This is a genomic window from Pseudomonas fluorescens (assembly GCF_902497855.1).
GTDB classification, from domain to species: Bacteria; Pseudomonadota; Gammaproteobacteria; order Pseudomonadales; family Pseudomonadaceae; genus Aquipseudomonas; species Aquipseudomonas fluorescens_BI.
The window spans coordinates 1-57671 of the sequence record NZ_CABVHU010000014.1; the positions used below are offsets into that span (position 1 = coordinate 1).

General features: G+C 60.3%; 44 protein-coding genes, 3 rRNA genes and 1 pseudogene (1 of these 48 running past the window's edge). 26 read left to right on the top strand and 22 right to left on the bottom strand.

The features are described 5' to 3' along the window. Positions 1-9: 9 nt before the first annotated feature. The 3 genes from rrf (F8N96_RS24750) (at position 10) to rrf (F8N96_RS24760) (ending at position 571) form a co-directional block, all read left to right on the top strand. Positions 10-125, top strand: a 5S ribosomal RNA gene (gene rrf / locus F8N96_RS24750). Between the two features lie 107 nt (positions 126-232). After that, a 5S ribosomal RNA gene (gene rrf, locus F8N96_RS24755) occupies positions 233-348 on the top strand. Between the two features lie 107 nt (positions 349-455). Next, positions 456-571 (top strand): 5S ribosomal RNA (gene rrf, locus F8N96_RS24760). Positions 572-660: 89 nt separating this feature from the next. Here the strand turns inward: rrf (F8N96_RS24760) and F8N96_RS24765 are convergent. From F8N96_RS24765 to F8N96_RS24805, 9 genes are all read right to left on the bottom strand, one after another. Continuing rightward, positions 661-1836: a PepSY-associated TM helix domain-containing protein gene (locus tag F8N96_RS24765; RefSeq protein ID WP_150800037.1), complete on the bottom strand. Its 1176-nt coding sequence runs from the start codon at positions 1834-1836 to the stop codon at positions 661-663. 71 nt (positions 1837-1907) lie between these two features. After that, positions 1908-4409 carry a TonB-dependent siderophore receptor gene (locus F8N96_RS24770; protein ID WP_150800038.1) on the bottom strand — a complete coding sequence of 834 codons (2502 nt, stop codon included), beginning with the start codon at positions 4407-4409 and terminating at the stop codon, positions 1908-1910. An 87-nt stretch (positions 4410-4496) separates the two neighbouring features. Beyond that, complete coding sequence (locus tag F8N96_RS24775) at positions 4497-5510, bottom strand: FecR domain-containing protein (RefSeq protein ID WP_150800199.1); 1014 nt, start codon at positions 5508-5510, stop codon at positions 4497-4499. Beyond that, on the bottom strand, positions 5510-6010 hold the full coding sequence (locus tag F8N96_RS24780) for a sigma-70 family RNA polymerase sigma factor (protein WP_150800039.1): 501 nt from the start codon (positions 6008-6010) through the stop codon (positions 5510-5512). The genes F8N96_RS24775 and F8N96_RS24780 overlap by 1 nt, the downstream gene beginning before the upstream one ends. Before the next feature lie 264 nt (positions 6011-6274). Further along, positions 6275-6742: an SRPBCC family protein gene (locus F8N96_RS24785; RefSeq protein ID WP_150800040.1), complete on the bottom strand. Its 468-nt coding sequence runs from the start codon at positions 6740-6742 to the stop codon at positions 6275-6277. Positions 6743-6771: 29 nt separating this feature from the next. After that, complete coding sequence (locus F8N96_RS24790) at positions 6772-10188, bottom strand: amino acid adenylation domain-containing protein (RefSeq protein ID WP_150800041.1); 3417 nt, start codon at positions 10186-10188, stop codon at positions 6772-6774. Positions 10189-10201: 13 nt separating this feature from the next. Beyond that, positions 10202-11131 carry a diiron oxygenase gene (locus F8N96_RS24795; RefSeq protein ID WP_150800042.1) on the bottom strand — a complete coding sequence of 310 codons (930 nt, stop codon included), beginning with the start codon at positions 11129-11131 and terminating at the stop codon, positions 10202-10204. Next, positions 11128-11904: a DUF3050 domain-containing protein gene (locus tag F8N96_RS24800; RefSeq protein WP_150800043.1), complete on the bottom strand. Its 777-nt coding sequence runs from the start codon at positions 11902-11904 to the stop codon at positions 11128-11130. Before F8N96_RS24800 ends, F8N96_RS24795 begins: the two co-directional genes overlap by 4 nt. A gap of 655 nt (positions 11905-12559) precedes the next feature. After that, the gene (locus F8N96_RS24805; RefSeq protein ID WP_150800044.1) at positions 12560-13270 is read right to left on the bottom strand and encodes a GntR family transcriptional regulator; all 711 of its coding nucleotides are present in this window, start codon (positions 13268-13270) and stop codon (positions 12560-12562) included. A 194-nt stretch (positions 13271-13464) separates the two neighbouring features. On the opposite strand from F8N96_RS24805, the gene lapG reads away from it, so the two are divergent. Together lapG and lapD are read left to right on the top strand one after the other, a co-directional pair. After that, positions 13465-14157 carry a cysteine protease LapG gene (lapG, locus tag F8N96_RS24810; RefSeq protein WP_150800045.1) on the top strand — a complete coding sequence of 231 codons (693 nt, stop codon included), beginning with the start codon at positions 13465-13467 and terminating at the stop codon, positions 14155-14157. Between the two features lie 14 nt (positions 14158-14171). Further along, complete coding sequence (gene lapD, locus F8N96_RS24815; RefSeq protein ID WP_150800046.1) at positions 14172-16115, top strand: cyclic di-GMP receptor LapD; 1944 nt, start codon at positions 14172-14174, stop codon at positions 16113-16115. Positions 16116-16161: 46 nt separating this feature from the next. On the opposite strand, the gene F8N96_RS24820 is transcribed toward lapD, so the two are convergent. The 10 genes from F8N96_RS24820 to bcsQ all read right to left on the bottom strand — a co-directional run bounded on the left by F8N96_RS24820 (position 16162) and on the right by bcsQ (position 31640). Next, positions 16162-16497: a tryptophan synthase subunit beta gene (locus F8N96_RS24820; protein ID WP_150800047.1), complete on the bottom strand. Its 336-nt coding sequence runs from the start codon at positions 16495-16497 to the stop codon at positions 16162-16164. Positions 16498-16572: 75 nt separating this feature from the next. After that, positions 16573-17724, bottom strand: a complete 1152-nt coding sequence (locus tag F8N96_RS24825) for an alginate O-acetyltransferase AlgX-related protein (protein ID WP_150800048.1) — start codon at positions 17722-17724, stop codon at positions 16573-16575. Continuing rightward, positions 17724-19139 (bottom strand): MBOAT family O-acyltransferase, encoded by a 1416-nt coding sequence (locus F8N96_RS24830; RefSeq protein ID WP_150800049.1) that lies wholly within the window; start codon positions 19137-19139, stop codon positions 17724-17726. Before F8N96_RS24830 ends, F8N96_RS24825 begins: the two co-directional genes overlap by 1 nt. Before the next feature lie 18 nt (positions 19140-19157). Continuing rightward, positions 19158-19823: an alginate O-acetyltransferase AlgF gene (locus F8N96_RS24835; protein WP_224789576.1), complete on the bottom strand. Its 666-nt coding sequence runs from the start codon at positions 19821-19823 to the stop codon at positions 19158-19160. Further along, positions 19820-20482, bottom strand: coding sequence for an SGNH/GDSL hydrolase family protein (locus F8N96_RS24840; RefSeq protein ID WP_150800050.1), 663 nt, complete (start codon positions 20480-20482; stop codon positions 19820-19822). Before F8N96_RS24840 ends, F8N96_RS24835 begins: the two co-directional genes overlap by 4 nt. A 15-nt stretch (positions 20483-20497) precedes the next feature. Continuing rightward, the gene (locus F8N96_RS24845; protein WP_150800051.1) at positions 20498-24694 is read right to left on the bottom strand and encodes a cellulose biosynthesis protein BcsC; all 4197 of its coding nucleotides are present in this window, start codon (positions 24692-24694) and stop codon (positions 20498-20500) included. Next, positions 24670-25899, bottom strand: a complete 1230-nt coding sequence (bcsZ, locus tag F8N96_RS24850) for a cellulose synthase complex periplasmic endoglucanase BcsZ (RefSeq protein WP_412071824.1) — start codon at positions 25897-25899, stop codon at positions 24670-24672. Before bcsZ ends, F8N96_RS24845 begins: the two co-directional genes overlap by 25 nt. 16 nt (positions 25900-25915) lie before the next feature. After that, entirely contained in the window at positions 25916-28216 is a 2301-nt protein-coding gene (bcsB, locus tag F8N96_RS24855) for a cellulose biosynthesis cyclic di-GMP-binding regulatory protein BcsB (protein WP_150800052.1), read from the bottom strand. Beyond that, a complete protein-coding gene (gene bcsA, locus F8N96_RS24860; protein WP_150800053.1) occupies positions 28216-30411 on the bottom strand; it encodes a UDP-forming cellulose synthase catalytic subunit in 2196 nt (731 codons plus the stop codon). Before bcsA ends, bcsB begins: the two co-directional genes overlap by 1 nt. Further along, positions 30408-31640, bottom strand: coding sequence for a cellulose biosynthesis protein BcsQ (gene bcsQ / locus F8N96_RS24865; protein WP_150800054.1), 1233 nt, complete (start codon positions 31638-31640; stop codon positions 30408-30410). Before bcsQ ends, bcsA begins: the two co-directional genes overlap by 4 nt. Positions 31641-32216: 576 nt before the next feature. Between bcsQ and F8N96_RS24870 the strand changes: the two genes are divergently transcribed. Genes F8N96_RS24870 through F8N96_RS24885 form a run of 4 tightly spaced genes read left to right on the top strand, consistent with a single transcriptional unit; the run spans position 32217 to position 35909 of the window. Further along, positions 32217-33113, top strand: a complete 897-nt coding sequence (locus tag F8N96_RS24870; RefSeq protein ID WP_150800055.1) for a TauD/TfdA dioxygenase family protein — start codon at positions 32217-32219, stop codon at positions 33111-33113. A gap of 17 nt (positions 33114-33130) precedes the next feature. Then, positions 33131-34156, top strand: a complete 1026-nt coding sequence (locus F8N96_RS24875; protein WP_150800056.1) for an ABC transporter substrate-binding protein — start codon at positions 33131-33133, stop codon at positions 34154-34156. 5 nt (positions 34157-34161) lie between these two features. After that, complete coding sequence (locus tag F8N96_RS24880; protein ID WP_150800057.1) at positions 34162-35022, top strand: ABC transporter ATP-binding protein; 861 nt, start codon at positions 34162-34164, stop codon at positions 35020-35022. A gap of 20 nt (positions 35023-35042) precedes the next feature. After that, positions 35043-35909: an ABC transporter permease gene (locus tag F8N96_RS24885; protein ID WP_150800058.1), complete on the top strand. Its 867-nt coding sequence runs from the start codon at positions 35043-35045 to the stop codon at positions 35907-35909. A 70-nt stretch (positions 35910-35979) separates the two neighbouring features. Here the strand turns inward: F8N96_RS24885 and F8N96_RS24890 are convergent, their stop codons facing one another. Next, positions 35980-36873: an RHS repeat-associated core domain-containing protein gene (locus tag F8N96_RS24890; protein WP_150800059.1), complete on the bottom strand. Its 894-nt coding sequence runs from the start codon at positions 36871-36873 to the stop codon at positions 35980-35982. A gap of 267 nt (positions 36874-37140) precedes the next feature. Between F8N96_RS24890 and F8N96_RS24895 the strand changes: the two genes are divergently transcribed. From F8N96_RS24895 to F8N96_RS24910, 4 genes are all read left to right on the top strand, one after another. Next, on the top strand, positions 37141-38067 hold the full coding sequence (locus tag F8N96_RS24895) for a LysR family transcriptional regulator (protein ID WP_150800202.1): 927 nt from the start codon (positions 37141-37143) through the stop codon (positions 38065-38067). Positions 38068-38281: 214 nt separating this feature from the next. Then, a complete protein-coding gene (locus F8N96_RS24900) occupies positions 38282-39820 on the top strand; it encodes an MFS transporter (RefSeq protein ID WP_150800060.1) in 1539 nt (512 codons plus the stop codon). A 26-nt stretch (positions 39821-39846) separates the two neighbouring features. Continuing rightward, positions 39847-40911 carry an HlyD family secretion protein gene (locus F8N96_RS24905; protein ID WP_150800061.1) on the top strand — a complete coding sequence of 355 codons (1065 nt, stop codon included), beginning with the start codon at positions 39847-39849 and terminating at the stop codon, positions 40909-40911. Beyond that, positions 40908-42503, top strand: coding sequence for an efflux transporter outer membrane subunit (locus tag F8N96_RS24910; protein WP_150800062.1), 1596 nt, complete (start codon positions 40908-40910; stop codon positions 42501-42503). The genes F8N96_RS24905 and F8N96_RS24910 overlap by 4 nt, the downstream gene beginning before the upstream one ends. On the opposite strand, the gene F8N96_RS24915 is transcribed toward F8N96_RS24910, so the two are convergent. Both F8N96_RS24915 and F8N96_RS24920 read right to left on the bottom strand, forming a co-directional pair. Continuing rightward, positions 42481-43239, bottom strand: a complete 759-nt coding sequence (locus F8N96_RS24915) for a slipin family protein (protein ID WP_150800063.1) — start codon at positions 43237-43239, stop codon at positions 42481-42483. The genes F8N96_RS24910 and F8N96_RS24915 overlap by 23 nt on opposite strands. Before the next feature lie 2 nt (positions 43240-43241). After that, a complete protein-coding gene (locus F8N96_RS24920; protein ID WP_150800064.1) occupies positions 43242-43772 on the bottom strand; it encodes an NfeD family protein in 531 nt (176 codons plus the stop codon). Positions 43773-44039: 267 nt separating this feature from the next. On the opposite strand from F8N96_RS24920, the gene F8N96_RS24925 reads away from it, so the two are divergent. From F8N96_RS24925 to pgaC, 13 genes and pseudogenes are all read left to right on the top strand, one after another. Beyond that, positions 44040-44501 (top strand): aminoacyl-tRNA deacylase, encoded by a 462-nt coding sequence (locus F8N96_RS24925; protein ID WP_150800065.1) that lies wholly within the window; start codon positions 44040-44042, stop codon positions 44499-44501. Positions 44502-44617: 116 nt separating this feature from the next. Further along, the gene (locus tag F8N96_RS24930) at positions 44618-44863 is read left to right on the top strand and encodes a DUF2789 domain-containing protein (RefSeq protein ID WP_008068578.1); all 246 of its coding nucleotides are present in this window, start codon (positions 44618-44620) and stop codon (positions 44861-44863) included. Then, positions 44863-45066, top strand: a pseudogene (locus F8N96_RS24935) (type II toxin-antitoxin system RelE family toxin); the annotation flags it as partial. The gene F8N96_RS24930 and the pseudogene F8N96_RS24935, both read left to right, overlap by 1 nt. 139 nt (positions 45067-45205) lie before the next feature. Then, on the top strand, positions 45206-45634 hold the full coding sequence (locus F8N96_RS24940) for a MarR family winged helix-turn-helix transcriptional regulator (protein WP_150800067.1): 429 nt from the start codon (positions 45206-45208) through the stop codon (positions 45632-45634). Then, positions 45631-47703, top strand: coding sequence for an FUSC family protein (locus F8N96_RS24945; protein ID WP_150800068.1), 2073 nt, complete (start codon positions 45631-45633; stop codon positions 47701-47703). Before F8N96_RS24940 ends, F8N96_RS24945 begins: the two co-directional genes overlap by 4 nt. Next, positions 47700-47909: a DUF1656 domain-containing protein gene (locus F8N96_RS24950; protein ID WP_138963642.1), complete on the top strand. Its 210-nt coding sequence runs from the start codon at positions 47700-47702 to the stop codon at positions 47907-47909. The genes F8N96_RS24945 and F8N96_RS24950 overlap by 4 nt, the downstream gene beginning before the upstream one ends. Beyond that, positions 47906-48793: an HlyD family secretion protein gene (locus F8N96_RS24955; RefSeq protein ID WP_150800069.1), complete on the top strand. Its 888-nt coding sequence runs from the start codon at positions 47906-47908 to the stop codon at positions 48791-48793. Before F8N96_RS24950 ends, F8N96_RS24955 begins: the two co-directional genes overlap by 4 nt. Next, on the top strand, positions 48790-50238 hold the full coding sequence (locus F8N96_RS24960) for an efflux transporter outer membrane subunit (protein ID WP_150800070.1): 1449 nt from the start codon (positions 48790-48792) through the stop codon (positions 50236-50238). Before F8N96_RS24955 ends, F8N96_RS24960 begins: the two co-directional genes overlap by 4 nt. Before the next feature lie 82 nt (positions 50239-50320). Continuing rightward, positions 50321-50956 (top strand): NADH:ubiquinone oxidoreductase subunit N, encoded by a 636-nt coding sequence (locus F8N96_RS24965; RefSeq protein WP_150763228.1) that lies wholly within the window; start codon positions 50321-50323, stop codon positions 50954-50956. 330 nt (positions 50957-51286) lie between these two features. Further along, positions 51287-52792, top strand: a complete 1506-nt coding sequence (locus tag F8N96_RS24970; protein WP_150800071.1) for a YdgA family protein — start codon at positions 51287-51289, stop codon at positions 52790-52792. A 260-nt stretch (positions 52793-53052) separates the two neighbouring features. Next, positions 53053-55533: a poly-beta-1,6 N-acetyl-D-glucosamine export porin PgaA gene (gene pgaA / locus F8N96_RS24975; RefSeq protein ID WP_150800072.1), complete on the top strand. Its 2481-nt coding sequence runs from the start codon at positions 53053-53055 to the stop codon at positions 55531-55533. A gap of 12 nt (positions 55534-55545) precedes the next feature. Beyond that, the gene (pgaB, locus tag F8N96_RS24980) at positions 55546-57543 is read left to right on the top strand and encodes a poly-beta-1,6-N-acetyl-D-glucosamine N-deacetylase PgaB (protein ID WP_150800073.1); all 1998 of its coding nucleotides are present in this window, start codon (positions 55546-55548) and stop codon (positions 57541-57543) included. Between the two features lies 1 nt (position 57544). Next, positions 57545-57671, top strand: partial view of a poly-beta-1,6-N-acetyl-D-glucosamine synthase gene (gene pgaC / locus F8N96_RS24985; protein ID WP_150800074.1) — the 5' end (the start) only. Its footprint extends 1229 nt past the window's final position; the window shows 127 of its 1356 coding nt (coding positions 1-127); its start codon is at positions 57545-57547; the stop codon falls past the right edge of the window.

A 57671-nucleotide genomic window follows, 5' to 3' on the forward strand; every position in this document is an offset into this window, starting at 1 on the left:
CCCGAATTTCTTGACGACCATAGAGCATTGGAACCACCTGATCCCATCCCGAACTCAGCAGTGAAACGATGCATCGCCGATGGTAGTGTGGGGTTTCCCCATGTGAGAGTAGGTCATCGTCAAGATTGAATTCCGAAACCCCTATCTGCGTATGCAGGTAGGGGTTTTGTTTTAGTAGAAGTCACCATTTTTTGCTGGCACGTTACCGTGTAACGGGCTGGTCACAGAATTTCTTGACGACCATAGAGCATTGGAACCACCTGATCCCATCCCGAACTCAGCAGTGAAACGATGCATCGCCGATGGTAGTGTGGGGTTTCCCCATGTGAGAGTAGGTCATCGTCAAGATTGAATTCCGAAACCCCTATCTGCGTATGCAGGTAGGGGTTTTGTTTTAGTAGAAGTCACCATTTTTTGCTGGCACGTTACCGTGTAACGGGCTGGTCACAGAATTTCTTGACGACCATAGAGCATTGGAACCACCTGATCCCATCCCGAACTCAGCAGTGAAACGATGCATCGCCGATGGTAGTGTGGGGTTTCCCCATGTGAGAGTAGGTCATCGTCAAGATTGAATTCCAGAACCCCTGTCTGCTAACGCAGACAGGGGTTTTGTCTTTCTGGAACCTGTAAAAGCTTTAACCTGAACCTGGGTGATGACTATCCTTTGCGCACCTTGGCGCTTCTGCGAGCGACCCGCTTGCGCCACCAGATATAGATTCCGGTCACCGACAATCCCGCAATCAGCACACCCAGCACTGCGATCAGGACTTGCCCGGTAAACCCAATGATCCGCCCACCGTGTATCGGCAATTGCAGCCGATAAAAACGTTCTCCCAGGGTGCCTTGCCCGGCGATTTCCTGTCCCAGTAATCGCCCGTCCGTACCATGGAAGAACAGCCAGGACTTTCCATGGGCCTCTGTATCATGCTGCCCAAAACCCGCCCCATAAAAATTGTACTCGAAGCTGTAATACAGCTCGCCGATTGCAGCCGTCAGTCCCAATCTTTGTCCTTCCTGCAACGCCCGTTCATAAGCCTGTTGATAACTCAGTCGCGTAACCCCCAGCTCCTCGGCAGGCATTCGCCCCCGGGCTTCATACACGCTCGGCTCAATCGGCGAAAACAGGGACACCGCTGGCTTGAAGACCTGGCTCGGCAGGTTCATGGCCACACTGCTGACAGCGATCGGCAACAACAATAGCCAAAGCCACAACCCTCCTGCGCGGTGCAGATCGAAATTCAGCCGGTGCGCATGCCCACCCTTGATCTTCCACGCGGTCGACCACTTCTTCCAGAACGGTGTCCCCCGAGGAAGCGTCAGCCATAGCGCAATGAAGCAATCGACAACCCAGGCGATCGCGACCAGTCCCATCAACCACAAACCCCAGTTGTTCGGCAGGACCAGGTTGTGGTGAAACTCGAGGATGAACGGGATGAAGTTCTCCCGCTGAAAGCAGCATGCTCCCCAGAACCGCTGCCCCCGCTGTTCGCCATTCGCAGGGTCCAGATAGAACACCTGATTGGGCTCGGCAAAAGGCTTGCCGGTCGTGGGGTCATTGCGCGGTACCGCCGCCAGTAATGCTGTATGACCCGGTTCCGACGGGTACTCCATGTACCAGACTTGCAACCGAGGATGCGCCCCTTGCAGCTGGTCGACCAAGGTGCCAGGCGGCAAAGGCTGACCCTCGGCAGAGGCCAAATAGAAGCCCGGATTGAGCCACTCGTCCAGCTCATGATTGAACGCCAGAATGCTGCCCGTCAGCCCCGCCATCAGCAGGAACAACGCGGTCGCCAAACCAATGTAGCGATGAAGTAAAACCAGAAATGCACGCATGGAATTTTCCTGCAGAAACAACAAAGCCAGCCTCTGGAATCAGGTGCTGGCCTTGTGAGAATCACGAGTGGTTAAAACTGGTAGCTCACCGTGGCGGCGACGTTGCGTTCTTCACCCAGGTAGCAGAAGTTCAGGCTGGCACAAGACGCCACGTAAGATTCGTTGGTCAGGTTGTTCGCATTCAGGCGTACGTCCACACCTTTCAAGCCCACCTTGCCCAGGTCATAGCCGACAGACGCATCGAACAGCGTGTAGGACGGCACCTTCAGGGTATTTTCCGCGTCGGCCCAGCTGTAGCCGACATAACGCACGCCGCCGCCCAGGCGCAGGCCATCCAGCGCTGCGCTGTCGAACCTGTAGTCCGCCCATACCGAGGCCATATGGCGTGGCGCCTGGGTCGGCGAGTTGCCCTTGTTCTCGATCACGTCGCTCTCGGTGCTCAACGTACTGATCATCGACTTCGAATACTCGATGTCAGTGAAGGTGTAGCTGCCGAGCACTTTCAGCTGATCGGTCAGCTGCATGTGCGCTTCCAGTTCCAGGCCTTGGGAGCGGACCGCACCTACAGCGCGATAGAAGTTTTCCTGGGGCAACTTGGTCGCCAGGTTTTCCTGGTCGATACGGAACAGCGACGCCGTGAACAAGTTGTCGGTGCCCGGCGGCTGGTACTTCAGCCCCACTTCCCACTGGGTGCCGTCAGTGGGGGCCAGAGGATTGCCGGCGCTGTCGGCGTAAGAGTTCGGGTTGAACGACTCGGAGTAGCTGATGTACGGCGCAATGCCATTATCGAACAGGTACAGCGCTCCGGCTCGCCCCGTCAGCTTGGTGCGGTCGTCACTGATTTTCGTGCCCACGGGGCGACCGGCTTCAGCCAGGCGATTTTCATCGGAGGTTTCGACCCAGTCCTGACGCAGGCCCAGGGAAAAGCGCCACTTGTCCATCTCGATCAGGTCTTGCAGGTAGACGCCAGTCTGTTCCAGGCGACGCACATAGCTGGTCGGGCTGTAGAAGTCGATGGCCGAGTTGCCGTACACCGGATTGAACGCGTCGATCGGTGCAAGACCGCCACTGGTCCAGTCGACCACCGTCTTGCGTCGCTGGTAGTCCGCGCCCATCAGCACCGTGTGTTTGGTTGCGCCGGTAAAGAACTCGGCTTGCAGCATGTTATCGACGATGAAGGCGTGGAGCTTTTCGTCGCCGCCGGTGTAATAGCGGTTCAACTCGTTACTGGTGGGCGTAGTCCAGCCATAGGCGTACACCTGATCGATCTTCACCTTGGAATCCAGATAACGAAAGTTCTGCCGCGCGGTGAAGACGTCGTTGAAGCGATGTTCGAACTGATAACCGAAGGACTGTTGATCACGCTGGAAACCGTCGATGCCCGGCTCGCCCTCGAAGAAATGTGGGGAGATTCGATCGCCATTGCGCTGATGGATTGTCCCGTCTGCCGGCACGCCGCCGTGATAGCCGCCGTCAGGGTCATGTTGCAGATAGGCTTGCAGTGTCAGCGAGGTATCTTCGGTGAAATCGATGCTCACTGTCGGTGCCAGGGCGAAGCGCTTTTCCTTGTTGTGGTCAAACTGGGTGTCGGACTGATCTGTCAACCCCGTCAGGCGATAGGCAATACGCTTGTCATCATCTACCGGCCCGCTGAAGTCGAAGCCCATGCCGCGCTGGCCTTGCGTGCCCACCGTGGCCTGGACCTGATGATAAGCCTCATACAGCGGCTTCTTGCTGGTCAGCGCCACCAGGCCGCCCGGCGAACTGCGACCGTAGAGTACCGAGGACGGCCCCTTGAGGATATCGACCCGCTCGAGAAAATAGGGGTCCACCTGCATGGTGCTGTAGGTACCGCTGTCCCCCATCGACTTGAGGCCATCAAGATAGATGTTATCCACCGAACCGTCGTTGAAGCCCCGCAGCGCCACGTAGTCGTAGCGGTGAGTCGCGCCGTACGGATTGGTCAGCACACCCGGCGTGTAGCGCATGGCCTGGGAGACGGTTTGCGAGCCCTGGTCGTCCATTTGCTCACGGGTGACCACGGACACGCTTTGTGAGGTTTCCAGCAGCGCGGTACTGGTCTTGGTGGCGATCTGGCTGTGGGTCGCGTTGTAGCCCTCCATGCTGCCCAGCGCATTACCCAAAGCGAAGCCTTTGATGTCTGTGGTGGGCAGGGCCAGGGCTTCGGGTTCAGTGCCGGGCCGCAGCACATAGCTGCTGCCATCCTGACTGACGGCCACAAGCCCCGTGCCATCGAGCAAATGACTCAACGCCTGATCCGCAGAATAGTCGCCCTGCAGTCCCGGCGACTGAAGGCCCTGGGTGTGAGCCGGTGTCGTCGACAGTGTGATGCCCGCCTGGCGCGCAAATTGGTTGAGCGCGTCGCTCAAGGGGCCGGCGGCGATGTTGTAGCGGTGGCTGCTGGCCTCGCTGCCCTGTGCTGCAATGGCGAGTGTTGGCAGCAGACCAACACCCAATGCAGTCGAGAACAGCGCTGCGCGGATGGCGTGGCGCAGAACGCATGATTGCGCTGTGTAATTGAGAGGGGGCTCGTTGAAGGCGCGCGCAGTCATTGTAGGTTTCCGTAGGAAGTCGCTGAAGTCAGGATTGAAGTGCTTACTGACTAAGCCGGGCGTGCACGGAAAACCCGCCAGAATAATTCAAGCCTGCCGCTCCAGTGTCACCCACCAGCGGGTGCGATAGCGCAGTTGCACCGGCAGGGTGTGTGGCAGGACCGCCAGCAGCTTATCGGTGTCTTCGAGACGGAAAACCCCGGAAAGGCGCAAGTCGGCAATGTCCGCCGAGCACGTCAGATACCCGTACCGGTAGCGTGCGACTTCATTGAGGAAATCCCCCAGGCGCATGTTGCGGGTCACGATCAGGCCGTCGACCCAGGCGCCGGCATCCATGTTCAGGGGCGGTACCGGTTTCGCCTGATGATGATCGATCAAATAGCTCTGCCCGGCGTCCACCCGAATCGGCACACCGTCAGCGGCCAGCGGCGAATGAATCGCGACGATGCCACTGGTGACGCTGAGTCGAGTGCAGTCGGCCTCCTGGCGCAGGATGAAACGGGCGCCCACCCCTTCATACACGCCGTGGCGACTGTGCACCCGTAACGGTCGATCGAATGAAGCGCCTTCGTCGATTCCGCCACAGGTCACGATGATTTCGCCGCGGGTCAGTTTGATCAGGCGCTGCTGCGCGGTGTAATCCAGATCCACCGCACTGGCAGTGTTGAGCTCCAGGCGTGTGCCATCGGGTAGCTGGAAGCCACGTCGCTCACCCGTGGCGGTAGCGAAGTCGGCGGTCCATTGTTGCCAGCCCACTGCATCCTTGCCCAGCCAGGCGGCAGAGCCCATCAGCAACACGCCCGACAGCAGCTTCAGCGCCTGGCGTCGGCCCAGTCCCTGGGCACTGTTTTCCAGCGTGTTGAAGGCGACTTGCGCACCGGGTACCGCCCGCAAATTGCTGGTCAGTTCGGCATGCAGGGATTGCACGCGTTGCCAGGCCAGTTCGTGTTCCTGGTGTTCGGCCCGCCAGCTATCGCATTGCTGGCGCAGCCTTGGATTGGTCGCGTTATTACGCAGCCGCAGCAACCAATTGATGGCTTGCCTGACCACCTGCTGATGCAGCTCGCCATGGCGATTCGATACTGAACTATCCATCGGCATCATGCTTCGTACCGCAACACGTAGCAGTGATACAGCGCGTCGGCCACATAGCGCTCTACCGAGCGCAGGGACAAGCCCATCTGCTCAGCGATCTGCTTGTGGGTCAGTCCTTCGCACTGAGCCAACAGGAACGCCTGACGCACTTTCGGCTTCAGGCCTTCAAGCAGGCGGGCGATGCTTTCCAGCAGTTCGAGCACCAGTGCCCGCGCCTCGGCGCTCGGGGTTTCGGCCTCCGGCAAATGGGCGATGGTTTCCAGGTAGGCGCGTTCGATTTCTTCTCGGCGCCAATGGTCGATCACCAGGCCGCGGGCGATGGTGCGCAGAAAGGCGCGTGGTGCCTTGAGCTCCAGGCGTTCGGTGCGTTGCAGCAGGCGAACGAAAGTGTCCTGGGCCAGATCCGCCGCATCGGCGGCATTGCCCAGTCGAGCGCGCAGCCATGTGTTGAGCCAACCGTGATGGCTACTGTAAAGCGCCTGTACTGCAAACTCAGGTGAGGACATGTACGCGACAGCCCGAACGTCACAAATGATAATTAGTCGCATTGTTATCAAGGGCTGGGGAATTTGCAACTGCTGCTGAGCGGAAGGTCAGTTGGACCGCGTTATCGTTCAATCGTCGGAACGCCGCCCGGAGCAAGCTCGCTCCCACAGTTGATCTTCAATGGACACAGTATTTGTGTACGACGCAGATCCAATGTGGGAGCGAGCTTGCTCCGGGCGGCGTTCCGACGATAGCGATGTACCTGTCACCGCTGAAACGAAGCTTTACACAAACAGTTTCAACACATTGTTCATCGCATCATCGGCAAACCCCTGCACGAACGCCTTGAACCCCGGCAAGGCTTCGGCATCACCCTGCGCCGGTTCGGCAATGATGGTCCAGGTCGCCCGCGACCTGTTCGCCCCGAGCGCTTCTACACTCATCGCCGCCCACAACCGGGCCACGCCCAAGGTGTTGTAGATCGTGGTCCAGGTCATGCTCCGTGCCTGCTCATCCCGGGAATTGAGTTGTTCGACCACCAGATTGCCGTCCCTGAAGAATTTCTTGCGCAGGGACGACACGCCTTCGCCGGTCATCTCGATGTGCGACAGCGCCGGTATGAAGCGATCGAAGCCGGCAAAGTTGCCGACTACCGCCCAGACTTGCGCGGCATCGGCCGGCACTTCCACGGACGCTACGACAGCGCCGCCTTGAGGGTTTTCAATCAGGGTATCGGGTTTCAGAGTGCTCATGGTATTGCTCCGTTGCGGGTTGGGATGCATCAGATGAAATTGATTTCTTTGAGGTAGTCGCAGCCGCGACGCAGCAGCGCCGGGGATTTTTCCGGGTAGTGCGTGCCCATCCGGCGCACGCCAGCGTCGGCGTTGTCATGGCCGATCATCGAGATATCGCCGATGTCTTCTTCGAAGCCGTTGAGGTAGAAACCGAGTACGCCGAACAGCGCGTTGTCGCTGTCGACCCGGCCCAGTTGCTGTTGCCAGTCGGCGACGCTGACCATCGAAAATTCCCGCCCGGCCTCGCGAAATGACGCGACGTAGGCGTCCCAGCTCAAGGGCTCGGGGTTGTGCAGGTTGAACACCGCTTTGTCGGGCTGATAACGGTTGGCGTGGAAGGCAATGAAACGGGCCAGGAAATCCACCGGCATCAGGTCGAAGTTCAACGCGAACTCCGGTACCTGACCGAGCTGGATCGAGCCCTTGAGCATCAGCATCAAACGATTTTTATGGGGTTGGCAGACCCCTGTGAGGCTGTTGAAACTGATGTTGCCGGGGCGATACAGATTGACCCGCACCCCACGCTCGCGAGCCCGCTCGAGGATGCGTTCAGCGACCCATTTCGACAGGTTGTAGCCGTTCTTGATGTAGATCGGCGGGGTCTGTGCGGCAGGCAACTCAAGAACCCGGCCATCGGCGGAAAGGGTGCTGGACGCCGAAAGCGTCGAGACGAAGTTGAAGATCTTTTTGCTGCGCCCTTCACACAATCGCAGGCATTCGAAAATCGGTTCGACGTTGTCCCGTGCCAATGACGCGTAGTCGAGGACGTGATTGACGTTGGCGGCGTTGTGCACCAGTGCGCCGAACTCCAGATCCAGTCGCTCATGGACATCCGCGGCGAGCCCCAGCCGGGGGCGGGTAATATCCGCCGCATAAACCTGCACCCGGCTCAGGTCCAGATGCTCGAGACGGTTCTCGCGCAAGGCCTGGGCAAAACGTTCGGCCGCCGATTGCCCGCCACCCTCACGTACCAGGCACGCGACTTCGCTGGCGCCCCAGGACAGCAGTGCCTCGACGATGTGCACACCGACAAAACTGTTGGCGCCGGTGACGATCACCTTGTGTACGTCGCCCATGGCGTTCACCGGCAAGGGCTGCACATCCAGCTCGCGGAAGGCGTCGGCCATGGCCTGTTCGCTCAACACTTCTTCAGTGCCGGAGCCACGCACCAGCGTCGCCAGTTTGCTGATGGTCGGCTGTTCGATGAAGCGGTTGATCGAGATGCTGCGACCGAATTCTTCACGCAATCGCAGGAGCATGCGCGACAACAGGATCGAGTGGCCGCCCAGGTTGAAGAAGCTTTCGTCGGTGCAAATATCGCTGGCCGGCAACTCCAGCAACTCGGCCCAGATCGCCAATAACAAGGCTTCATCGGCACTGGCGGGCAAGCGCCGTGGGTGGTTCTCGGTGATGCTGACGGGCAGCTCCAGCAGCGCCTGGCGGTCGACCTTGCCGTTGCTGGCGAACGGCATGCTCGCCAGTTCGGTCCATGCCGTGGGCTGCATGTAATCCGGCAGGCACTCAATGGCGTGTGCCTTGAGCGCTTCACGAGCGGTGCCGGGCTGATCTTCCTGAGACTGCGCAAGAAAGGCCAGGATGCGCCGCTGGCTGTCGATGACCACCGCCACCTGGCGGTATAGCCGACTGTCGCGCAGGCAGCGTTCGATCTCTTCCGGCTCGACCCTGAACCCCCGGATTTTCACCTGATTGTCCCGGCGTCCGCACAGCTCGATGCCTGCGCCGGTCCACTTGGCCATGTCGCCGGTGCGGTAGGCGCGCAGGCGCTCACCATTGGCCAGGTGCAGATTCAAATAACGTTCGGCGGTCTGCTGCGGGTTGTTCAAATACCCCATGCACACCCCCGGGCCGACGATGTACAACTCACCTGTGGTCTGTTCAGCCACCGGTTGCAAATTTTCATCGAGAATCAGCACCTGGCTGTTCGCAATCGGCGCGCCGAGGGTGCGATTGCTGTCGCCGCTGCGCAGTTGTCGCGCGGTGATCAGTACCGTGGCTTCGGTCGGGCCATAGAGGTTGTAGAGCTTGCCCTGGCGGGTCAGTTGCTCGATGACCCAGGGCTCGCAGACATCGCCACCGGTCATGACATGATCCAGGCTCTGCAATTGATCCAGCGGCAGGATGCTCAACAGCGCTGGCGGCAAAAAGGCGTGGCTCAGTCGTTGGTGGCGGATCAGTTCCACCAGTTGCAGCGGGTCGCGACGTTGATCGTCGCTGGGCACAATCAGCTCGGCACCCTGCAGCAGGGTCGGGAAAATATCGATCAGCGACGAGTCGAAACTCAATGACGAAAACTGCAACACCCGGCTCTGTTCGGTCAGTTGCACATAGTCGGCGTACCACGCGCTGAAGTGGGCGAGGTTGGCCTGGCTGAGCAACACGCCTTTGGGATGGCCGGTGGTGCCCGAGGTGTAGAGCGCCATGCAGGGCGCGTCGAGATCGGGTCGCTGGCGCATCAAGGGTTGATCGAAAGCTGCATCATCGATGTCGATGCGGCTGAGATCCAGACCGGGCATTTCGGTCGCGAGCGGGTGTTGCCCGTCATGCAGCAGCAACACCGCACCGGCATTCGACAGGATGTACTGCTGGCGTTGCGGCGGATGGCTCGGCTCCAGTGGCAGATACACCGCACCGCTGCCGAGAATCGCCAGAATTCCCGCATACAGTGCGCTGCATTTCGCCAGGCAGATCCCGACCACCACGGGTGCCGGGTGCTGATCGAGCAAGGGCTGCAAACGCTGCGCAATGGCGCGGCTCAGGGCATGCAGTTCGCGATAACTCAGCGACGTGCCGGCGACGGTCAGCGCCGGTCGCCCGGCGGACTCGATGAAGCGTTGCTCAAGGCGCTCGATCATCGGCGTCTGCGCCCGTTGCAGCAGCCAGGGTTGTGCTGTGGCGTTGAGTCGATGGACGAAGGCCAGGCGCTCCAGAAACAGCAGATTCTCCACCTGCTCGAAAGAGGCGCAGGCAGCGGGCGGGGCGAGCAGAAAAAACTCGGCATCCCGGGAGTAGCGGCTGATCAACAGCGCCACGTGGTCCACCAGTTCTGCCACGGCTCGCACACGCAACGCCTGACCGTTACCTGAAGGCTCATCGGCAATCGGCACGCGAGTCAGCAGTGTCGAGCCGTACAGGCACAGCAGGTCCAGCGGCGGCAGGCCTGAGACTCCCGGCGTACCGACGCCCAGTTGCAGCGTCAGCCGCGGTACGTCGCCAAAGGAATCAACGGGCAGGCTGGCGTCGTCGATCAACACATCGACGTGCCCCGTGGGCCGCTCGTCGAAGGACGCCAACCGCCTCGGCGCATGACCCTGTTGTTCGAGTTCCAGCGCCAGGTCGGTCAAGGCCTGGCTGCGTCCAATGAGCAGAATGTCGAGACGTCTCATGATGTGCTCCTCGTTAAGCCAGGTAGTCGCCCAGGGCGTCTTGCACGCACGGCGAGTCGAGCAGCGAACTGCTGCGAAAAAACCGCACGATGTTGGCGACCAGCGGGTGATGGCGATTGATCGGGAAGGCCAGCCCCGAGACTTCGCCCCTGAGTGCGCGGCGTGCGCCATCGCTGATCGGCAAGGACTCGATCAGCCGCAAGTCAAAGGACTTCTGGATGTCGTTGGTCAGGTACTGGCCGATGAACACCGGCAGGATGTGCGCAATGCATCGACGGTCGTCTTCGCTTGCGGTGTGCCAGTAGATGCGTACCAGCCGCGTCCAGAAGCCGGAGTGGCGGCCCTCGTCGAGCAGATGGTCGGCCATCAAGCCCTTGATCGACTGCTTGACCGTGTCGTCCTTGGCGAACGCGGCGACATCTCCAGTGACGGTGTTCTCGGCGATGGCCACACAGATCAGTTCCACGGCGCTGCGCAGGTGTTGCGGTGCGAGTGCGACGGCCGCCGGAATCGCCCGGCTCAATTCGATTTCATCCGGTAACCCGATCGGCGTGATGCCGGTCATGGCAATGGTCTGCTGCATGAAATCCATGGCCACCAGCGCGTGGTAGTCCTCGTCCACCACCACCGTCATGGCGTCGTAACGGCAGGCGAACGGGAAGGCCAGCGGGAAACGGTTTTTCGCGATGCTGCGAGCGGTCTTGTCGACGATCTCGGTTTCGAAGATCACCACGTCGTTGATGAACTTGTAGAGCGTCTGCACCAGGGCAAAATCGCGCTGCCCGGGGCACTCGCGCAGGAAGGTTTCGCTCAGCACCAGCGGCTGACGGCTCAAGGGATAGATCAGCTTGTCGTCGTTCTCCAGCACGCGGCGCGGGCGGGTGCGGATAGTGGCGCGGCTCTCCCAGGCGTCGGCGAAGGATTGGTAGTCGGCGGCGTTCATGCGTTCACCTCGGCCACTGCTTCGCTCATGCTCAGGCGCAGCCCGTCCCACAGGGCGATGCGGCTTTCCACGGCGGCGATGGCGCTGGCATGGACGTCTTCTTCACGCTGCGGATCGCCATCGACCCACCGCGCGAGCAGTGTTTCCGCCGCCGGGCCGTGGTCCTCGGAATCGACTTCGATGTGCCGCTGCAGGTAATAACGAAAGGTCGGTGCTTGCTCGATGCCGATGCCCCAGTCGTCGAGAATGCGCTGGAACATCTGCGGGATGACGCTTTCGCGACCGTGCAGAAAGGCCGCCGCGACACAATGGCCCGGTGCGTGCAGCGCAGTGTGCAAGGTGTGACGCACGAACTGCGCGGCCGCCGGATCGACCTCCACGCTTCGCAACGCCACGTCATAGCTGACACCTTCGCGTTGCAGCGCCACGAAGCGTTCCACCGCGGCCGTACGTGCACCGACTTCGCGCATGGCATCCAGGTACAACTCGAAGTGGCTGTAGTGACCCCGCCCCGGACGGTCATCGGACTCTTCACCCAACACGATCTCGTTGATCAGGCGCGCAGCCTGCGGATCTCGTGGCGGCAGCCAGGGCAGTTGGACGCAGGTCAGTTCCTGTTGCAAGCGCTTGGTCAGCGACATGAAATCCCATACCGCAAACACATGGAACTCCATAAAGCGTTGAAGTCGCGGCAGCGAATGTATTTCAGAAAAGATTGGGTGTGCGCCAAGTTCTGATTTCTTTAGATCAAGACGGTATTTAGTCGATGTCATTGTCGAGCCTGTCAGTGGTGTGATCAATAATTAACGGTCATATAAAGTTCTGCAGGCGAGCGAACGCCTCAAACTAATTGATGCCGGTTGGATGTCTGCAATTCGTCTGGTTTAGGCTTGCCAGCCAGTGCTCAATGGCGACGAGGAAAAATTAATACATAAATAAAGTTACAGGCAAGTTATTTCGTTATTATTTTAAAGCCCAACTTTGTTGGGCGTGAGAAGTTTCAATAAGACTTTTTGATAAAGTTTTATTTAGGCGTAGTTGCTCCTTCCGACTTATATAAGTCAGAACCGAAACAGAGAGTGAATGCCTCACTCGAAGCAACTTTCTAATTAAGAGCGTCAAGATGATCTGAGGGGGTGGAAGTGGGCCGGGACTGCCGCCGATTCTTCCTTTCCCGTGAAAAGACTCCTTCCGTTGGTCCTGGTGCGAGGACGGCTCCGCTCGTGCGGTGCGTCATCCGTTCTTTATTCGTCGGCAGCCCAAGAGTGAGCGTAATTGAAGGCAGCCGCCATCATCGACGCGTGAATGCAGTCGGTGCAATGATCGGGCAGGAGGGTGGCGGATCTAAGACAGGACTTTGCAGGGAGGGATAATCGCGGCAAGCCAGGACAAGCAGACAGGTTTGCCTGCTCAAGCCTGCCGCTGGAGTTACTTCGCGGCTTTGCGGTTCTTTGCCGCAGGACTGTCGAGGTAACGCGTGATGACCTCGACGCCGCGATTAAGGTGTTGTTCGAGCATCTTCACCGAGCGTTCAATGTCGCGGTCTTCCACGGCCCGTAACATCGCCCGGTGATCCTCCTGGGACAGTTTGCCCAGACCCATGGCTTCCAGGTTGAAGCGCAGGAAGCGTTCTTCCTCGTTCAGGCCGTCTTCCACCAGCTTCAACAGCCGCCGGTTCGGCGCCTTGCTGTACAGCGACATGTGGAACAGGCGATTGAGCCGGCCGATTTCGGTGTAGTCGTGTTGCGCTTCCAGTTCATCGATGTAGCGGGCAGCCTGTTGAAAATCCTCATGGGTCAGCAACGGGATCGACAAGCGCAGGGCTTCGGATTCCAACAGGATCCGCAACGCGTAAGTTTCAACGGAATCGCCCTGGACCAGCGGTGCGACCACCGCACCTTTATGAGCGGTCACGTTGAGCAACGATTGGGCTTCGAGCTGGCGCAAGGCTTCGCGAACCGGCATGCGGCTGACACCGAACAAGTCAGCCAGGTCCTGCTGGCGAAGGGCGGCGCCGCAAGGGAGGCGACCATCGAGTATGGCAGCACGCAGGGTCTCTTCGATCACCGAACGAGCCAGATGAGCAGGAATCGGCCCGTTGACCTTGATGCTACTGAGAGGGTTGGGCTTCTGTGTCACTACAACGCACCCTGATTGACTGAGATGAATTTTGGATCCAATTGACACTAGTATAGTTATACAAGATGTCAAACAATGTAGAGGACTGTATCAAAAGTTTAGCGCGTCACCAGTGATCTCACCGTGCCATTGTCTTTTACCAGGCCAGCCTTCACCATCCATCGACTCTATCTGCCCAACCTGGAAGCCTCGCCTTGGCGGCATCTTTCGCGATTCCCCGGACAGTGCGCTGGCTATGCGGCGCGTTGCTGCTGGCTGGCGTGATGCCGGGCGGTCTGCACGCAGACTGGGACTTTTCCCTGATCAGTCGTCGGGCGCAGGCATTATACGGACCGCTGGGTGAAGGTCAGCAACGCATTGATGCCTGGCAGCAGTTGTTGGCCACGCAGAAGCAGATCGGCGAGCCAGAACAGCTCAACGTGGTCAACCAGTTCTTCAACAGACAGCTGCATTACGAAGAGGACATCGAGCTGTGGCGTCTGGACGATTATTGGCAAACCCCGATCGAAGCCTTGTGGAAAGGCGCCGGCGATTGCGAAGACTTCGCTCTCGCCAAATATTTCAGCCTGCGCCATCTCGGTGTTTCCAGTGACAAGTTGCGTATCACCTACGTCAAGGCCGTGAGCCTGAACCGCGCCCATATGGTGTTGACCTATTACTCGACTCCCGAGGCCGTGCCACTGGTGCTCGACAGCCTGATTGATGCGATCAGGCCCGCCAGCCAACGAACCGACCTGCTGCCGGTCTACGCTTTCAATGCCGAAGGGTTGTGGCTACCGGGCGCCAAGGGCAACAAACAGGTGGGTGACACCAAACATCTGTCCCGTTGGCAGGATGTGCTGAAGAAAATGCAGGCAGAAGGTTTTCCTGTCGAGACGACTCACTAGGAGCACGCCCTCGGATGTCTCTGTTCAAACAGCTGTTGATCGCTATCTGCCTGTTCCTCGTGGTCGCCTTCACCGGCAACTTCATGGTCAGCCTGGAAAGCTCGCGTGCCCAATACGTCAACCAGTTGCGCTCCCACGCCCAGGATGCCGCAACGGCGCTGGCGCTGTCTTTGACCCCGAACATCGACGACCCGGCGATGGTCGAGCTGCTGGTCAGTTCGATCTTCGACAGCGGGTATTACGCGAGCATCCGGGTAGTCGATCTGTCGAACGATAAGACCCTGGCAGAGCGCAGTGGCGTGACGGCGGTGAGTCAGGTGCCGGACTGGTTCGTCGACCTGATCGGCCTGGAACCGGCGGGCGGCAATGCCCTCGTCAGCCGCGGCTGGGAGCAGGCCGCCAGGGTCGAAGTGGTCAGTCACCCGATGTTCGCGCTGGCCAAGCTCTGGCAGGGTGCATTGGGCAGTCTGGGCTGGCTGCTGATCTGCGGCGTGGTCAGTGCGGTACTGGGCGCGTTGTTGTTGCGCCGGCAATTGAAGCCGCTCGACTACATGGTCGAGCAGTCCCACGCCATCGCCCGCCGGGAATTCCTCAGCCTGCCAGACTTGCCGCGCACACCCGAACTGCGCCGGGTGGTGCAGGCCATGAACCAGATGGTCGAAAAGCTCAAGGCGCTGTTCCAGGAGCAGGCCGAGCGCAGTGAAAAACTGCGGGCCGAGTCCTATCAGGACAGCCTGACCGGTTTGGCCAACCGGCGTTATTTCGAGATGCAATTGAACGCGCGGGTGAGTAATCCGGAACAGGCAAGCTCCGGTTATCTGCTGCTGTTGCGGGTGAAGGATCTGGTCGGACTGAACCAGCGCCTGGGCGCTCAACACACCGATCAGCTGCTGATCGCGGTCGGTGGGCAACTGTCCCGTGAGTGCGCCAGATACCCGCAAACGCTTAACCTCATCACGCGTATCCGTGGCGGCGAATTCGCCGTGCTGGCGCCGGGGCTGGTGCGCGAAGAAGCGCTGGAACTGGCGCAGAGCCTCGACGCTGCCTTGGCCAGCTTGCACGCGACCGGCGCCACCGACGTGGCGTCGGTCGCCTCGATCGGGCTGGCCCCTTTTGTTCATGGCGACTCGCCGCAAGCGGTCCTCGGACTGGCAGACCAGGCATTGGCACAGGCTGAAGGCCAGGGCGAGAATTGGGTCCGCCTTGACCGCAGCGCAGCGGCCGGTATTGGGGATGACCACCATGCCTGGCACAGCTTGCTTGACCGGGCGCTGGATCAGCAGCGTTTCAAGCTGTATTTCCAACCGGTGGTGGCCAGCCAGGACCGGCAATTGGTACTGCACTATAAAGTGCTTTCGCGATTGATCGACGACCAGGGCCAGAGCATCCCCGCCGGGCTATTCCTGCCATGGCTCGAGCGCTTTGGCTGGACCGCGCGCCTGGACCGTCTGATGGTGCAACAGGTGCTTGACCAGATGGCCGATCATCAAGCGTCGCTGGCGCTGAACCTCTCATACGCGACATTGGCCGACCCACAGGCGCTGAATAAAATCGTCGAGATTTTACGTGCGCATTCCAACCTGGGATCGCGGCTGACCCTGGAAATAGGCGAGGAGCAACTGCCGGAGCAGGCGGTACTGGAAGCGCTGACGCGACGTCTGCGGGAACTCGGGTTTTCCCTGAGCCTGCAGCACTTTGGCGGGCGCTTCAGCATGATCGGCAATCTGGCGCGGCTTGGGTTGGCCTATCTGAAGATCGACGGCAGCTACATCCGGGCGATTGACCGGGAGCGTGACAAGCGGGTGTTCATCGAGGCGATTCAGCGTGCTGCCCACAGCATTGATCTGCCGTTGATTGCCGAGCGGGTGGAGACTGAAGGTGAGTTGTTGGTGATGCGTGAGCTGGGGGTGTATGGGGTTCAGGGGCGGTTATTTGGTGAGCCCGAGCCTTGGCAGTAAGGCCCTGAAGTTGGGTCGTCAGTACCGATAACGAAAAATCGAGAGACTAAATCAATCCCGCCTCATCATCGACCAAACGACTCAACCCGCCCAGCGCCTCACGGGCCTGGGACCGGTCCATCAGCTTGGCTTGCGCGGCGGCCGGCAGATCGGTCACGCGAATTACCCCTTTGCTGGTCAATACCTGGATCAAGTCATCGAGGACCCGGATCATGTCCAGGTCACTTTGCTGGAGCTGCTTGAGGCTGGTGGCCATGACTTCGCTGGCGAACCAGACCTGCAGGTCGGGGTGGTCGGCCGGCAGCATTTCAGTGGCCTCGGCGTAGGCTTCGGTTTCCACGCGCATCAGTCGGCCTTCTGCATTGCGTTGCACATAGAACATGGCGCATCCCTCGAGAGTTGATTCCATGACAGCCAAGAGCAGCATAGGCCAATCGCCGGTTGTGCACGTTTGGATCTATCGCACGGGCAGGTCGCCGGCGTACGGCGTCTGCAAATCACGCTCCGGAATTTCCCATATCAGCAGCTTGGGTGGCGTCTGCTGATAGGCGGGGCGGGCGAAATAGCCTTTGGCGGCTCCCGAGAATTCGCCGCCGTCCTTGCCGAAATTGCCGATAGGCGCACCCAGCGCTTCTTCCAGGAACCCGGCAAAGTTGGAGTTGCGCGAAAACGACGTGCCGATCAGTGCGGTGTTGGGCAGGTTGTCATCGCCGAATAGATCGTCCAGCGTATCGGCATCGTCGGTGGACGCGGCCAGCTCTTCACGGATCACCGATTGTACCGTCTGCTCGCCAGGTGGTTGCAGGGTCTGCGGCAGCCAATCGAGCCCGGCCAGACGAACCAGATCCCCCGCTCGCGGCCGAGCCTCGGGTGAGTTCACCAAAAAGTTCTTTTGAGGTGACGCTTGCAAGCCCATGTTCCGAACCTGCGCTGCTACTGCCTGGGCGGCGACTCTTGCGCCTGGTTCGCTCCAGTGGGTATCGGTACGCAGAAACGCTTGCTCGCCCAAAGGCTGCAATGCGCTCGTCAGGTCCAGCGCTGCGACGCCAGCGGCCTGCAAGGCGGCGGTCCACAGGTGTATGCGTTGCTGCAACACCTGTGGGCGATGCAGATCGCACAATGCGGAGCTGGCGATGCGGCTTTTGTCCGGCACCACGCTCACCAGCAGGGTAATGCCTCGGGTGGCCAACTGTTTGTTCAGGCTGATCACCGCGTCCGCCTTGGCGTTGGCATTGTGCTCGGCGTGGCGATTGAGCTGCATCTCGTCGGTCAGGAACAGCCAGCCAGGACAGCCTTGTCGAACCCGAGGGCCTGAGTCTTCAAGCAATAACCAGCTGGCGCCGCGTTCCAGATTGGCAGCGCCCACCGGTAGGGACGCCCTGGACAATTGCTTGGCGATCCGGTGAGTGACGTCTCCCCCCAGAATGGCCTCGGTGGTCAGCGTGGGTGGTAGCAGTTCCACGTGTCGATGCCAGACCAGCCAACTGCTGGACGCCAGGCCACCGATCATGAACATCACAAATGCCACGCCCGCGACCGGGCTCACACGCAGTGCCAGAGTGCTGGGCGGCACCGGTGCGGTGGAAGGCGAGGGCTCGATCGTCGTCATCAGAATTGAAAGTACAGAAAGGGCACGGATTCACGGCTCGCGATCAGCGCGAACGAGAGCATGAAACCCGCCACGGGCCAAAGGGCCGCAGACGCCGTGAGTAGTGCGGTGTTTGCGAATCGTCTTTCAACATAAGGCTGCAGCAGCGGAGCGACAATACACAGTACCCCCAGCAAGGCCGCCAGGCTGTGAACCGGACGCAACGCCACACCCAAGGCATCGCCCAATGCCAGGCCATGCAGGCCGAACTGGCCGGCGTACATGTTCAGCGCCGAGGCGAAGTCCGGGGCGCGGAACAGCGTCCACGCCAGGCACACGAACAACAGCGTCAGGGTGTGCGAGAGCACATTGGGCAGGCTCGGCAGGTTCGACCGCACCCAGGCGCGATCGATGCACAAGGCCATGCCGTGGGCCGATCCCCACAGCAGGTAGTTCCAGCTATCGCCACCGTGCCAGAGGCCGGCGATGGCCATGGTCAGGAACAGGTTGCGGTAGGTTTTCCAGGTACCGCCACGGTTACCGCCCAACGCAATGTACAGATAGTCGCGCAGCCAACTGGACAGCGACAGATGCCAGCGCCGCCAGAAGTCCTGGATGCTGCTCGCAAGATAGGGGCGGTTGAAGTTCTCGGGGAAGTGAAAGCCCAGCATCAAGCCCAGGCCGATGGCCATGGCGCTGTAGCCGGCAAAGTCAAAGAACAGTTGCAAAGAATACGCAAGACAGCCGATCCAGGCATCGACGAACGATGGATGCTCCAGGTGGAAGGCGATGTCGACGATGGGCGACAGGGTGTCGGCCACCAGCACCTTCATCGACATGCCGATCATGAACCGACGTGCGCCCAGCGAGAAGTTCTGCCAGCTGGCCGACCGTTGCACCAACTCGCGCCGGACCCAGTCGTAGCGGATGATCGGTCCGGCAATGGAGTGGCCGAACATGGAAATGTAGGTGGCGTAATTGATGAAGTTACGCTCCGCCGGCACGGTGTGGCGGTGCACATCGACCAGGTAGGAAATCGCTTGCAACACGATAAACGACAGCCCCGCCGGCAGCGCCACCCGCTGCCAATCAAGTGGCATGGCGCCGTACCAGGTGATCAGGTCGCTCCAAGTGTAAGCCAGGATATTTGCGTACTTGTACCAGCAGAGCACGGCGGTGTTGAACACGATCAGTGCAATCAGCAGCCGCACCCGCAGCAGCGATTGCTCGCGGGTCCGGTCGATGATCAGGCCACCGACCCAGGCGACAATCGTCAGCATCACATGCAACGCCAAAAACAGCGGGCTCAACCAGCCATAGAAAAACCAGCTGCCCAACAGCAGGACAACGTTGCGCCAGGCCGGGCTGCCCAGCGCATAGACCAGCAGAAATGCCGGCAGGAACAGTGTCAGGAATTCAAGCGAGGCGAAAACCATGTCTGCGTCGCTATCCGATCAGTGGGTCAGAGAATCCGTGATGGCCAGCAGTTTGGCGCCAGGCAGCAAGAATAGGCTGTAGCGTTCCCCGGCCCTGAGTTCGCCAAGATCCAGGGTTGTGCCTGCATTGCTGTTGGCACACACCAGCTGCACGGACAACTTGACCGGATTGATGGATCTGCGTTGCACGCTTCCCAGGCTGACTGCTTTGAAAATATCGGCATTTCGACCGGCTGGGCGCAGGCTTGCATCGCGGCAGCTGGCGTCCGTATTGAAAAAAGCCAGCGAAGCCTTGAGGCCATTGAAGTCATCTGGCGTTTCACGAATCGTTGTCTGCACAAGGCCCGATTTGGCATCGGGCAGGGCGACGATCGTCACAAACTCGCCAGGCGAAAAGCCAAGGGCGAGGGGTACGCTCTGCCCTTCAGCTGTCATCGTGCCCTCCAGCGATCTGCCCGGCTGGACGGGAAGGTAACCGGAAACCCAATACCGCCCATCCAGTTCAAGGCGCGTCGATGCAGCGTCAACCGCCAGTGGCGTAGCATCGGGCAAGGCATTTACAAAGCGCACAAAGGCCGAGTCTTCGCTCGGCCCGGTGCTGTACAGCGGGATATCCGCACACGTGGCGGTGGTGCTCAGAAAGGCGCAAAGCAGGCCACCCGCCCATGGATGCCAGCCCTTCACTTATAGGCCCCTTTCACTGCCTCTTTGGGCAGATTGCCCAGCGCGGTACCAATCGCATTTGCCCAGGATTTGTACCCGGCAATAGTGAAATGCTGGCCATCGATCGTGACCCACTCGCCGGGTTTGGAAAAACTCAGGGAGTCGATATAGGTGCACGGTGCAACGTTGGTGGCGAGGAATTTCGACATCAATTGCGTGCGCGCATCATTCTTCTGATAAGGACCGCCTGCCTTGCCCCACGCTGGACCGACCCAGGCGCACTTGGCACCGGTGGCGGCGATTTCCTTGGTCAGGCTGGTGACGTTTTGCCAGGCCCAGGCCTTGGGAAAGGCCGGGTTATCGTAGGACGCCATAGTGTCGGCAATGATGATCACCACCAGGTCCGGTTTTTCCGCGGCAATCAGCGTCTTGATCGGCGTGGTGCTGGCCTCGCGGCCTTTGATCACTTGCTTGCCGTTGATTTTATGTTCAGCGCCACAATCGGCTTTCTTGGTAATCAGCCAGTCGGCGGCATTCGCGCCGCAAGCGCCAATGGAGTGAACGAGTGCACCTTGGCGTGTCAGGTTATCGTTCAACGGCTCCATCAGCGTGTCTACGAGGCTCATGTGGCTCTCGCCCAAAACGAGAAGCGTCAAGCCGGCAATGGCTGAAGCAGGCATTGAGTGTTCCTTCGATCAATTGGAATAGGGGGATTGATAGGGGCTGACTGGCAAGGTCATCGGGCCTGTCATGTCCTCGAACATATAGCGAAGGTACATGGCACCCGAGAGCTGTCGGTAATCACGAGCGTTGTCCACCCCCAGGTTGCCGCCCAGGAAGAAGTTGCCGCCCATGCGGTATTCACCCGAGGCGGCGAGGTTGTATCCCACACCGGTCTTGTTCAGGCCAGAGTACTGGGCATCTCCAGCCGCGGCTTGCAGGCCCGAGTCGGTCGGGAAATAGTCGGCACGGTCCTGTTCGAAGTGCTGCACGCCCACCGAGCCTTTGATCTGGTAAGAGAGGTTAGCGGTGCGCTGGCTCCAGGACACCGGCATACCGATGGCAAAGAAGCTCTGCGGGCTGAAATAGCCGCCGTGGCCATAGGTGTAGAAGCCTTGGTTGTTTTCATAGGACAGCGCGTTGGCGCTGACACCGATGGTCAACTTGCTGTCAGGATCCTCTTCACCCAGGTACCAATAGACGCCGCTGCCAATCTCGCTACGGGCGTTGGACTCCACGTTGTTGCCTTCGAGCTTGTGCCAGGAAGCGAAGCCATAGACCCCCACTTGCTGGTTGTCGTAGCTCAGCTGGCCGCGTGCACCATTGGCTGTCACACCCCCCCAGCTCTGGCCGGTACGTGCATCGCTGGTGCCTGCAAACGACGTCACACTGTCGGTGACCGGACGGCGTGAAGCATTTACCCCGTAGCGGAAGTTGGAGTTAGCCTCGAAGGGGCGATCGACACTGACACCGCCCGCAGCGGTCGTGTAGCGAAAGCCCATGGGTGTCGTGCCGATATCGGCCTTGATCCCGTGCTCGGGGTTCTCGATCGCTACCGACAGACCCACACCGGTGTCTTTCTGTGAACCGGTAGAGTCCTCTGCCGCGACGGTCGGCCCGCCGCCAAAGCGTTGCGCCGAGTCCGAATTGGCGCTGCCGGCGTTCACCGTCACCGGGGTCACGCGAACGGCCAGGCGGTTGTTGCCGGCCGGGAAGTTGGCTTCAAAAGGCGTTTCGACGGCCGTCATCTTGCTCAGGCCATCTTCGCTGTTGTTGCTTCGCACGCTCACGCCCTGCGCCACGTAGGCGCTGCGCTCTTGCAGAATGTCGTTGAGTGCCAGCTGCGCGGGCGTCATGTCGTTGCGTGGGTCGCTGGACATTGCCGGTGCTGCGAAGGGGTTGTCCGAAGGGCCCTGTCCTGAAGGCGGTCGGCCATAGCCTTGCTGTACATAACCGGCAGTCTGCTGCACATGACCTTGTTGTACATAACCGGCTGGCTGCTGCACATAACCTTGCTGTGCATAACTGGCCGGCTGCTGCGCATAACCTTGCTGCGCATAGCCAGCAGGTTGTTGAGCATAGGTCGGGGCTGCCTGGGGAGCACGGACAGGCTGGGCGTACCCTGCGGGCGCTTGCCCGTAAGCCTGCGCCGGTGCCGGGTAGTCCTCGGCCATCGGAGCGGGAATGCTGTCGATCGGGCTCGCATAGCCTTGTGATTGTCCCGACTGGCCGGGATAGGCATCCGTCACCACTTGCGGCACGGGGTCGGTTGCGCTCGGGATCGATTCGGCCGGCAACGGAACGACGGCTCCCGCCGCCAGGGTAGTTGCACGGCGACGTTGGCCGGGCATCCCGGCAAAAGGATTAGCCCCCGCATTGGAGGCATAACCTTGCGCCGGTACGGGTGGATTGAGTATGTCCTGCTCTCCGGTGGCGGCTTTGCGCAGCAGTGTCGCGGCGTCTCCCGAGCGGCCCATGCTGTTGTAGATCCGTGCTGCCGTGATCAGCAGTTGGGGGTCGCCGGGCGCAAGCTTCACCGCACGATCCACGGCTTGTTCCGCGAACGAGCGGTCCTGCGCCTGAAGCGCGGCATCGGCCGCACTGATCAGCAATTGCGCATTGTTGGCGTCTCGCTGGACCAGTGGGCGATAGAGCTCGAAGGCTTTTTTCCGATTGCCGCTGGCGGTGTACATCCGTGCCAGGGCGGAGACGGCGACACTGTCGCCCGGGCGCTGGGCCAAGGCTGGAGACAGTGTGTCATAGGCGGCCACCAGATCACCGCGCTCGCGCAGGCGGTCAGCCTGACGAACACGATAGGCATACAGCAGATCATCGTACTGGGCGCGTGCCTGCGTGCCCATCGGTTGCCCCTGCAGGTCATGCAGGATGCTGCTGACTTCCGCATCTTCGCCGCTCTTGAGCAGTACGCCGGCGTATTGCAGCAACAGCTCCGCTGACGGTCTTGGCGTCTGGGCCAGCAGGCTGCGCATCAACACCAGGCCACGGGCCGGGTCACCGGCATCGACATAGGCCATCGCCAGCGATGCCAGGCGGGCCGGTCGCATTTGCCCGCTCAAGGACGATGTCAGCGGTTCGCTACGCTCAAGCAGCGCCAGTGCTTCTTGTTTTTGCCCGCGCCTGGACACTTCGAGTGCCTTGCGGATCTGCACATTGAGCTCGACGTCGGCGGCCAGCTCTTTCATGTCCGGGGTGCGTTCGGCGACGGGAATGCGCGAGAGCGCCGCCTGGGCCTTTTCCCATTCCTGCATCTGGGCGGACAACAATGCGCTGGTGTAGAGCGCATCGGGAAGGTCCGGCCGGGCTTTGAGCAGCTCATCGACAAGTTTGCGAGCGGTTTGCGTCTCGCCGTTGCGAAGGTGGATGCGCGCCAGGGCGAATCGTGTCCAGGCGTCGTTCGGGTCCGCGCGCAGGGCCTCGCGGTAAGCCTGCTGGGCGCTGGCCCAATCCCCGCGCTGCTCGGCTGCCTTGGCTTGTTGCGTAGCGCGCAGGCCTCGCAAGCGGTTGGCATCGCCAAAGCCGGCTTGCTCGGTGGGGGACAGTTTGTCCAGCCACTTGAGCGCTTCGTCAGCCTTGCCGGCCTGGGTCAACACACCAAGCAGACCGCTGCGTGCATCGGCATTGGCAGGATACCGCGCCAGTACCTGGCGATAAGTCGTTTCAGCGACATCCAGCTTGCCGTCCTGAGCCTCAAGCCCTGCCAGCGCCACCAGCCCTGCCGGTTCGTTGGGCTGTTTGCGGATGGCTTGCTGGAACAGTTGACGCGCCTGGCTCACGCGCCCCAGGCGTTGTGTTTCACGGGCGCGTTCCAACAACGCCCAATACCGCACATTTTCCAATGCCGGTTGCCAGCGATTGCCGCCCGGTTGCCGAGTGGCCTGCTCAAGGTGTTTTTCGGCTTCGCCCAAACGGTTGAGTTGCTGGTACACCACGCCCATGCCGCCGAGTGCGTCGACGTCATTGGGTTTTTGTTGCAGACGCGCCTGAAATTCTTTTTCCGCCGTGCGCTTGTCACCGGCATCGAGCGCCTTCAGGCCACGGACCACATGGGGGTCCTGTTGCCAGGCGGGGGCTTCTTTTACCAAGGCATTGGCCTTGTTCATCCGCGCCCGAATATCGTCATCGTCCGGGTGGACTTTGAGGAACTCTTCGAACAACGGCTTTTGAGCGGCTGTCGGCGTGTCGATCCAGGTCAGTGCCAGGCGCCAGCTTTCATCAGCATCGCCACCGATATCGGCGCGGGTCGACAGTTTGGCCAGGGCACGAACACCTTCGGCACGGCTGTCTTCGCGGCGCACCAACTGCTTGGCGAAAAACAGCGGCACGTACGGGTCGCTGGTTTTTTCCCGGATCAGCCGCTCAAAACCACGACGGGCCTCGGGCCAGCCGGCGTCGGTATAGGCCAGGTTGTTGTAGTACTCGCGTGCGAACAGCCCCTGCGGCTCGCGCCCACCCAGCACCTTGCGGTACTGCACAGCGGCGCCTTCGTGGTCACCGGCATCGACCAGACGGCGGGCTTCCTGAAGCTGTTTCTGGCCCACGGCCGAGGCCATGGCGATCTCTTGCTCCAGCCGTTCGGCTTGCGGCGCAGCAGGCTTCAACGCCTTGAGCCGGGTGAGATACGGGTGGGCCTGATCGGGCTTTTTCTGCTGGATAGCAACCATGCCAAGGCCAAAAAGGGCATCGGGTTGATTGGGCGAAAGACGCAGCAACTTCTCCCAGATCTCGGTAGCCCGTTGCGGGTTCTGGCGAGACTGCCAGTAGTTGCCCTGTTCGATCAGCAATGCTTGTGGATCGGTGGTCTCGGCCGGAGCGGAGGTACAGACCAGCGCAGCCAGGATTGCGACGGCTAGTGTGTGGCGGCGCGGGTACATGCGGACTCCCAGGATAGCTTCAATGTTCCGTCTTTGAGGAACAGATAACGTTGTTCTGCCCAGCCCAGACCGAACAGGCTAAGCATGTAGTGGTAATACATCGGTTGCACATTGCCGGTGCGCATCTGCTCCTGCACCTTCTTCAAGGCTTGCTCGGCAATGCGCTGCTGCTGCTCGGCCAGCCAGGGTTGCCCCTTGGCCAGAAAATACGGGATCAAGGCCGCCGAAAACCCGTACGGGCCATTGCCTTCGGTGCTGGCGCTGATGACTTGAATCTTTTCCGGCGGAATACCGCTTGAGGCGGTAGCCGTTGCCATGCCGTCCAGGCGAGCGAGGATCGGGGCCGCCAGCGGGTCGCTCTTGGGCGTCATGCCGGCCCAGAGGTAGACGCGTATGGCGTCATAGCTGCCCAGCTGGCCTTTGAACGGATCGATGACAAACAGACCCGAGGTGGCCGAGGTCCCGCGGTAGCCGACCCAGTCGGCGACAAAGCCATTGGGGCTGGAATCACGCAGCAGTCTGGCGGTGTTCTCAGCCACCTCTTGCCAAGGGCCCGCAGGTGCTTCCTTGGCCAGTCGGCGCAAGAGTGGTATGGGCAGGTAACTGGCATTCAGGCGCCACAGGTGGTCTGGATGCACAAAGCCTTCCGGGCCTGGCAACACCATTTTGCCCAGCCCCGGCAAGTCGACCAGCAGGCGCGACTCGATATTGGCCAGCAGGCGCTTGGCGTCCTCGCGGTAATCCGGGCGCTGCCAGATCCGAGCGGCTTCCAGTAGCGCGTAGACAAACCACAGGTCGGCATCGGCTGCGGAGTTCGCATCCTGGATCGCCCACTTTCCGTCTTTGCCCTGGCCCCACAACCAGCCCGGCAAATGCGTGCCGATGTCGCTGGAGGCCATGTTGGCCGCGGTCCAGCGCCAGAGTCGGTCGAAGGTCTGCGGATCGTTGCCGATCAGGGCGAAGAGCATTCCGTAGGATTGCCCCTCTGATGTGCTTTGCTGTGGGTTCAGGCTGGAGCCGAGCATGCGCCCGTCTTCCTGTATGTAGCGCTGCGCAAAGTCCTGCCAAAGCGGCCAGTTCGAAGCGCTGCAAGCCTGGGCGTGAGCAGCGCCGGGTAGCAGCATCAGGCCGCCGATCATGCCCAGCACTGTCCCTCGATACCCGCCCGTGCTCGCACGCAGCACGCCGCTGAAGGCTTTAACCATCTCGCCAAGGCGCATCTCAGTGTTCCCCGACATCGACATCGTCGGCCAGACGATGACGTGCGCGTGCGCGCAGCGACAGATAGGCCAGCACACTGACCAATGGAATGCACAGCGCGGTAATCAGCACCAGCAGAAACACATGCTGCGAGAGCATCCATTGCACGTACTTGAAGGGCCCGAGGTGACCGACGAAATACTGCTCGTCTGCCACCAGCGATTTGATGTGCTTGCCTTGAATCACGACAAGGCTGCCTTGCAGCGCCTGGGTATAGTCTTCGCCGCCGATCAGCGCATCCGTTGCTTCAATCAAGCCTTCCGGCCGTGCGCTGGCGATCAGCACCACGCTGCGCCCGCTTTTGAGAGGGGATTCGAAACCGGTCAGGTAGGTGCTGCTGCTTGCGCCTTTGAAGGTGAAAGTGCTGCGGGCCTGGCGCCGATTGGCAATCGGGTCGGGACTGATCCATTCGCGGATCCGCAGCGGTAGATCGGACAGGTCAAACCGCTGGCGGTCGCCCTCGACGCTGGCCGGCAAGTAGCTTGCCCATTGCTCCAGCAGCGGTTGGTTGGCGCCTGAAGCCAGGACGAGCAAGTCTTTATCCGCCAGCTCGCTGACCTGATCGGCCTGGGCTACGGTAACGGCAGTGGCGGGGTAACCGGTCGACTCGCCGAAGCGGCCCAGCACCGTCAGGTAGGCCGCCAGTTCGGTCGTGCCGGCATTGTCCGGCAGGATGACTGCCGATTCGGACAGGTCCGCCATGCGGGTGAACGGGAAACCGCCGTCCTTGAAGACGCCCAGGTTGGGCATCGCCATGAAGTGCTCGTAATGACGCAGGTCCAGGGTCGATTCCGGATCGATCATGCCACGCATGTTATCGAGGATGATGTCGCGGCATTCGCCTTGTTTGGTGTAGTCGTAGACGAAGCGCAGCTGCAAGCGTGACTGCAAGGCGACCGAGGTCAGCGGCAGCAACACGTTGGTTTCCTGAGCCAGGCTCGGGTCTTTTTTCAGCATGGCCAAAAGGCTTGCTCCGCCGCCCAGTTGCGCCACCGACGGCAAGGAAGCGGACTTCATGAAGCTGTCGTTGAAGCTCACCATCAAACTCGAACCCGACACGCTCGGTGGTGGGGTGTAGCGATACTTGAGGTTCAGCTTGGCGCCGTCTTCCAACCAGTTGAACAAGTCCGGTGGCAGGCGCATGGGGACGGTGATTGCGCCTGGGTTGATGCCCGAAACATTCAACACTTTGGGGCCAACCAGTTCACCGAGCTTGACCAGGCGATCGGTAGGCAGCCAGTTCGGCGCGTCATAGGGCTTGCGTGGAACCAGCGTATCCATCTGGTCGATTTCCACGTGGCTGCCGGTGAGTGCCTGGCCGCCCAGCGTCAGTGCAGCCGCTGCGCGCTTGAGCGCTTGCGAATCGGAGCCCGAAACCACCAGCAGTTTGCCGAGCGGGTCATTGGGGTTGGCAACCATGGACAGGCTCGGGCCATCGGCCATTGGCACCTGCAAGCCGGGTATCTGCGAGCCATCGGCACTGCTGATGAAAACGATCGCGTTGCCTTGCTGCGGAATCTGGCCAAGGTTGGCCGTAAAGCGTGCGCCGCGATAGCTCGCCAATGCGCCCAGCCAGGAGGCCACCGTGCCGGCAGCTTCCAGGGTGGCGTTATCGGGCGCCCCGGCAAACACAAAGGGCATGTTCAGCACGCGAGCGTCGCGACGATCGAAGAATGGCAGCGGCAGCGACGATAGATCATCGGGCAAGTCGATTTTCGACACGCTCAGGCTCAGGCGGCTTTCGTTGCTGATCTTCGCCCACAGGCTGGAGTGCATCGGGTCTTCGCACGCCATGGTGTAGTGGCCGATAAACTGCAATCCGAGGCGGTTGAATTCGGTGATCAGGTGCGCAGGGATATCAACGGTGGTCTTTTGCAGCGTGCCGGCGTTCTCCTTGGGCAGCGGCAGGCTGGCGGCGACTTCGTCGTTGACCATGACGTTGAGCTGCGAAAGATCGCTCAGCAAGGCGGGCGAATAGGAATACTGCAAGATCACCTTGGCGCCTGTCACCACCTCATCGGCGCGCACGTCGAAGTTGACGCTGTCGGTCGCCTCCAGGCCGCGCAAGGTCATGGTGTAGTTTTTACCCAGCTCCTTGAGCGTCAGGTCGTAACGATCACCGTTCGCGGTGCCCGCTGCAGGAGTGGTTTCAGTGACCCCCCAGGCAGTCGAAGTCATGAGACCGGCGCTGAGCAGCGAAACGGCCATCAACATCAACGGGTAAGGTCGTGCATTGGCACGACGAAAGTGCTTGAAAGTCATTACTGATCCAGAAGAGGTTCGACGGCCTGAGGCACAGCACGTCGGCGCTTGAAAAGAAGACTGGTTTCTTTTGCAGTAGCTTTGAACAGTTCGAGAATGCCGCGGACACCAATCAGGCTGATGTCTCGCAAGGCCCCCAGCGGGGTATCGACCTCGCCATTGCCCCAGGTCGATGCCCAGGTATCGGCGCGCGAGAAAGTCAGACGCACCAGCTCGCTTTGTTGGCGCAAGGTCATGTGATCGAATTGGGCACCGATCATTGTCTCGTTGCTGAACGCTACAGTGGCCGGGAACAGGCTGGTTTGACTATTGCGGATGAGGGCGACCTGGATCTGCTCGCCACTGGCGAACCGGCTGCCGTCGCACACGTTGATACCCAACCCTTTCTGCGAGAAGTCCTGGGTGACACCGTCGATTTCACTGCCGTCGGCACGCAGAATCTTGACCGGCAGATCGGCGCGTACACGCGGCTCGGAGCGAATCTGCCGGGTTTCGCTGGCGACGGCCACCGATGCGCTGGTGATGACGATGTTGTAGACCGTCCAGGCCAGGTTGATCAGTACGGTGATGAGGGTATCGCCTGCACCCCAGATCAGTTCGTACGTACCGAAGGCCAAGCCGGTCAAGTTCAGCAGCAACAGGATGATATAGGGGCGTGCCAGCTTCCATTCGAAGTATTCCTTGTCGATGATCCCGCCTTTGTCGGTCACGTTGAAACCGCCGAACTTGGGATTCACCAAGGCCATCAGCACAGGCCGCATGATGTACCAGGCCAGTACCGTCTCGTAGACCTCGTTCCAGAACGAGTGACGGAATCGACCCTGAATGCGCGAGTTGGTCAGGCTGGCGTGGACGATATGCGGTAACACGTAGGCCATGATCATCAGCGCCGAAGCGTGGTAAATCTGGGCGTCGAAGACCAGATAGGCCAAGGGCGCGGTCAGGAACACCAGACGCGGCAAGCCATAGAAAAAGTGCAGCATGGCGTTCGAATAGCAGATGCGCTGCCCCAGGCTCAGGCCCTTGCCGAGCAGTGGGTTGTCGGTCCGGAAAATCTGCGCCATGCCTCGTGCCCAGCGGATCCGCTGGCTGATGTGACGCGACAGGCTTTCGGTCGCCAGCCCCGCAGCCTGCGGGATGGCCAGGTATGCGGTGTTGTAGCCGGCGCGGTTGAGCTTGAGGGCCGTGTGGGCGTCCTCGGTCACGGTCTCGATGGCCACGCCGCCGACTTCTTCCAGAGGGGCCCGGCGGATGACTGCGCAGGAGCCACAGAAAAAGGTCGCATTCCACAAGTCGTTGCCGTCCTGGACCAAACCGTAGAACAACTCACCTTCGTTGGGGACGGTACGGAAAGTGTCCAGGTTTTTTTCGAACGGGTCCGGCGAGAAGAAAAAGTGCGGCGTCTGCAGCATCGCCAGCTTCGGATCCTTCAGGAACCAACCGATGCTGATTTGCAGAAAAGAGCGGGTGGGCACGTGGTCGGCGTCGAAAATGGCGATGTACTCGCCAGTGGTAGCCTTCAGCGCTTCGTTCAGGTTGCCGGCCTTGGCGTGACGGTTGTTGTCGCGAACGATGTAGTTCACCCCGACCTGCCGGCAAAACACTTTGAAGTCTTCACGACGGCCGTCATCGAGCACGTGCACGCGCAGCTTGTCCTTGGGCCAGTCGATGGCCTGGGCGGCAAAGATCGTCAGCTTCACGATGCCGAGGGATTCGTTGTACGAGGGGATAAACACATCGACCACCGGCCATTCAGCCGGAGGGGCGGTCAACAGTATGGGTTTGCGCTGCAGGGGCCAGGCGGTTTGCAGGTAACCGAACAACAGCACCACCAGGGCATACAGCTCGGCCAGTACCAGGCCGTAGCCGAAGAACATGTCCAGCCAGGTTTCAAAACCCAGGGTCGAGGTCAACCGCCAGTACATGTAGCGCAAGGACGCCACCACCGAGAACACAATCATCGCCAGCGCCGGCAGGCGCCCCGGGATCTTGCGGATCAGCAGGATCGAGCCGAAGCACAGCAGGGCAAAGAAGGCCTGGCTTTCCAGGTCCAGCGGCGCACAAATCATCGCGATCATCAACAGCCCGGCAATCAGGCAGGCGCCGGCCTTGAGCAGCAGGCTCGCGGTGGGCGGCAGCTTTTCCAGGCGCGCAAAAAGCGTGTCGAGCCATTGCTCTGAATTGGGATTGCTCATGAAAGTGACGACTCATGTACCTGTGCGTGTGAAAGCAGGCCTGAAAGCGCCTTGGCAATCTCTTGAATGTCCTGACAACCCTGGCTGAGCGGCACTTGGTCCATCGGGTTACATTCGTAGGCCAGGGCTTCACGGATACTGCGGTCCAGATGAACGACGCCCAGCGGGCGTATTCCCAAACCCTGTTTCAGCACTTCGCCCATGTCCATGCTGAAGCCATGGGTGGGGTCCAGCTGATTGATGATGCAGTGCAGCGTCGGTGGATGAAGTTTGCCCAGGCAAGGTTCGAGCCTGCGCATCATTTGATCCAGCGCGCGGTAGGAGGCGGCATCAGGCAGCATGACGAGCACCAGGTGATCGGCGATATCCAGCGCTTGCTGCAGGCTTTCGTCAGTGCCGGCGGGCAGATCCAGGATCACCACGTCTTTGTCGCTCAATTCCATGCGCTGCAATTGTTGGAACAACCAGCGGCCATCGTTGGCCACGGTTTGCTGCATGCGTTGCAAGTCCGTGACAGCGGTCTTGCCGTAAGGCACAAACTGGCAATTACCAAGGCCTGGCAGGCAAACATCGCGCCAGTTCCTGTCTTCCAGGCACGCCTGGGCAATGCCCGGTACGGCTTGCTGAATGCCGAAATGGAATTGCAGTGCATTCTGCGGGTCCAGATCGACGGCAAACACTTGACCGCCCTCGCGGGGGTGCAAGGTGCTGGCCAGCATCGACGTCAGCGTACTTCTGCCCGCGCCTCCCTTGGCCGACACTACGGCCACTATCCGGGCCTTGATCCGCACAGGGGCCACCGGGACTTCCTGGCTCTGAGTACTCAGGCGCGCTTGAGCGGCCTTTTCCAGCAGGCTGCGCAAAGAAGCAGGGGCGGATGCTTGAATGGACTGGGCAAAGACCCTTTCAGGCGAAGGCTTCTCGGCAATGGGCTCGGCGGGCAACGGTTCTGAGGCCGTCGGAATGTTGACATCGACGTCGAGCACGGCGTCAATGGCCGCCTGTATTTTGGCAGATGCCTCGAGGGTCGTTTCAACGGTTGGGATCGGCGCAGTCTGCGCAGGTATGGGATCGGGAACCAGTACAGGGGAAGCAGGCTTTATCGGCAGGCGCCCCAATGGCACGAGCGGCTGTTCCTGATAGTCGTAGTGCGGCTCTATTTCTTTATAGCTATCCGCACTTGCCCCGAATGAGCTGAACAATATTGCAATGTCGTCTGCGCGATTCATGGAGTAGCCCCGTTCCTGCCTTCGGCGATCTGAAAATTTTCTTAGGCAGATTCGACCTAAATCACACACACACAAATACCCATATTCACGGCGGAATCTGGGGATAGGGTGATGTCAGAGTGATGGTGTCAATAATTTGCTGTCAGAGCTACTTTTTTTTCAATCAAGCGAAGAGTCAATTTTTTTGAGTCAAAAAAATGTCATTTCATTCGCTTTTTTTTGATGCACTGATCAGGGAAATCATTTTCCGGAACCGTCGCTATAAGAGTTATCGCGAGCCCTTCTAAGAGAGCGGCATCTTACTGCTTGGCGCGATCGAATAGATTACCTGCGTCTGTATTTTTTCTTTTTCTGAAGAAATTTCCGACACAAGGAAACGACTGCTATCTACATACATCTTAAAAAGGCCATATCGTTATTCGCTAACGGTATTTAAATTTCATTTCTTATATCTATAAAGTCACTCTCCTGCGTACCTGCCGACCAATCGGCGCGCCGCACGACACGAACCAACACGGGACCTCCGTGAGATTCTGATCGGCGCGCGCCCTCGAGCGCCGTGCGTGGGAGTGATTTATGTCTGCAGCTACCGCCAGTCCAAGCGCCGCGACCATCGCGCCGCAAACCTTCGAAATTCGCCCGTTCAATGGTGCCGTCGGTGCCGAAATCATCGGTCTCGACCTGTCCCGCCCGATCAATGACCAGGACTTTGCTCGCATTCACCGCGCGCACCTGGATCATCATGTCGTGGTGTTCCGCGATCAGCGCATCACCCCCGAGCAGCAAATTGCCTTCAGCCGCCGGTTCGGAGTGTTGCAGATCCACGTGCTCAAACAGTTCCTGCTGGCCGGGCACCCGGAAATTCTCATCGTTTCCAACATCATCGAAAACGGCCAGTCCATCGGCCTCGGCGACGCCGGCAAGTTCTGGCACTCCGATCTTTCCTATAAAGAACTGCCGAGCCTGGGCTCGATGCTGCATGCCCAGGAACTGCCCTCCGAAGGCGGCGACACCTTGTTCGCCGACATGCACAAAGCCTGGGACAACCTGCCGGAGGCCCTGCGCAAAGCCGTCGAAGGTCGCTCGGCGGCGCACTCCTACACGGCGCGCTACAGCGAGACCAAATTCGAAGGCAACTGGCGGCCGACCCTGACGCCTGAGCAACTTGCTCAGGTCTCGGAAGTGGTACACCCGATCGTGCGCACCCACCCGGAAAACGGCCGCAAGGCGTTGTTCGTCAGCGAAGGCTTCACCACCCGCATCGTCGGTTTGCCGGAAGACGAGAGCCAGCCACTGCTCGCCGAGCTCTACGCCCATAGCGTGCTGCCGCAGAACATCTATCGCCATCAATGGCAGGCCCACGACCTGGTGTTCTGGGACAACCGCTCGCTGATCCACCTTGCCGCCGGCTGCCCGAGCCATCTGCGCCGCAAGCTGTATCGCACCACCATCCAGGGCGACGCGCCTTTCTGATTTGTCGGAGAATTTATATGTCCAGACGTCTTTCATTTGCACCCTTGGCTGCGGCCATCGGCCTGGGTTTCAGCCTGATCGCCGGCAGCCTGGTGGCGCCGACCGTGGCCCGGGCCGAAGGTGAAATCCGCATTGCCGAACAGTTCGGCATTGTTTACCTGTTGCTCAACGTCGTGCGCGATCAGCACCTGATAGAAAAATACGGCAAGCAGGAAGGCATCGACATCAAGGTCGACTGGACCCAGCTCTCCGGTGGTGCGGCGGTCAACGATGCGTTGCTCTCCGGTTCCATCGACATTGCCGGTGCGGGCGTTGGTCCGTTGCTGACTATCTGGGACCGTACCCACGGCAAGCAGAACGTCAAGGCCGTAGCTTCTCTGGGTAACTTCCCTTACTACCTGGTGAGCAACAATCCCAAGGTCAAGACCATCGCCGACTTCACCGAGAAGGACCGCATCGCGGTGCCGGCGGTGGGGGTCTCGGTGCAGTCACGCTTTCTGCAGTACGCGGCCGCGAAGCAGTGGGGCGACAAGGAATTCAACCGCCTCGACAAGTACACCATCGCCGTTCCGCACCCCGACGCCACGGCGGCACTGATCGCTGGCGGCACCGAATTGAGCGGGCACTTCTCCAATCCGCCATTCCAGGATCAGGCGCTGGCCAATCCCAACGTGCATGTGGTGCTGAACACCTACGACCTGCTCGGCCCGAACTCGCCGACGGTGCTGTTCGCCACCGAGAAGTTCCGCAACGAGAACCCGAAGACCTACAAGGCCTTCGTCGAGGCGTTGACCGAAGCGGCGCAATTCGCCCAGAACGATAAAGGCGCGGCGGCCGACACTTACATCCGCGTGACCAAGGCGAAAATCGATCGCGCTGCGCTGTTGAAAATCATCGACAACCCGCAGTTCGAATTCAGCGTCACGCCAAAAAACACTTACCCGTTGGCCGAGTTCCTCTACCGGGTCGGCGCGATCAAGAACAAACCGGATTCGTGGAAGGACTATTTCTTCCAGGATGCCAAACCACTGCAAGGGAGCTGATCGAGATGAACGCCCCTTTGCAAGGCCACACGGCCAGCAACCCGATCATGGCAGCCCAGGCGCTGCTGTCGGTCGACAAGGTCAGCCTGGAATACCGCACGCCGCAACGTGTGGTTCGGGCGACGCATCAGGTCAGTTTCGACATCGATCCGGCCGATCGCTTTGTGCTGCTCGGGCCGTCCGGTTGCGGCAAATCGACCTTGCTCAAGGCCGTCGCCGGATTCATCCAGCCCTGCGAGGGCGACATTCGGCTACAAGGGCAAATCGTCACTGCGCCGGGGCCCGACCGTATCGTGGTGTTCCAGGAGTTCGATCAGCTACCGCCGTGGAAAACCGTCAAACAGAACGTGATGTTTCCGTTGCTGGCCTCACGAACCCTAAAGAAAAAGGACGCCGAAGAACGGGCGCTGCACTATCTGGAGAAGGTCGGCCTCGCCGCGTTTGCCGATGCCTACCCGCACACTTTGTCCGGCGGAATGAAGGCGCGGGTCGCGATCGCCCGGGCATTGGCGATGCAGCCGAAAATCCTCCTGATGGACGAACCCTTCGCCGCGCTTGATGCGCTGACCCGGCGCAAGATGCAGGAAGAGTTGCTGCTGCTTTGGGAAGAGGTGCGCTTCACGTTGCTGTTCGTCACTCACTCCATCGAAGAAGCGCTGGTGGTAGGCAATCGGATTTTGCTGCTGTCACCCCATCCGGGTCGCGTGCGGGCCGAAGTCCACAGCCATCAATACGATTTGCACAGCCTTGGTGGCGTGGCGTTTCAAGAATCGGCACGACGCATTCATCGCTTGTTGTTCGATGAAGGCCCGTCACCGGAAACCGCGCGCGAGCTGGATTTTGCCGATATCCGCATCGCTTATTGAGCCATTGAGAGGAGTGCCCGATGAGCCAGTTTTCATCTGCGCGACAAGAATTCGAAACTGATTTGCAGCCCCTGACGAGCGTGCCGCTGGAGCGTGAATTACCTCTCGGCCAACGCCTGTGGCAACAAGGTTGGCTGCGCAAAAGCCTGATCCTGGTGTTGCTGGCGGTGCTGTGGGAGGTGGTTGCGCGGATTCAGAACAACGACTTGCTGTTACCGAGTTTTTTGCAGACCTCCGGCGCACTGTATGACGGCTTGCTCAGCGGCGAGTTACTGGGCAAGGTCTGGATTTCCCTGGTGGTGTTGCTCAAGGGTTACCTGATCGGCATCGTGCTGGCGTTTGCCTTGACCACCTTGGCGGTGTCGACACAATTCGGTCGCGACCTGCTGAGTACGCTGACCTCGATGTTCAACCCGCTGCCGGCGATTGCCCTGTTGCCGTTGGCGCTGCTGTGGTTTGGCCTGGGGCAGAACAGTTTGATTTTCGTGCTGGTGCATTCGGTGCTCTGGGCGTTGGCGTTGAACACCTATGCCGGGTTTCTCGGCGTCTCGGAAACCCTGCGCATGGCCGGACGTAACTACGGCCTCAAGGGGATGCGTTTTGTGCTGTTCATCCTGATTCCGGCGGCGCTGCCGTCGATCCTCGCCGGGCTGAAAATCGGCTGGGCTTTTGCCTGGCGCACGCTGATCGCAGCTGAATTGGTGTTTGGCGCGACCAGTGGCAAGGGTGGATTGGGCTGGTACATTTTTCAGAATCGTAATGAGCTGTATACCGACAAGGTGTTTGCCGGGTTGGCGGTGGTGATTTTGATTGGGTTGCTGGTGGAGAATCTGGTGTTTGATACGTTGGAGCGGGTGACGGTGAAGCGGTGGGGGATGCAGCGGTGAGAACATGCCTTCAAGTGTCGAGAGCTCGTGTCATCGACGGCTCTCGTTACTCGGATATTGGTGCGTTGCACTAAGCGCGGGCGCGTTGAGGTGGTGGCGGTGTCGGCGGCGTGACAATGATTGCAGGAGGCTGTGGAGGATTTTGATCTGCCATTCGTGAGTATTCTGGAAGTTGTGCTGCGGGCGCCTTCCTGATTGTCGCTGCTGCAGTAGACGGTCCGCTCAACTGGTTGAGCAGTTGCTGCTGATCAAATCCGTATGTTACAGCCTGGATGGGGTTACTGCCTGCTTGCACACCTGCTTGAAAATGGGTCCTCAAATCACCCACTGCATTACTGACAGCGGCAACATTTATTCGGACAGTACTGAGGGTTTCGTTCATCCTGTTTGAAATAGAGACCATCATAGTCTGCAGGTTGGTCCGCGGAGTACCGAGAGGGGGTGCACCTGAAGGGATGAGCGTTTGAACCGTTGTGGGTCTTAAGCTTAACGCACGGTCAACCGATCTTAAACTAGCTTGAGCATTGGTTGGAGCAGCACTCAGAATCTTGTTCACCCTGTTAGTAGTAAATTTTAAGAAGTCATCAAGAATTCCAAACATATGACCTGACGGATCCGAACTCCTTACCGGCTCGCCGCCACAATACATATACGCATTCAACCCTCCCCGCCCAAACGGACTCCAACTGTCCGGGCTATGAAAACGCATCAATCGCGGGTTGTAAGCGCGGTAGCCGTTCCCTAGTAAATACCACCCCGTCTTCGCCTCGTGCAGTTCGCCATTGAAACCTAGCTGTGACACGACGTCCTCTTGAGCGGACTGATGCCCATAGGCGGAATAAGCCAGGTGATTGGTGTCATTACCAACTACTTCGACAAGCACCGAGTTTTTGTTGTCTGTCGCCAGCAACACAGTGCGTTGTGTGTTCAATTTCTTTTGATCAACCGAATTGATTGGGGGCATGGAGCAGCCTTCGTTGGTGAGTTAGCGAAGTAAGTTCCGTTCTTTGTTTTACGCGCTTGCATCAAGGTTGAGAACTATCAGAACTGCTAGGGTCCTGCGTCGCAACCCGCACACGCCCATCTGTAGGAGCGAAGCTTGCTCGCGATGGGGGCGACGCGGTCCCCAGGTGGACCGCGTTATCGTTCTTCGCGGGCAAGCCTCGCTCCTACAGGGGAGGGCTGCTAGCATTGCGTCTGACTCAATACAGGTCAGCTAAGCGTGCACAATATGCAACTTCCGGACATGAACCTCCTGGTCGCCCTCGACGCCTTGCTCGACGAAGGCAGTGTGGTGGGCGCGGCGCGGCGGATGAATCTCAGCCCGGCGGCCATGAGCCGCACGCTGACGCGGATTCGCGAGGCCATTGGCGATCCGATCCTGGTGCGGGCCGGGCGTGGGCTGGTGCCGACACCCAAGGCGCTGGCCTTGCGCGAGCAGGTGCGGGATGTCGTCGAGCAGGCGGCGTTGCTGTTCCGCTCCGCCGATGAAGTGGAGTTGGGGAGCTTGCGCCGGCGGTTCAGTATTCGCGCCAACGATTTCTTCGTGGGGGTCTACGGCGGCAAGCTGTTCGACACGATGGAACGCCAGGCGCCGCACTGTGAATTGCGCTTTGTCCCGGAGGGCGATGGGGATGACGAAGCCTTGCGTGAAGGCCGTATCGATTTAAGCGTCAGCAACAACCGGCCGCTGATGCCGGAGGTGAAGGTACAGAACCTGTTCTCCACGCATTTTGTCGGGTTGGTGCGCGAGGACCATCCGTTGTTCGATGAAGAGATCACCGCGGAGCGCTACGCCGGTTTCTCTCACATCAGCATGTCCCGCCGCGGCATCGCCCGTGGCCCGATCGACACGGCGCTCAACGCATTGGGATTGGAGCGGCGGGTGGCGGTGATTGCGCCGAGTTTCCATGCGGCGATGTTTGCGTTGCCGGATTCCGATCTGATTCTGCCTGTACCGAAAGAGGCGTTGCTGAGTGTGCGGCGCCTGGGGTTGAAGCTGCGATCCTTCACCCTGCCGATTCCGCTGCCGACTATCATGCTGACCCAGGCGTGGCACCCGCGTTTCGACAAGGACCCGGCGCATCGGTGGATGCGTGAGACGCTCAAGGCATGTTGCGATGCGACGTGGCTGGCTGCACAACCCACCTCAGCCTGAACGCCGATCCCTTGTAGGAGCTGGCTTGCCAGCGAAGGCTATGTCTCATTCAGCATCTTCGTTGACTGATACACCGCCTTCGCTGGCAAGCCAGCTCCTACAGGGTTTTTGTATTGCTGCATGGGACGCACTTATAACCTGCCAATAAGTTGATTTTCGTCAGCTGCCTCGCTTCTTAAAATGCCCCGGCATTCAATCCCGGAGCTTGCAGTACATGACTTCCCTCACGGTCACGGCACCGCTCGCCGCGGCCAGCCCGGCCGCCGCCGTCGCGCCACCGGTGTTCGGCCCGCGAATCATCATCGGCTTGCTGGGCGTGTTGCTGGCGGTGCTGGTGTCGGGCCTCAACGAGATGGTGACCAAGGTGGCCCTGGCCGACATTCGCGGCGCGTTGGCGATTGGCTACGACGAAGGCACCTGGCTGGTCGCCAGCTACACCGCGACCTCGGTGGCCGCCATGGCGTTCGCACCCTGGTGTGCGGTGACGTTTTCGTTGCGACGGTTCACCCTCTGCGCGATCAGTGCGTTCACCCTGTTGGGCGTGCTGTGCCCGTTCTCCCCGAACTACGAAAGCCTGCTGCTCCTGCGTACCCTGCAAGGCCTGGCCGGCGGCGCATTGCCGCCGATGCTGATGACCGTCGCGTTGCGTTTTTTGCCGGCCAACGTGAAGTTATATGGCCTGGCCGGTTACGCCCTGACTGCAACGTTCGGTCCTGGCCTCGGCACTCCGTTGGCCGGGTTATGGACCGAACATGTCGGCTGGCAATGGACCTTCTGGCAAATCATCGCACCGTGCCTGATGGCCATGGTCGCGGTGGCCTATGGCTTGCCCCAGGATCCGCTGCGCCTGGAGCGATTCAAGCAATTCAACTGGCGCGGTGTGCTGCTGGGTTTCCCGGCGATCTGCATGCTGGTGATCGGCATCCTGCAGGGCAACCGGCTGGACTGGTTCGAGTCGAGCCTGATCTGCGGATTGCTCGGGGGCGGGCTGTTGCTGCTGGTGCTGTTCCTGATCAACGAATGGTCGCAGCCGATGCCGTTTTTCAAGATGCAGATGCTCGGCATCCGTAACCTGTCGTTCGCCTTGCTGACGCTGGCCGGGGTGCTGGTGGTGCTGTTGGCGGTGATCATCATTCCGTCGAGCTACCTGGCTCAGGTCCAGGGTTATCGCCCGGTGCAGACTGCGCCGATCATGCTGCTCGCGGCACTGCCGCAGCTGATCGCGCTGCCCTTGGTCGCAGCGCTGTGCAACCTGCGCTGGGTCGATTGTCGCTGGGTGCTGGGCATCGGCCTCTGCATGCTGGCGCTGTCGTGCATCGGTGGTTCGCAGCTGACGTCGGTGTGGATTCGCGACGATTTCTATGCGCTGCAACTGCTGCAGATCTTCGGTCAGCCCATGGCAGTGTTGCCGCTGCTGATGCTCTCCACCGGCAGCATCAGCCCGCTGGAAGGGCCGTTCGCCTCGGCCTGGTTCAACACCGTGAAAGGCCTGTCGGCGGTGATCGCCACCGGCGTGATCGAGGCGCTGACCACCTCGAGGCTGCACTTTCATTCAACCATGTTGGTGGACAGCCTCGGTAACTCGCCCTTGGCCGACAGCGACAGCGCGGGCCTTGCCCATCGATTGCATGAACAGGCCGTGGTGCTGACGGCTTCGGATCTTTATCTGTGCATGGCCGGCGTCGCCCTGGCGCTGATCCTGCTGATTTTCTGGCTGCCGACGCGGATCTATCCACCGCGCGCGCCGACTTGATTGCTCCACTGAAACTGAAGGTTTTTATGACGACTCAAGCAAAGCAAAAAGTGGCCGTTGGCGCCGTCGCGGTGGTGGCGGTCGGCGTGCTGATTTACCTGTTGGTGCCGGGGATTTTCGGCCAGCGCACGCAACGGAGCACCAATGACGCCTTTGTCTCGGCGGACTTCACGCTGGTGGCACCGCGCGTGGCCGGGTTTATCAAGGACGTGCTGGTGGAAGACAACCAGCAGGTCAAGGCCGGGCAGCTGCTGGCTGTCATCGATGACCGCGATCTGCGCGCCGCCGCCCAGGCCGCCGACGCCGAGACACTGGTGGCGAGGGCGCAACTGCAAAATGCGCGGGCGACCCTCGAACGTCAGACTTCGGTGATCGCCCAGGCCCAGGCCACCGTCGTGTCCGCCAAAGCCGAGATGGCCTTCGCCGAGCATGAATTGAACCGCTACAACCACCTCGCCGGGGTCGGTGCCGGTACGGTGCAGAATGCTCAGCAAGCACGCACGCGCATCGATCAGGCCACCGCTCGGTTGGCCAACGCCACGGCGGTACTGACCGCGGAACGTAAACAAGTGGAGATCCTTGCCGCCCAGCGCGACGCGGCCGACGGTGGATTGAAACGGGCGCAAGCGGCGCTGGAAATGGCCAGCTATGAGCTGTCCTACACGCGCATCGTTGCGCCTCAGGACGGCATGGTCGGCGAGCGTGCGGTGCGCGTTGGTGCCTACGTCACGCCCGGAAGCAAGATTCTGGCGGTGGTACCGCTCGCTCAGGCTTATGTGATCGCCAATTTTCAGGAAACCCAATTGACCGACGTGCAGCCGGGACAGAACGTGCAGGTACGCGTCGACAGCCTTGGTGGCGAAGCCTTGCGCGGACGTGTCGAGAGCATCGCCCCGGCTACCGGCGTGACCTTTGCTTCGATCAAGCCGGACAATGCCACCGGCAATTTCACCAAGGTGGTGCAGCGGATTCCGGTGAAGATCGTGCTGGATGCCGGTCAGCCGCAGACTGAGCGATTGCGGGTGGGGATGTCGGTGGAGGCGAGGATCGATACCGCAAGCGCTGGCGAGCATGAGGTTGCGCAGCGATGAAGATTTTTGTCGACTGTTCAGGCGCCTTCGCGAGCAGGCTCGCTCCCACAGTTGATCTGCTGGGTGCCCAAACTTTATGCACAAAAGGAGATCTGGTGTGGGAGCGAGCCTGCTCGCGAAGGGGCCGACTGCCTCAACTAACCCTGTGCGCCTTGCTCGTCATGAGCCTTTCAGCCTGCACCGTCGGCCCGGACTTCCAGAAACCTCAGGCACAACAAATCGTCGGATGGTCAAAACCGTCAAAAGCCGCGCCCAGTCAAGCCGTCACCGAAACCATGGACGAACGCTGGTGGGAGATATTTCACGACCCGCAACTCACGGCCCTGATCCAACGCGCCCTGACCGACAACCTCGACCTGAAACTCGCCAGCAGCCGCTTGCAGCAAAGTCGCGCCGCGCGTCAGGTGATCACGGCCGAGCGCTATCCCAACACCGCCGCCACCGGCAGCTACGGGCGTAAACGCAACAGCGGCAAAGGCCTGAACGATCCGTCGGGCAACAACGGCGACTCGGCGTTCAACTTATGGGACGCCGGTTTCTCCGCCGCCTGGGAGCTGGATTTCTGGGGCCGGGTACGCCGCGAAACCGAGGCCGCCGATGCCACCCTGGAAGTCGCGGAAAACGACCGCCGCGGCGTGCTGTTATCGTTACTCGCCGAAACCGCCCAGGACTACATACAGCTTCGCGGTGTGCAAAGTATCCGAGTCGTCACCCAGCAGAACCTCGACGTCGCTCGCCATAGCCTGAAACTCTCGCAACTGCGCCTGGCCGACGGCGTCGCCACCGATCTGGATGTCGCCGAAGCCGCCGCGCAGGTCGCCGCCATCGAATCGCGCCTGCCGGCGCTGGAGCAGCGTCAGTCGCAATTGATCAATGCCCTGAGTCTGCTGATGGGCGAGCCGCCGCAGGCACTGCATGCCGAGTTATCCACAGACGCTGCGGTGCCGCAAACCCCGCGCCAGGTGGCCATCGGGCTGCCGTCGCAGTTGGCCGAACGCCGCCCGGACATCCGCCAGGCCGAAGCCCGCCTGCATGCCGCCACCGCCAGCATCGGCGTGGCCAAGGGCGATTTCTATCCGCGGATCACCCTGTCGGGCAATGTCGGCTCCCAAGCCATGCAGCTGAGCGATTTTGGTTCCTGGGGCTCACGCTCATTCGGTATCGGTCCGCAGTTCAGCCTGCCGCTGTTCGATGGCGGACGCCTGCGCGGCATGCTGCAACTGCGTGAAGCACAACAGCAGGAAGCGGCACTGGCCTATCAGCACACCGTACTGCGCGCCTGGCATGAGATCGACGATCAACTGGCCGCGTACAACGCCAGCCAGCTGCGCCGCGACCGCCTCGCCGAAGCGGTAAGCCAGAACCGGATCGCCTTGCGCGCTGCGCAACAGCAATATGTGGAAGGGGTGGTGGATTTCGTCAACGTCCTGACTGTGCAAGGCGAGTTGCTGGCGACTCAACAACAGTGGGTCGAAAGCTCGACCGGGGTTTCGCTGGCGATGGTCGGGTTGTACAAGGCGTTGGGCGGGGGATGGGAGTCGGTGTATCCGGTGGCACAAACGGTGCACCTCACTCCTTCTCCGATAAATTAGCCATCCCCTTGAGCAACTCGATCGGCAGCGGGAAGACGATGGTCGAGCTCTTGTCTCCGGCGATCGAACTCAGCGTCTGCATATACCGCAGCTGCATGGCACCCGGCTGACGGCCCAGCATTTCTGCGGCCTGCATCAGTTTCTCCGACGCCTGTAGTTCGCCTTCGGCATGGATCACTTTGGCCCGACGTTCCCGTTCGGCTTCGGCCTGTTTGGCAATCGCGCGCACCATCGATTCGTTGAGGTCCACGTGCTTGATCTCGACGTTGGCCACCTTGATGCCCCAGGCGTCGGTCTGGGCATCGAGCACTTGCTGGATATCGACGTTCAACCGCTCGCGCTCGGCCAGCAGTTCATCCAGTTCGTGTTTACCCAGTACCGCCCGCAAGGTGGTCTGGGCCAGTTGGCTGGTGGCCATGAGGAAGTCCTCAACCTGGATGATCGCCTTCTGCGGATCGAGCACGCGAAAATACAGCACCGCATTGACCTTGACCGAGACGTTGTCGCGGGTGATGACGTCTTGGGGCGGCACGTCGAGGACCACGGTACGCAAGTCGACGCGAACCATCTGCTGTACCACTGGAATCAGCAGGATCAGGCCGGGGCCCTTGACCTGCCAGAAGCGCCCGAGCTGGAACACGACCCCGCGCTCGTATTCGCGCAGGATACGAAAGGTCGACCCCGCCAGTGCAATCAACAGTAACAGCAGCGCGGCAAAACCCAGTTGCAAGCCCATGGTTATTCTCCACCCGGCGCCGCGTCAGCCGCGGCCACTTCCAGCAGTAGTCCCTTGCGTGCCACCACCCGGACCCGTTGCCCGGGTTGCAGCGGCGTGGCGCTGAGCACCTGCCACTGCTCTCCTTGCAGGTGCACCCAGCCGTTATAGGCATTGCCGGCCAGCGACATCACCTGAGTCACGCTGCCAACCAGCCCCGCATCGCCACTGACGTTGTGGCGTGGCCGGGTTTTCAGGGCATGGATCAACAGGAAGATCAGCAGCAGGGCACTGATCAGTCCCAGGCCGATCATCAATGGCACCGGCACCTCGGTATTGGTCAGGATCACCGCCCCGATCACGAACATCACAATGCCGCCCAAACCGATCACGCCGTAATTGGGCAGTGCCGCCTCGGCAATCAGAAACGCGATGCCAAACGTGATCAGCCAGATCCCGATCGGGTTGGGAGCCAGCAGGACAACCGTGTCCGCGGCGAAGATCGATCCGCTCAAGGCCAACAACAGCGCAACCGCACAGCAACGAATGTTCACTTGACCCTCCCTGTAGGAGCGAGCGAGCTCCGGGCGGCGTTCCGACGATGAACCCGAGAGCACCGTGCCGAGTTCAGGCAGTGCGCGTTAGCTCATCACTTCATACAGTCTAGCCGAGCTGCGGATTGTACGAATTTTGATCAATTGTTGACCTTGGCCGGTGGGCAGATTTCCCTCTTGATTGCACCAGCGGGCCTAGACTTTGAGTACAGAGAAAAGTGTTAACCATCGTCCACCAGACACTGTCTGCGGACATCGAGGTGCATCATGCGTATGGCAAGAACCGTGCAGAGAAGCCTGGAAAAGGCTCAATGCGAATATGACATCGTCACCCACCCACACTCGGCCAGCAGCCTTGAAACGGCGCGGGTCGCGGGCATTCCTGCCGAACGGGTGGCCAAGTCGGTCATCCTCGATGATCACCATGGTCATTACCTGATGGCCGTGCTTCCCGCCAGCCGCCACCTGGACCTGAGCAAAGTTCGCAGCAGTGGCCAATGGCAGGTTTCGCGGGAAAGCAATCTGCCGCACCTGTTCGATGATTGCGAACGCGGCGCCGTACCCGCCTTGGGTGAGGCCTATGGGCTCGATGTGGTTATCGATCCGCTGCTGACCCGGCAGAAAGATATTTATCTGGAAGCCGGCAACCACACCAATCTGCTGCACATGAACATGCCGGAGTTTCTGAAAATGGTGCCGCATGCCGAAGTGCGGGAGTTGAGTTATTGAACGTTGCAGCATCCGTTGTATCGCCATCGCGGGCCAGCCTCGCTCCTACAGGCATGAATACCCTGTAGGAGCGAGCTTGCTCGCGAATATTATTTCCGTCACCCAGGAGCCCGGACATGGAATCCCCAACCCACAGCCTCCCCTCGCTCTTCAAACAACTCGGCCTGCCTGATGACGCCGAAAGCATCGATAAATTCATCGCCACGCATTCACCGCTGAAACCGGAATTGCATCTGGCGGATGCGTTTTTCTGGAGCGAGAGCCAGGCGGAGCTTTTACGGGAAGAGATTCTGGATGACGCGGATTGGGCGGAGGTGGTGGATCAGTTGGACGTGCTGCTGAGGAAGGGGCGGGGGGTATAAAAAAGAAACTGACGCAGAGTCTGGAGCTACCTCGAGTTCCCTCAGACGCGCTGCATGGCATGCCTGACTGCTACAAAATAAAGCTGAAGTCTTCTGGATACCGACTTGTCTACGAGGTTATTGATGACCGTGTAGTCGTTTCTGTCGTGGCGGTTGGTAAGCGTGAACGCAGCGATGTTTATGAAAATGCCAAGAAACGTTGAATACCTCCGACCGTAAGCTTTTCGGTCGCACAAATTTGTTACAAAACTTGACCAGCTTTCCCGGCAAATGTCATATTGTTAGTTAGCAAGCTAACAGTGTGTGTTGTTCTTCGTGCCCAAAAATCTCGACGCTCTCCAGATGAACATCAGCAGCTCCATGGTGGTGGCCGCCAGGCATTGGCGCAAGATCTGCCAGGCCACGCTGGTCAACTGTGGCGTCTCCGAAGCCTGCGCCGTCCCGTTGTTGATGATCGGGCGACTGGGCGAGGGCGTTCGCCAGGTCACGGTGGCGCAGGCGGCGGGAATGGAAAGTCCGTCGCTGGTGCGTCTGCTGGATCAACTGTGTCATGCCGGCTACGTCTGCCGTACCGAAGATGCCCATGACCGGCGCGCCAAATGCCTGAGCCTGACCGCGGCCGGTCGGGAGGTGGTACAAGCGGTCGAAATCCAATTGGTGCGCTTGCGTCACGAAGTGCTTGAAGGCATCGAGCAGAGTGATCTGGAGGCGACATTGCGGGTTCTCAAAGCCTTCGAATCGGCCAATCATTCACCGGTGGCCAATCCTTGAAAGGTTTTTTTACCGGCATGCCCCCGGCGCGGGACTGGTTCTACGGTGTGCGTACATTCGCGGCTTCGATGGTCGCGTTGTACATCGCCATGCTCATGCAAATGCCCCGTCCCTATTGGGCGATGGCCACGGTCTATATCGTCTCCAGTCCCTTTGTCGGCCCCACCAGTTCCAAGGCGTTGTACCGCGCTGTCGGCACCCTGCTTGGCGCCGCTGCCGCGGTTTTTTTCGTGCCGATGTTTGTCCAGAGTCCGTATGTGTTGGTGGTGGTCATCGCCCTGTGGACCGGGACGCTGCTGTTTTTATCCCTGCACCTGCGCACGGCCAACAGCTACGCGCTGATGCTTGCGGGTTACACCCTGCCGCTGATCGCCTTGCCGGTGGTGGATAATCCGCTGGCGGTGTGGGACGTTGCAGAAGCGCGGACTGAAGAAATCTTTCTCGGTATCGCCGTTGCGGCGGTGGTGGGCGCGATGTTCTGGCCAAGGCGGCTGGCGCCGGTGTTCAACGATTCGGTGGGCAAATGGTTTACCGATGCTTCGGCCTACAGCCTGCGATACCTCAGCCGCAACGTGCAGCCGGACGAGGTCAGCGCCCTGCGCTCATCGATGGTCGCGACATTCAACACACTGGAACTGATGATCGGCCAGTTGCCCCATGAAGGCGCGCGGCCGCAAACCGTGCGCAACACCAAGGAGCTGCGCGGGCGCATGATTCACCTGTTGCCGGTGATCGACGCGCTCGACGACGCGCTCTACGCCCTTGAGCGACGCACGCCCGAGCTGGTGGCCAGGTTTTCGCCGCTGCTGACTGCAACCACCGAATGGCTTGAACACCAGAATGCCGATCTCGGCCGTTGGCAGGCACTGAAAAACCAGCTCGAAGCCCTGCAGCCCTCCGCCGAGGCCTTGGACGATCGCAAGCAGCTGCTGTTTTCCAACGCTCTGTACCGCCTGGGTGAGTGGATCGATTTGTGGCAGGACTGCCGCAGCCTGCAATACGCCATCCAGTGCGAAAGCCAGGACAGCTGGCGTGCGGTATATCGGCACTGGCGGCTCGGGCGGTTGTCGCCGTTTCTCGACCGTGGGCTGATGCTCTATTCGGCGGCGTCCACGGTCACTGCGATCATTGTCGCGTCGGTGTTGTGGATTCTGCTCGGCTGGACCGACGGTGGCGCCGCGGTGATCCTGGCGGCGGTGGCGTGCAGCTTCTTCGCCTCGATGGACGATCCGGCACCGCAGATCTACCGATTCTTTTTCTGGACGGCGATGTCGGTGCTGTTCGCCAGCCTCTACCTGTTCTTGATCCTGCCTAACCTGCATGACTTCCCGATGCTGGTGCTGGCGTTCGCCGTACCCTTCATCTGCATCGGCACCCTGACGGTCAAGCCCCAGTTCTACCTGGGCATGCTGCTGACGCTCGTCAATACCTCGTCTTTCATCAGCATTCAGGGGGCCTACGACGCGGACTTCCTCAGTTTCGCCAATTCCAACCTGGCCGGCCCCGTGGGTTTGCTGTTCGCCTTTGTCTGGACCCTGATCGCGCGGCCGTTCGGTGCGGAACTGGCAGCCAAACGCCTGACCCGTTTCAGTTGGCGCGACATTGTCAGCCTCACCGAGCCGGCCTCGTTGGCCGAACACCGGCAGTTGGGCGTGCAGATCCTCGATCGCCTGATGCAGCATCTGCCGCGGCTGGCCATGACCGGCCAGGACACCGGCATCGCGCTGCGCGAAGTGCGCGTGGCACTGAACCTGCTCGACTTGCTCGCCTACACGCCGCGAGTGTTCGGCGTGCCGCAGGCGCTGCTGCACCAGGTAGTGGCCGAAGTCGGCGAGTACTTCAAGGCGTGCCTGAAGGCTGGCGAACGACTGCCGGCGCCGAGCCCGTTGCTGATGACCATGGACCGTGCGCGTCGCGCCCTGAATCGCGATTGCGATGACGGCGCGCGTCTGCACCTGCTGCATGCCCTGAGCGGGCTGCGCCTGGCGTTGCTGCCGGGTGTGGAGTTCGTCGGCACAGCCGAACTCGAAGAACCGCTGCCCCACGGCATCGATGGAGCACCTTTATGATCGGTGATCTGGATATCAGCGGAGTGTTCCTGCCGACGCTGCTGGTGCTGATGGGTATTACGTACATGTTGTACCTGTTGGTGCACGGGTTGCTGACGCGCCTGCACTTTTACCGTCTGGTCTGGCACCGGGCATTGTTCAACGTGGCTCTCTACGCTTTGCTGCTCGGCGCCGTGGACTCACTCAGTCGATACCTGATGACATGAAAAAACCGTTTTTGACCATCGGTCGCGTGGTTCTGACCTTGCTGATCGTGACCTTCGCCGTTGTCGTCGTCTGGCGCATGGTGATGTATTACATGTTCGCGCCCTGGACCCGGGACGGGCACATTCGTGCCGACATTGTCCAGATCGCCCCGGACGTCTCCGGTCTGATCCAGCAGGTGGATGTACGCGACAACCAGTGGGTGAAACGTGGCCAGGTGCTGTTCAGCATCGACCAGGACCGTTTCAAACTGGCTCTGCGCCAGGCGAAGGCGGCGGTTGCCGACCGCAAGGAGACCCTGGCCCAGGCGCAACGGGAAGCCAAGCGCAACCGTGGTCTCGGCAATCTGGTACCGGGCGAGCAACTGGAAGAAAGCCAATCCCGGGTAGCCCGGGCCGAGGTGGCGCTGATGGAAGCCCAGGTCGCAGTGGACAGTGCCCAGCTCAACCTCGACCGCTCGACCATCCGCAGTCCGGTGGATGGCTACGTCAATGACCGTGCGCCGCGCAATCAGGAATTCGTCACCGCTGGACGTCCGGTGTTGTCGGTGGTGGATAGCAATTCCTTTCACATCGATGGCTATTTCGAAGAGACCAAGCTCGATGGCATTCATGTCGGTCAGCGCGTCGACATTCGGGTGATCGGTGACCGTGCACGCCTGCGCGGGCACGTGGAAAGTATCGTCGCCGGCATCGAAGACCGCGATCGCAGCAGTGGCAGCAACCTGTTGCCCAACGTCAACCCGGCGTTCAGTTGGGTGCGGCTGGCCCAGCGGATTCCGGTGCGGATCGCTTTCGACGAGGTGCCGGCGGATTTCCGCATGATTGCCGGACGCACGGCCACGGTGTCGATCATGGACGATCAAACCCGGGTAACTGCGCAATGAGCAGGGTTTCAGGTTTGGCTATTGCTGGACTAGGCCTGTTGCTGTCGGCCTGCCAGGTGGTCGGGCCGGATTATCATCTGCCGGATGAAGCCGCCGTGCACCGTGAAGATCTGCAGGGCGAGTTGGCAACGGACGGCAAAAATGTTGTCTCGTCGCCGGTGCCTGGCGATTGGTGGCGCCTGTATCAGGATCCACGCCTTGATAAGCTGGTGCAGCAGGCCATGGCGTCCAACACGGATTTACGCGTGGCGGCGGCGAACCTGTCCCGCGCCCGCGCTCAGGTCGACGAAGCCCAGGCTGCCGGAGGCTGGAGCGGTGGGGTGAAGATCGGCGCCCAGCGTTTGCAGGAGTCCGGCGAAGCGTTCTTGCTGCCGGAGAAAGTGCCGGTGGCCAACGTCGGCGACATCGGCATTACCACCTCGTATCAGTTCGACCTGTTCGGTACGTTGCAGCGCGGGATCGAAGCGGCCAAGGCCAATGCCGATGCAACCCAGGCGGCCGCGGATACGGCCCGAATCACCCTGGTGGCCGACGTCGTCCGGGCCTATACCCAGGTCTGCGCGGCCAACGAAGAGCAGGAAATCGCCCAGCATTCCCTCGACCTCCAGGCCCAGGGCACCACGCTGATCCAGCGTTTACGAGACGCCGGGCGTGGCGATGAAACCCAGGTCACCCGCTCGCAAACCCAATTCAAGTCGTTGCGCGCCGACATGCCGCGCTATGAAGCGGCGCGCCAGGCTGGACTGTTCCGCTTGTCGATGCTGCTGGCTAAACCGGTCGACCAATTGCCGGCCGGCACCAACCACTGCGCCGAACTGCCGAAGATTGCCCAATTGTTGCCGGTCGGCGACGGTGCAACCTTGCTCAAACGCCGCCCCGACGTGCGGCAGGCCGAGCGCCGACTGGCTGCCGCGACGGCCGGCATCGGTATCGCCACCGGCGAGTTGTACCCGGACATCAGCATCGGCGCGACCGTCGGTACCGTCGGCATCCTGGAGAACCTCGGCAAACCGGCGACCAATCGCTGGGGCTTCGGTCCCTTGCTGACCTGGACCGTGCCATCCAACGGCTCCCGGGCGCGAATCCGTGAGGCCGAAGCGACAACCCAGGGCGCGCTGGCGCATTTCGATGGCGTGGTGCTCAACGCCATTCGCGAAACCCAGACCGGCCTGGCCCAGTACTCCGCCTTGCTGCAGCGCCGCGACGCCTTGGCGGATGCAGAGCAGTCGGCGCAACTGGCTGCGGACCAGACCCACCGCTTTTTCACCGCCGGACGCGCCTCGTTCCTGGCCGATCTGCAAGCCACGCGCACTTATACCGACGTACGGGCGCAATTGGCCGCCGCCAACACCCAGGTTGCCATGAGCCAGATCGATTTGTTCCTGGCGTTGGGCGGTGGTTGGGAAAGCGGACGAACGCAAGCCTCGAACCCCGGCAAACCCTGAGGCCGTTGCTATGCTTTGATTTGATGAGATCGTTCGCCGAACTCATCGATCCAGGCACGCGTTGGTCATGGGGATACCAATAATGAAAAACCCTTATGCTCCCGGCTTTTGGTGCGCTATTGCAGCGCTGGTGCTGCTCTCGGCCACTTATTTCTACGGCATCATGCTGGCCCATCAGATCGACACGGCACTGATTTTCCTCGACAGCGCCGCCGCGCTGATTGCCGTGATGGCTATCGTGGTGGTGGCTGTGGCGACGGTCCAGGGGCAGCGCATCAAGAAAAGACAATGCGAACGAGGCAAGACCCTGGTGCTGATCTGGGACACCAAGGTGGCCTTGCGTCGTGTCGAAACGGTGTTTGACCGGTATTTCTGGGGCAGTTACTGGCAACCCGGGCGCACGTTCCAGGAGGTCATGGGCGAGCTCACCGGCACGCCGCTGGAAAAAAGCCTCGAAGCGCTGAAAAAGCAATGTCTGGAGCTGGACAAGCAGATCGCCGAAGACGGTCGGCACTGGCTCAACAACGCCCGTGAGCTCGCCGATGTCGCGACCGCCATGGCCCGAGAGCGCTATCAACTGGACTTCTGCGACCCGCGCGCGGAAGTGACGGGCGGGGCGGTGATCAATCGGGATTTTGAAGTGTTGGTTTATACCTGGACGGCGCGGCTCAAGAGCTTTGATCATCAGTTGGATGATATTGAGGTTCAGTATTCCTGAATTGAAGTTGCCCGAACTGACGCCTTCGCTGTAGGAGCGAGGCTTGCCCGCGAAGGCGATTTCATGTTCGCCAAAACTTGAATTGATGTTGCCCTAACCGACGCCTTCGCGGGCAAGCCTCGCTCCTACGGGCGAAGGCGATCTCATGACCGCCGAAACTCTCACTCCCCACGCGCGGCCCATAGACACTCTTTAACCTTTAATCATTGGGTCGCCCGGCGCGCCTGATGCTAATCTGCATTCCACTTTTCAGCGGAGTCGAGCCGTAACCCGTCAAGGGTTCAGGGAAGACGACCACCTCTTCAACAACGGACATTGACTGGGCCATTCATGAATAAATCAGCAGGCGTGCTTCTGGGAATTGTCGTTGCCATCGGTGCAATCAGTGCCGGCGGTGCCTGGTACACCGGTACCAGGCTCGAAGGCGTACTCAACACTTCGATCGCCAACGCCAACAAGGAATTGCAGGCTGCGCTGGTGGGTTCCAACGGCACGGCATCCCTGGAGCTGGTGTCGCTGGAGCGCCATGTATTCAGCAGCACTGCGCACTATCGCCTCAAGGGCGAAGGCGAGATGTTCGGCGAAGCACCGGTAGAACTGTTGTTCGTCGATCGCATCGAACATGGTCCGCTGCCATTTTCGCGCCTGGTGTCGCTGAAGTGGCTGCCGGTCTTGGCCACCAGTCACTACGAACTGGAAAGAACCCCGACCACGGAAAAATGGTTCGTTGCCGCCAAGGACAAATCCCCGGTCACGGGGGTGGTCAACATCGGCTACGACAACGCCACCAACGGCACCCTGCAATTGCTGCCGCTGGACGTGGCCCTGGATGACAAGTCGAACCTGAAGTTTTCCGGCCTCAACCTCGACGTCGCTGCCAGCGCCCAGGCCCAGAAGGTCAAGGCCAACGGCTACATGGATAGTCTGACGCTGACCACCGTGGCGCAAGACCAGACGCCGGTGAAGATTGAACTGAACGGCCTGACGTTGGCCAGCAACCTGGAAAAAAGCACCTACGGCTATTACACCGGCGAGAACACCCTTGAGCTGACCGACAGCAAAACCACGTTCGGCGCCAGGCAGTCGATACTGGGTCTCAAGAAATTTGAAATGAAGAACCACACCGAGGAGTCGGGCACCAGCGCTTCAGGGCGTGCCGATTACAAGGTGGGCGAAGTGTCCTTCAACGGCCAGGCTGTCGGCTCTGCGCAAATGGCCATGAGCCTGAAGAACCTCGACATCCCGGCGACCCTGTCGCTGGTGCAGATTTACCAGACCAAACTGCAACCGTACGAGAAAGCCGCCGCCGAGGCCGCTGCCGCCGGTGAACCCGTGCCTGAGCTGGTCCTGACCCCGGCCGAAGAAGCTCAGGTCAAAACCGGTCTGGAGAAATTGCTGGCGGCCGGTCCGCAGATCGCTCTGGAGAATCTGTCGTTCCACACCTCCAACGGTGAAAGCCGCGCCAATCTGGTGCTCGACCTGACCAAACCCAAGTCCATGGACTTGCCGCCGGATCAACTGACCCGTCAACTGATCGCCCTGCTGGACTTCAATCTGCAGGTGTCCAAGCCCATGCTCGTTGATTTGCTTAGCGTCCAAGGGCAAATCGACGGTCAGACCGACACCAAGCTGATTGCCGACCAGGCCACCGCCACCGCCGACATGTTTGGCAGCATGGCGGTCGGTACCCAACTCGCAAAACTCGAAGGCAGTAGCATCGTCACCAAACTGCACTACGCTAACAACCAAGTGGAGTTCAACGGCCAGAAAATGACGGTCGAAGAATTTGCCGGCTTCGTGATGAGTAAGCTTGGGGGGACTGGAAACATCCAGTAAAACCGGGGCTTACACACCGCACGCCCGGCCTCTGCTCCAAACAGACGTCGGGCGTTTTGCTGTCTGGCATTTAAGACGGGACGATGAACGGCGCCTGCAGTTTCACGAATCTGAACAATTATTGTGTTCCCAATCACCCAGCGAGCGCGCATGCAAGACTGTCCTTAATAAAGTTTGGCTGGGTCATCTGGACCAGCTTTCCGATACGAAAGGGCAAAGAGGGCGTTGCGGCCCGGCTGGCCATGTAAGGATGCTGACGAATGCCGAGTATTGTTGCCCCCTTTGTTCAACGTGGTATGCGACCGCTGTTTCGCGTCGCGTTGTGCAGCCAGTTGATCTGGCCAATGTTAGCGTTTGCCTATACCCCTTACGACGAAATGGTGCTCGATGCCCGAGCCGGTCACTACACGCCCGCGTTGACTGCGTTGCGTCAGGTGCCGGCGGGCCAGGCCACCACCAGTCAAATCAGTGATCACCTGCAGATCGCCAGTTGGGCCGGCCTGGACGCCGAAGTGATCAAGGTTTATGAAACCCAGGGGCGCAGCCTGGACCTGCCGGTTGAGGCCTTGACCGCCACGGCGCGGGCTTATCGCAACCAGCAGCGCTGGGACGATGCGAACCGGGTCTACAACAAGGCCCTGGCCATCGACCCGGACAACCAGGAACTGCAGCTGGGGCTGGCACTGACTCAGGCCGACTCCACAAGGCCCGATCAGGCGGTGACGCGCGCCAAAGCGCTGGTGGCCGCTCAACCCAATGATGTCTCCCGCCGAATGGCCTTGGGCTACGCCTTGAACCGTGCCGGTAAACAGTACGACTCGTTGTTTGAATACGATCAGGCCTTTGTCCGTTCCGGTAACAATCCGGAAATCGCCAAAGAATATGTGGGTGCGCTGCAACGTGCTCATCTGCCGGAACCGGCCTTGCGCCTGGCCCGTCAGCGACCAGGCTTGATCGATCCGATCACGACACGTCGCCTTGAAGGTGACCTGGCCGCAGAACGCGTGCGCCTGGCTGAAATGCCTACTCGCAGCGAATCGGAACGTTATGTGATCGCTGATCGGGCCTTGGCCGATTACGACAAATTGATTGCCACCTGGTCCGCGGATCCGCAAGCTCACGATGACGTCGTCCGCTGGCGCATCGACCGGATGGGTGCTCTCAAGGCCCGATCGCGCACCGCTGAGGTCATCAGCGAACACCACAAACTGCAGGCCGATGGTGTGCAAGTGCCGACCTACGCCCAGCGTTGGGTCGCCGCGTCCTACCTGGACCAGCGCGAACCGGAAATCGCCAGCGATATGTATCGTGAGATCCTGCTCAAGCCGGATGCCGATCCTGCCAACCGTTTGATAGACACCAGTGCGCTTTACTATGCCTTGCTCGAAAGTGGCGAGGCCGACGAGGCGCGCGTAGTCGCCGAGGAATTGGCCAAAACCCAGAGACCACGCGTCGAGCTCAAGGGTCTGCCCGGAGGCAACCCCAACGACGAATGGATGGACGCGCAACAACTCGCTGCCCAGGCCGGGACTTACAGTGCCGATCTGCCCCATGGCGAGGAGCGCCTGCAGGCCTTGGTCGATCAGGCGCCGGGCAACGTCAGCCTGCGTGTGGCTCAGGCCGATCTGTACCTGGCGCGGGGCTGGCCGCGGCTTGCCGAAAGCAAGCTCAAGGAAGCCGAGGCCATGGCCCCGCGGGACCTTAGCCTGGAAGTCGCCCAGGCCCACACCGCCACGGACCTGCAGGAATGGCGGCAGATGAATGCGCTGACCGACGACGTGGTCGCGCGTTTTCCCGAGAACAGTCAGGTGCAGCGCTTGCAGCGTCAGCGTGAGGTCCATGACATGTTCGAGCTGCGCGTAGAAGCGTTCGGCGGCAAAACTTATGGCGGCGATGACGACAACGTCGGCGCGGTCAACGGCAGTAAGGATTTCGGCATCGAAACCGTCCTGTACAGCCCGCCCATCGGTGAAGACTGGCGCGTATTCGCCGGTGCCGGTTATGCCGAAGGCGACTTCCAGGAAGGAACCGGTAACCATAACTTCCAGCGCGTCGGGCTCGAACGCCGGACCCGCGACTTGACCCTGGAAGCGGAAGTCTCCAACCACTCCTATGGCTTCGGTTCCAAACAGGGCGCGCGTCTGGCATTCGCCCATGACATCAACGATTACTGGCAGTACGGCGCCAGCCTGGAATACTTCGCCGCGGCAACGCCGTTGCGGGCCCTGAACAGCGATATCACGGCCAACGGCGGCAGCGGTTTCATACGCTGGCGCGCCAATGAAAGTCGCGAGTGGAAATTCGCGGTCAGCCCGTCCCACTTCAGCGACGGCAACGATCGCGTCGAAGCATTGCTCACCGGGCGCGAAGGCATCTACACCTCAGCGAACGTGCAAGTCGATCTGGGATTGGAAGTCGGCGCCAGCCACAACTCCCTGTCTGACGACGTGCCGTATTTCAACCCCAAGTCCGATCTCAGCGTTCTGCCGATGATCAGTGTCAATCACATGCTCTACCAGCGCTATGAAACTCGATGGAGTCAGCAGTTCCAGGTTGGCGCGGGTACTTACACCCAGCAAGATCACTCCACCGGAGGCATGGCCCTGTTGGGCTATGGCCAGCGTTACAGCTGGAACGACGTGGTGGAGGTCGGCGGTATGTTAAGCGCAATCAACCGGCCATATGACGGAGAGCGGGAAACCGATCTGCGTCTGTTGGTCGATCTGACTTTCCGCTTCTAGAGGAGTTTGAAAATGGCCTTGATGTCGCGTTTCTTCCTCCTGCTGGGAGCGCTGTTGATCAGCGCTTGTGCCCAGCAAGCCCCGGCTTTCGCGCCGCCATCCGAACGTCCGGTGGTGGAAAACGAAACCCCGTGGCCGAAAAACCATGTACTCGGCATCGCCTATCACGATGTCGATGACAAAGACCCCGATCAGGCGGTGGTGGCCGTGCGCACCGAACGCTTGATCGAGCAGTTGGCCTGGTTAAGGGAGAACGGCTACCAGCCGGTCTCCATCGACCAGGTCCTGGCGGCACGCAAAGGCGGACCCGATCTGCCGGCCAAAGCGGTCGTGCTCAGTTTCGACGACGGTTATGCGAGCTTCTATACCCGGGTGATGCCGGTGCTGCGTGCCTATAAATGGCCTTCCTTGCTGGCGCCGGTCGGAACCTGGGTCGACACACCGCCGAACCAACCGGTGGATTTCGCCGGCACGCCGCGTCAGCGCTCGGACTTCCTGACCTGGGATCAGGTACGGGAGGTTTCCCAGTCCGGACTGGTGGAAATCGCTGCGCACACCGATGCCAATCACAAGGGTATCTTGGCTAACCCCCAAGGTAACTTGCAGCCGTCCGCCACAACCCGGCGTTACGATCCCGTCGCCAAACGCTATGAGACCGAAGCAGAGTTCCAGGCTCGTCAGCGTGCTGACGTGGTGGCGATTTCGGACAAAATCTTCAAGGTCACGGGTAAAAAGCCGCGGGTCTGGGTCTGGCCGTACGGCGCGGCGGACGGCGTCTCGCTGCAAATCATCAATGATCAGGGCTATCAGATGGCTTTGACCCTCGAAGACGGGCTCGATACCCTCGATACTCTGATGAGCAGCCCGCGCTACCTTGTTTCTTCTGACCCGGATGGCCCGCGCTTCGCCAACAGCGTCGTCTCAGTGCAGGCGAAGAATGCGATGCGCGTCGTTCACGTCGATCTGGATAACGTCTACGACCCGGACCCTGCCCAGCAGGAAAGAAACCTGGGTAAACTGATCCAGCGCATGTCCGACATGGGCGCCAATACAGTGTTCCTGCAAGCCTTCGCCGATCCGAAGGGTGATGGCCTGGTGCATTCGCTGTACTTCCCCAACCGTCACTTGCCGATGAGTGCCGACATTTTTGACCGCGTGGCCTGGCAGTTGCGCACTCGGGCCCATGTCAAAGTCTACGCCTGGATGCCAGTGCTGAGCTTTGCCCTGGATTCGAAGCTGCCGCGAGTGACGCGCTGGGACCCGGAAACCGGCAAGACGTCGGTCGATCCGAGCCAGTACATACGCTTGTCGCCCTACGATCCGAACGTACGGCGCATCATTGGTGAAATCTACGAAGACCTCGCGCGCATGTCATCGGTGAACGGCATCCTGTTTCACGATGACGCAGTCATGTCGGACTTCGAAGACGCTGGCCCCGATGCTCTCAAAGTCTATGCCGCCAATGGTTTGCCCGGCTCGATTGCCGCGCTGCGCGCCGACCCTGCCGTGATGCAGCGCTGGACGCGTTTCAAAAGCCGCTACCTGATCGATTTCACCAAGGAGTTGACTGCCAAGGTCCGCGCCATTCGTGGCCCGCAGGTGGATACGGCGCGCAACATTTTCGCCGAGCCGATACTCAACCCCCAAAGTGAAACCTGGTACGCGCAGAACCTCGATGACTTCCTCGGCACTTACGACTGGACGGCGCCGATGGCCATGCCGTTGATGGAAAAGCAGTCTTATAACGAGTCCCATGCCTGGCTCGAGAAACTGGTCGCCACGGTCAAGGCTCGTCCCGGTGCGCTTGATCGCACCGTGTTCGAATTGCAGGCACGGGACTGGACGAAACAGGAAGCTGCCGACATCGACGGCGAAACACTGGCCGAGTGGATGAGAGTGCTCCAGCGTCAGGGCGTGACCAGTTTTGGTTACTACCCAGACAACTTCCTCGACAATCTGCCGGAGCTGAAGGCCGTAAGGCCCGCGCTCTCCAACAAGTGGAATCCATAACATGCTGGATAGACTTCTGGCTCTACTCGTTCTGGCGATCGTCCTCGGGATTCCCCTCGGACTGATCTTTCTACTCACTGGCCAGTTCCTGATGGACTTCGTGTTCTTTTATCCACTGTTCATGTCGG

Excerpts from the sequence above, each read along its gene's own strand:
- F8N96_RS24960 (WP_150800070.1), top strand. The coding sequence starts at position 48,790 with ATGAGCAGGGTTTCAGGTTTGGCTATTGCTGGACTAGGCCTGTTGCTG.
- F8N96_RS24905 (WP_150800061.1), top strand. The coding sequence starts at position 39,847 with ATGACGACTCAAGCAAAGCAAAAAGTGGCCGTTGGCGCCGTCGCGGTG.
- bcsZ (WP_412071824.1), bottom strand. The coding sequence starts at position 25,899 with ATGGTTAAAGCCTTCAGCGGCGTGCTGCGTGCGAGCACGGGCGGGTAT.
- F8N96_RS24825 (WP_150800048.1), bottom strand. The coding sequence starts at position 17,724 with ATGACGACGATCGAGCCCTCGCCTTCCACCGCACCGGTGCCGCCCAGC.
- F8N96_RS24790 (WP_150800041.1), bottom strand. The coding sequence starts at position 10,188 with ATGAGACGTCTCGACATTCTGCTCATTGGACGCAGCCAGGCCTTGACC.
- F8N96_RS24880 (WP_150800057.1), top strand. The coding sequence starts at position 34,162 with ATGAACGCCCCTTTGCAAGGCCACACGGCCAGCAACCCGATCATGGCA.
- lapD (WP_150800046.1), top strand. The coding sequence starts at position 14,172 with ATGTCTCTGTTCAAACAGCTGTTGATCGCTATCTGCCTGTTCCTCGTG.
- F8N96_RS24875 (WP_150800056.1), top strand. The coding sequence starts at position 33,131 with ATGTCCAGACGTCTTTCATTTGCACCCTTGGCTGCGGCCATCGGCCTG.
- F8N96_RS24840 (WP_150800050.1), bottom strand. The coding sequence starts at position 20,482 with ATGCCTGCTTCAGCCATTGCCGGCTTGACGCTTCTCGTTTTGGGCGAG.
- F8N96_RS24885 (WP_150800058.1), top strand. The coding sequence starts at position 35,043 with ATGAGCCAGTTTTCATCTGCGCGACAAGAATTCGAAACTGATTTGCAG.
- F8N96_RS24820 (WP_150800047.1), bottom strand. The coding sequence starts at position 16,497 with ATGTTCTATGTGCAACGCAATGCAGAAGGCCGACTGATGCGCGTGGAA.
- F8N96_RS24770 (WP_150800038.1), bottom strand. The coding sequence starts at position 4,409 with ATGACTGCGCGCGCCTTCAACGAGCCCCCTCTCAATTACACAGCGCAA.
- F8N96_RS24940 (WP_150800067.1), top strand. The coding sequence starts at position 45,206 with ATGAACATCAGCAGCTCCATGGTGGTGGCCGCCAGGCATTGGCGCAAG.
- F8N96_RS24930 (WP_008068578.1), top strand. The coding sequence starts at position 44,618 with ATGGAATCCCCAACCCACAGCCTCCCCTCGCTCTTCAAACAACTCGGC.
- bcsQ (WP_150800054.1), bottom strand. The coding sequence starts at position 31,640 with ATGAATCGCGCAGACGACATTGCAATATTGTTCAGCTCATTCGGGGCA.
- pgaA (WP_150800072.1), top strand. The coding sequence starts at position 53,053 with ATGCCGAGTATTGTTGCCCCCTTTGTTCAACGTGGTATGCGACCGCTG.
- F8N96_RS24785 (WP_150800040.1), bottom strand. The coding sequence starts at position 6,742 with ATGAGCACTCTGAAACCCGATACCCTGATTGAAAACCCTCAAGGCGGC.
- F8N96_RS24800 (WP_150800043.1), bottom strand. The coding sequence starts at position 11,904 with ATGACATCGACTAAATACCGTCTTGATCTAAAGAAATCAGAACTTGGC.
- bcsA (WP_150800053.1), bottom strand. The coding sequence starts at position 30,411 with ATGAGCAATCCCAATTCAGAGCAATGGCTCGACACGCTTTTTGCGCGC.
- F8N96_RS24765 (WP_150800037.1), bottom strand. The coding sequence starts at position 1,836 with ATGCGTGCATTTCTGGTTTTACTTCATCGCTACATTGGTTTGGCGACC.
- bcsB (WP_150800052.1), bottom strand. The coding sequence starts at position 28,216 with ATGACTTTCAAGCACTTTCGTCGTGCCAATGCACGACCTTACCCGTTG.
- F8N96_RS24870 (WP_150800055.1), top strand. The coding sequence starts at position 32,217 with ATGTCTGCAGCTACCGCCAGTCCAAGCGCCGCGACCATCGCGCCGCAA.
- F8N96_RS24775 (WP_150800199.1), bottom strand. The coding sequence starts at position 5,510 with ATGCCGATGGATAGTTCAGTATCGAATCGCCATGGCGAGCTGCATCAG.
- F8N96_RS24845 (WP_150800051.1), bottom strand. The coding sequence starts at position 24,694 with ATGTACCCGCGCCGCCACACACTAGCCGTCGCAATCCTGGCTGCGCTG.
- F8N96_RS24950 (WP_138963642.1), top strand. The coding sequence starts at position 47,700 with ATGATCGGTGATCTGGATATCAGCGGAGTGTTCCTGCCGACGCTGCTG.
- F8N96_RS24910 (WP_150800062.1), top strand. The coding sequence starts at position 40,908 with ATGAAGATTTTTGTCGACTGTTCAGGCGCCTTCGCGAGCAGGCTCGCT.
- pgaB (WP_150800073.1), top strand. The coding sequence starts at position 55,546 with ATGGCCTTGATGTCGCGTTTCTTCCTCCTGCTGGGAGCGCTGTTGATC.
- F8N96_RS24970 (WP_150800071.1), top strand. The coding sequence starts at position 51,287 with ATGAATAAATCAGCAGGCGTGCTTCTGGGAATTGTCGTTGCCATCGGT.
- F8N96_RS24925 (WP_150800065.1), top strand. The coding sequence starts at position 44,040 with ATGCGTATGGCAAGAACCGTGCAGAGAAGCCTGGAAAAGGCTCAATGC.
- F8N96_RS24795 (WP_150800042.1), bottom strand. The coding sequence starts at position 11,131 with ATGAACGCCGCCGACTACCAATCCTTCGCCGACGCCTGGGAGAGCCGC.
- F8N96_RS24890 (WP_150800059.1), bottom strand. The coding sequence starts at position 36,873 with ATGCCCCCAATCAATTCGGTTGATCAAAAGAAATTGAACACACAACGC.
- F8N96_RS24895 (WP_150800202.1), top strand. The coding sequence starts at position 37,141 with ATGCAACTTCCGGACATGAACCTCCTGGTCGCCCTCGACGCCTTGCTC.
- F8N96_RS24780 (WP_150800039.1), bottom strand. The coding sequence starts at position 6,010 with ATGTCCTCACCTGAGTTTGCAGTACAGGCGCTTTACAGTAGCCATCAC.
- F8N96_RS24900 (WP_150800060.1), top strand. The coding sequence starts at position 38,282 with ATGACTTCCCTCACGGTCACGGCACCGCTCGCCGCGGCCAGCCCGGCC.
- F8N96_RS24830 (WP_150800049.1), bottom strand. The coding sequence starts at position 19,139 with ATGGTTTTCGCCTCGCTTGAATTCCTGACACTGTTCCTGCCGGCATTT.
- F8N96_RS24965 (WP_150763228.1), top strand. The coding sequence starts at position 50,321 with ATGAAAAACCCTTATGCTCCCGGCTTTTGGTGCGCTATTGCAGCGCTG.
- F8N96_RS24955 (WP_150800069.1), top strand. The coding sequence starts at position 47,906 with ATGAAAAAACCGTTTTTGACCATCGGTCGCGTGGTTCTGACCTTGCTG.
- F8N96_RS24915 (WP_150800063.1), bottom strand. The coding sequence starts at position 43,239 with ATGGGCTTGCAACTGGGTTTTGCCGCGCTGCTGTTACTGTTGATTGCA.